Genomic DNA, 57,671 nt, shown 5'->3' on the forward strand with positions numbered 1-57,671 from the left:
CTGGCATGGGCCATTATTTTTGGATTGCTGGCATTATTCCCCCAGGCATTACAAAGCCTTCCGAAATCCGGAGGATGGATGAATACGGTAAAAGTAGTTTTAGGATTCGTAGAACTGGCTTTGGCATTGAAATTTTTATCTAAAGCTGATCTTGTATCCAAAACATTCTTCTTAAAAAGAGAACTTTTCATTGCGATCTGGATCATTATTGCATTAGGATTGGCATTGTATTTATTAGGATTGATCAGATTCCCGCATGATGATAAAAAGCCTAAAATCTCTGTCACAAGAAAAATATTGGGGGTATTGGGAATTGGTTTTGTGATCTACCTTATTCAAGGGTTAATCCCATCCGAACGTCCGAAACTTCAATTATTAAGCGGAATTTTACCTCCTCTGAACGTAAGTTATTTCCATGATGAAAAAGACGGAATTTTAGGAATGCATCCGGAACACGACTTCTTCAAAGCAATAGAACTGGCTAAAAAAGAAGATAAACCCATCCTGATCGACTTTACAGGATACGGATGTGAAAACTGTAGAAAAATGGAGGAATTTGTATGGAGCGAACCGGACATCCTGCCGATCCTTCAGAATGATGTCGTATTAGCTTCCTTATATGTAGATGACAAAGAAGAACTTCCTGAGGATCAGAAAACCAAAATTGACCTTGGGGACGGACAAATCAAAAAGGTAAAAACGATTGGAGACCGATGGAGCTTATTTCAGCAGGTGAACTTTAACAATAATTCTCAACCTCACTATGTTTTAATAACTCCTGATGGAAAAGTAATTAACACACCTGTTTCAGGATATATGCCTAAAGAGGACTTCAAAAAGTTCCTTGAATGCGGAGTGAGTCATTACACCCGATAAATAAGACCCTACAAACTAATATCTTAGCTCAGAACATATGATATTCCAAGCTAAGATATTTATATTTAATTTTTTATTCCCAGTTCTATCACATACCCTTCATGTCCTCTTACATTGATAAAGTTTCCTCCTTCAAATCCCAGGTACTGTCCTTTAATTCCGGTAAGTCTTCCTGTAAACTCAGGTTTTTTATCTAAAGTAAATGAAGAAACTTTTTCCGGTTTTTCGAAAGGATAGTCAAACATCCACAACTCTTCTCCGTCGCTGTAAAATTTCTGGAAATCATCAGGAAAATATTCTTTTATCTTTTGTCGGAAATCCGCAAGGTCTACTTCTCCTTCAAAATCATCCTGCAGCATCTTTCTCCAATTGGTTTTATCTGCCAGATGTTCTTTTAAAGCCACCTCTATCATTCCGGCTTCATAGCGGTTCTCTGTTCTTGCGATGGGTAATGCAAAAGTCGCCCCCTGATCAATCCATCTTGTAGGAATCTGTGTATTTCTGGTTACTCCTACCTTTACATCTCCGGTATACGCCAGATAAACGGTGTGTGGTTGCAACTGAATTTGCTTTTCGACCTCCAGATCACGTTCTGCAATATCTAAATGCGCTGTAGAAAGTTCCGGACGGATAATCGTATCACTTGCATAAGGGCTTTCAAAAAAACAGTTTTTGCAGAATCCCATTCTGTAAATCGGCTTATTTTCACCACAATTTACACATTGGAATCCCGTATGTTTTATGCTTAACTCTTTTCCAAACAGCTCATTCATGTGGATCAGATCTCCAGAAAGATTGAGGTAGTATTGGATTGGCCTAGCATCGTAGCTTGTCATCTTTAAAATTTGCCCTTGAAACTGCATATGATATTTATATTACTTTTTTAAGTAAATTTAATGATTATATTTTTCAAAAAGTAAAATTTATATTTTTGTGCTAATAAAAAATACAAATGGTTTATCTTATAACAGGCGGTAGTGGGTTCATCGGTTCCCATTTAGTTGAACAATTATTAAGAAATGGACATTCTGTCATAAACGTTGACAATTTTGATAATTTCTATGACTATCGGGTAAAAATTAAAAATACTTTAGAGTCAATCGGTAAAAATTCGGATTTTGAATTCTCGGATAAAGAGACGGATATTCTACGTTTGGCTTCCCTCACTCATTCTGAACAATATTCCCTCTATTGTCAGGATATACGTGACAAAAAAGGTCTTGAGAACATCTTTAAGAATCATCCTGTTGATATGGTGATTCATCTGGCCGCACTTGCCGGTGTACGCCCTTCTATTGAGCGCCCTCTGGAATATGAAGAAGTAAATGTACGCGGTACCATGAATCTTTGGGAACTGTGTAAGGATTTTAATATTAAAAAATTCGTTTGTGCATCTTCTTCAAGTGTGTATGGAAACAATGAAAAAATTCCCTTTGCAGAAACAGACAATGTAGATAATCCTATCTCTCCTTATGCAGCTACCAAGAAAAGCACAGAAGTAATAGGGCATGTTTACCATAGTCTATACCATATAGATATGATACAGCTTAGGTTCTTCACCGTATATGGACCGAGACAAAGACCTGACCTTGCGATATACAAGTTTACAAAGCTTATTTCAGAAAATAAGGAAATTCCTTTCTATGGTGACGGCAATACAGCCAGAGACTATACTTATGTAGATGACATCATTGATGGAATTACCAAATCCATTCTTTATCTGGAAAACAATTCGGGAATCTATGAAATCATGAATCTGGGTGAAAACCAGGTAATCACTTTGTCTGAAATGGTGGCCACTATTGAAACAGCACTGGGAAAATCTGCCATCAAAAAAATTCTGCCAATGCAGCCGGGAGATGTCACAAAAACGAATGCCGATATTACAAAAGCAAAGGATTTAATAGGGTATAAACCGGCCACAGACTTCCAAAATGGCATAAAAAAATTTGTGGAATGGTTTTTGAGAAAACGACAATAAGTAAATTACTGACACAGCTGCCAGTTAGTTTGTGACAGCCATTTATTAGAAAATATTATAAAAAGAATTGAAAATCAAGTATAAAAAAGTTTATTATACAAGCTATTTTTATACTTTTGCAAAAAATTAGAAAATTATGTACTGGACATTAGAATTAGCTTCATATCTAAGTGACGCACCTTGGCCAATGACAAAAGCAGAGCTTATTGACTACGCAATCAGAACTGGTGCACCTATGGAAGTAGTAGAAAACCTTCAGGCTATTGAGGACGAAGGAGAAATTTATGAATCTATCGAAGAAGTATGGAGTGACTATCCTACTGACGAGGATTTCCTTTGGAACGAGGACGAATATTAATAAAGCGATAAGCTTTAGGCTGCTTGCTTAGAGCTTTTTTGCCCTTTTTATATATTAATTTACACGATAAGTGTTATTTAAAACGCTTAAAGCATTTTGCATTAAGCATAAAGCAAAAAATTTATGAGTTTTTTAAACAAAGTTCTTAAAGGGTTTTTGGGAGACAAGAAAGCGCAGGACCTAAAAGAAGTAAAAAAAGTTGTAACAAAAATCAGAGCTGTAGAACCAACCATCCAACAATTGTCGGATGATGGGTTGAGACAAAAAACTGCTGAGTTTAAAGAGAATATAAAATCTGCAACCAGCAAGATCACAGCTCAAATAGAACAGATTAAAGAGCAGATAAAAAATTCAACCAACGTTGATGAAAAAGAAGCTCTTTTCACAAAAATTGAGGCTCTAAAGAAAGAATCATACGAAATTGAAGAAAAAGTTCTGGTTCAGGTTCTTCCCGAAGCTTTTGCATTGATCAAAGAAACGGCAAGGAGATGGGCTCAGAATGGAGAAATCCGTGTAACTGCTAGTGACTGGGATAGAGAACTTGTCGCTTCAGGAAAAGATTTCGTTAGCATTGAAGGAGACACAGCTATTTGGAAAAACTCATGGGACGCTGCCGGAACTCCTGTAGTTTGGGATATGGTCCACTATGATGTTCAGTTTATCGGAGGGGTTATTCTTCACAGTGGTAAAATTGCCGAGATGGCAACCGGTGAAGGTAAAACTTTGGTAGGAACATTACCTATTTACCTAAATTCACTTCCGGAAAGAGGAGTGCACGTTGTAACCGTGAACGACTATCTTGCAAAAAGAGACTCCGCATGGATGGGTCCTCTTTATCAGTTCCACGGAATGTCTATCGATTGTATCGATAACCACCAGCCGAACTCTGACGGAAGAAGAAAAGCATATAACTCGGATATTACCTATGGAACGAATAACGAATTCGGTTTCGATTATCTGAGAGATAATATGGTGACATCACCTTCAGAACTGGTACAAAGAGAACTGAACTTTGCTATCGTGGATGAGGTGGACTCTGTATTGGTAGATGACGCAAGAACACCATTGATCATTTCCGGTCCTGTTCCTCAGGGAGACAGACAGGAGTTTGATGTTCTTAAACCTTCTATCGACAGAATTGTTGAAGTACAAAAGAAAACCGTTTCTGCGATTTTCAATGAAGCAAAAAAATTAATTGCTGCAGGGAATACAAAAGAAGGTGGATTCAAATTACTTCAGGCATACAGAGGTCTTCCAAAAAACAGACAATTAATCAAATTCTTATCGGAAAGCGGAAACAGAGCATTGCTTCAGAAAGTTGAAGCGCAGTATATGCAGGACAACAACCGTGATATGCCGATTGTAGATAAAGATCTTTACTTCGTAATCGAGGAGAAAAACAATCAGGTAGACCTTACAGACAAAGGTGTTGAATACATGTCTCAAGGTAACTCTGATGCCAATTTCTTCGTTCTTCCGGATATCGGAACTGAGATTGCTGAACTGGAAGCTAAAAACCTTTCTAAAGAAGAAGAGTTTGAAGCAAAAGAAAGACTTTTCTCTGATTTTGCTGAGAAGTCTGAGCGTGTTCACACCATGAGCCAGCTATTGAAAGCGTACACATTATTTGAAAAAGATGATGAGTATGTAGTCATTGATGGTGAAGTTAAAATCGTTGATGAGCAGACTGGTCGTATCATGGAGGGACGTCGTTATTCAGACGGACTTCACCAGGCGATCGAAGCGAAAGAGAATGTAAAAATTGAGGCAGCTACTCAAACTTTTGCTACCATTACGCTTCAGAACTATTTCCGTATGTACAACAAGCTTGCGGGGATGACAGGTACTGCTGAGACTGAAGCTGGAGAGCTTTGGGAAATCTATAAATTAGACGTTGTGGTAATTCCTACCAACCGTCCTATTTTAAGACATGACAAACAAGATTTGGTTTTCAAAACCAATAGAGAAAAATATAATGCTGTAATTGAAGAAATTGAAAGATTAACTGCAGAAAAAAGACCGGTATTGGTAGGTACTACTTCTGTTGAAATTTCTCAATTGCTTTCAAAAGCACTTCAGCTAAGAAAGATTCCACACCAGGTATTGAATGCGAAGCTTCACAAAAAAGAAGCAGAGATTGTAGCTGGGGCAGGACAGCCGGGAGTTGTAACCATTGCAACCAACATGGCAGGTCGTGGTACGGATATCAAGCTTTCTAAAGAAGTAAAAGATGCAGGAGGTTTAGCCATCATCGGTACGGAAAGACACGATTCAAGACGTGTTGACAGACAGTTGAGAGGTAGAGCGGGACGTCAGGGAGATCCGGGAAGTTCTCAGTTCTATGTGTCTCTTGAAGATAACTTAATGCGTTTGTTCGGTTCTGAGAGAATTGCTAAAATGATGGACAGAATGGGTCACAAAGAGGGAGAAGTAATTCAACACTCTATGATCAGTAAGTCTATTGAAAGAGCTCAGAAAAAAGTGGAAGAAAATAACTTCGGAACAAGAAAGAGACTTCTTGAGTACGATGACGTTATGAACAAGCAACGTGACGTAATCTATAAGAGAAGAAAGAATGCTCTTTTCGGAGACCACTTGAAATATGACATTACCAATATGATTTTCGATGTTGCCAATTCTATCGTTGCGAAAGGAAAAGCATCAGGAAATTATAAAGATTTTGAATACGAAATTATTAAAACATTCACAATGGAATCTCCGGTTTCTCAAAGTGATTTTAATAATAAAAATGTTCAGGACCTTACCAATATCTTATTCAAAGCGGCTCAGGAAGACTACAAAATGAAGCTGAACCTGTTGAAAGAAAAATCATTCCCAATCATTGAGAATGTATATCAAAATCAGGGTTCAATGTTCAAAATGATCCAGGTTCCTTTCACAGACGGACATAAAACAATGACTATTGTAGCTGATCTTAAAGAAGCATATGATACTCACTGTGAAAGCTTAGTGAACGATTTCGAAAAGAATATCACTTTATCAATTATTGATGAAAACTGGAAGCTTCACCTTCGTGAGATGGACGACTTGAGAAGATCATCACAGGGAGCTGTATACGAGCAGAAAGATCCGTTGGTAATTTACAAACAGGAATCTTTTCACTTATTCAGTGAAATGATTGACAAATTAAACAAAGAAATTATTTCTTTCTTATATAAAGGAGAAATTCCAGCGTAAGAAAAATTTAATAATATCATCAAAAAACCGCTCTGGCATTGACCATAGCGGTTTTTTGTTATTCAGTATATAATAATTTTATGATAAATATCAATATTATTATTTATTTAGAACAGTTAAAAATAATATATTTGCAGAAAATTTGACTTTCATGAAAAATGTACTGATCTGTGCTTCCGCACTGGGAACAATGTTGGTTTCTGCGCAAAAAAAAGACACCATCAAATCCAATGATATTGAAGAAGTAGTTGTTAACGGAAGATATTATCAGAAGTACAAGCTGAATGAGGTTTCAGGTTCACTGAGAATTCAGACGCCTATTCTTGAGTTGCCACAAAATGTACAGTCTGTAAGTTCACAGGTTCTTGCTGATCAGATGACTCTGAATATGTCTGAAGGAATTGTCCGCAACGTAAGCGGGGCAAGAAAAGTAGAACACTGGGACAATGTATATTCCAATGTTTTCATGAGAGGAGCAGGTATTGCCACTTTCATGAACGGAATGAATGTTTCCTCTACCTGGGGTCCAATTAATCCGGATGCTTCTATTATCGACAGAATAGAGTTCGTAAAAGGTCCTGCCGGGTTTATGGGTTCTATGGGAGATCCTGCCGGGTTTTATAATGTGGTCACTAAAAAACCAACAGGAAAATTTGCCAATAGTGTACGTTTCACAACAGGAAGTTATAACCTTTTCAGAGGAGAAGCAGATCTTGATGGTGTTCTTGTGAAAGACGGAGTTTTAGATTACCGTCTTAACCTGATGGGAAGTTCCAATAATTCATGGGTGGAAAATGATAAAACAAGCAAAATTATTGTTGCTCCTTCCATTACTTTCAGACCTACAAAGACGACTACATTTACGGCACAGTACAACTACCAATACTTAAAATTCAATCAGCCGGGCGCTTATCTTATGTCTAACGACGGATACGCTTCACTGAATGTACATACCAATTTTAATGATCCGAACTTCAAGAAAACTGAAGTAAAAGACCAGAGTTTATTCTTAAGTTTAGATCAGAAGCTTTTCAAAGACTGGGTTTGGAGCACACAATATGCTTATATGGACCTGAATTATGACGGAGGATCATGGTGGGGAACATTTGATCCAGCCAATAAAAATGTTTTAAACAGAACATTAAGCAACTGGCAGGCAAAAGGGAAAAATCATATTTTCCAGACGTATGTGAGAGGAACCCTTAATACAGGGAATATTGTTCATAAAATAATCGCAGGTTTTGATTACGGAGACAGAAAATACACTGCTGACTTTTCTTCTTATTCAAAAATTGTAGATGGCAAAGAAACCTTATTATTTCCAATTGACATTTATAATGTGAATTATGGAGTGGACCCTTCAACACTTCCTTCTTCAGATTTTTATACCTTAAACACCTCTGCTCCATTTTATAATGATCAGGGCGTAAAATATACTTCTTATTATGCTCAGGATCAGATTGAAATGTTTAATAACAAGCTAAGATTAACATTAGCAGGAAGATATACAAGCGGAAAAACCTATTCTGCATATCCTAATCTAAGCCCTGGTACTCCAATTGTACCTGATACAGCAGGAGAGTTTACACCAAGAGTGGGAGTAAGCTACTCTATTAATGAAAACTTCTCTGCTTACGGTATCTATGACAAGACCTTCGTACCACAATCCGGAACAGGAATTAACAAAACCAAAATTACTGATCCTTTCAGAGGACAGAATATTGAATTCGGATTGAAGAAAGACTGGTTCGGAGGAAAATGGAACTCTACTTTCGCTGTATACGAAATCAGAAGACAAAATATTCTTGTTGCGGGACCTAAAGAACAAAATGAAGGACAGCCTTTCCAGGTTGCTACAGGAGAACAAAGAGCAAGAGGTTTTGAAACTGATATCAAGGGAGAAATCATTAAAGGGTTGAATATTATCATCAACTATGCTTATACTGATGCAAAAACTGTTAAAGACACAGATCCTACAAGAATTGGAATTCAGTCTCCGGGGAATGCTAAAAATGTTCAGAATACCTGGATTAACTATAGATTTGAAAATGGCCTTATGAAAGGGTTCGGTATTTCAGCCGGTTATCAGTATCAGGGAGGAAGACAATCCTGGTATGGAGTAAGTGCCACAAAAGATCAGAGCCTTCCGGATTATTTTGATACCAATTTCGGGATTTCCTATGTTGCTAAAAAATTCGATGTCAATTTAATGTTGAACAATGTCCTTAACAGAAAATTGTACAGTGGTTACAGAGGAGATGCCGGCGAATACGCATGGATCTATAATGCTCCGCGTAACTGGAGATTATCAATAGGATATAAATTTTAAAAAAACAAAGGTTAGCCCCTCACGGGGTTAACTTTTTGCTATGAGAAAAAAGCATCACCATAAAAAGAAAACTCCTTCAAAAAAATGGTCTGCCAAGCTGCATTTATGGTTTGGTTTATCCGTTGGTTTCATTGTATTTATAGTCTCTCTTTCAGGGACTTTATATGTTTTTAAGGATGAAATACAGGATAGCCTTCGCAAAGAAGCCATTTATCTGAAAAAAGAGGAGATCGGGACAAAGCCTTTACCGATCAATCTGCTTCGTGAAAAAGTATCATTGGAACTTAATGAAAAATATCCGGTAAGTGCTGTAGAAATTCCTCTGGATAAAACAAAATCCTATCAGTTTGAGTACTATGACAAAAGTAAAAAAGGATGGAACTATTTTCAGCAGGTACGTATCAACAAGCTGGCCTATGTCAATCAGTATACCGGAGAAATCCTTGCTGTCTACAATGAGAAGTATGATGTATTCAGTATTCTGAAATACCTCCATTGGGGGCTTTTACTCAACTCAGAATGGGGGCCGTATACTGTAGGGATCCCAACCGTTATTTTTGTCATTATGCTGATAACAGGAATCATTTTATGGTGGCCTAAAAACAAAAATGCAAGGAAAGGACGTTTTTGGTTCAATTGGGAAAATGTAAAAAACTGGAAGCGCAAAAATTATGATCTTCATAATGTACTCGGATTCTACGCATCATTTATTGCCTTGCTCCTAAGTGTTACCGGACTTTATTTTGCTTATCCTTATGTAAAAAACTCTTTTACATTTGCATTATCCGGTTCATGGGAACTTCCAAAAGAAAAAGAAAGAAAATCGCCGGACTCTCTGATGGCAAAGAATGAAGCTGTCTTTGATCTGGCAGCAGTACAGACTGAAAAGCTGTACGCAAAATCATCCAGCTTCAGAATTACTTTGAACGGAAAGAATAAAAAAGGAAAAGAACTGAAAAATCTTCCGGTAACGGTTTACGGAATGGATGGAAGATACAGTGAAAGAAACATCCTGACATTCGATAAATACTCCGGAAAACTGCTTGCCAACAAACCTCATCACAATCTCAATACTGCCGAGAAATATTCTAACGCCAATTATGATATCCATACCGGATCCTACTTCGGAATCATTGGAAAAATTATCTGGTTTATAGCCGGCCTTACGTGTACATCACTCCCTGTAACCGGATTTCTGGTTTGGTGGGGAAAAAGAAAGAAAAAAGGAAAGAAAATATAATGAAAAAAGTGCTTTTATCAGCTGCCTGCTTAGGAACTACTACTGTTTTTGCTCAGGTAAAAGATAGTTTACAAACTCAAAATGTAGACGAGGTTGTAATGACTGCTTCCAGAAAAAAAGAAAACATAAAAGAAGTACCAAGCTCCATCACGGTGGTAGGAGAAAAACAAATTCAGTCTCAGCTGACTGTTAACTCAGATATAACAAGCATTCTCCAGTATACCGTTCCCAGTTTAGGAACGAATTCCGGGCAGACTTCCAATACAGGACAGACCTTAAGAGGGCGTCAGGTTCTTGTTTTAATTGATGGAATTCCACAGTCCACCCCACTTCGTAACGGAGCAAGAGATTTAAGGACTATTGACCCTTCAGCAATTGAAAGAATTGAAGTAATCAAAGGAGCTTCTTCCATCTATGGTAACGGAGCAGACGGAGGAATCATTAATTATATTACGAAAAGAAACAAAACAGATAAGAAGATCTCCGGAATTTCACAGATTGGTCTTACCGGACAGTCTTATGGCGGTACATTAGGAGTAAGAGCCAGCCAGCTTTTGTCCGGAAAGATCAATAGATTCGACTATACCCTTTCATTAGCCTATGAAAGAACAGGCTATACAAAAGATGGAGACGGCGTTTTGATAAGTCCTACCTACAGTATTGCCAAGATGGACAACTACAACGGATTGTTGAAAGTAGGTTATGATATTAACCAAAATCAAAGAATTGAAGCCTCTTATATTGGTTATTCTTCAAGATCAGACCTTAATGTAGGATTGAAGACAGGAAAATACGGAATCACTCCCACCATTGGTGAAGGAATAGGAAAAGGATTGGAAACCACGCCTCAGGGAACTCCGAAAAACCACAACATCAGAGTAAGCTATGACAATAAGAACCTGTTTGCAGGAACTTCTTTAAATATTAATCTTTATTATCAGGATTTTAAAACCGTTTACGGATACAGTGATACATTCTTTAACGGTGGGCAATCCAATGTTATTTCCCAGAAAAAAGGAGCAAGAATCAATTTGGATACCCAATTATGGAACTCCCCTAATTCACAGGGAGAAATCATCTACGGAGCTGATATTCTGAATGATGAAACGGTCCAAAAGCTTGAAGACGGACGTTTCTGGACTCCTAATATGAGCATGACCAATATTGCGCCTTTCGTATTGGCAAAAATTGATCTTTTCAAAAAACTGACCATCAAAGGAGGACTTCGTTACGAGAACATCAAAGTAAACGTTGACGATTTCAATACTCTTTCCACTCTTAAAAGTGACGGAACTTTCACGAAAAGCATCCCTGTAACAGGAGGAAAACTGAACTACAATGCACTGGTAGGAAATATTGGTATCCGTTATAATATTGAGCCCTATATCAACCTTTTTGGAAGCTTTTCTCAGGCCTACTCTATCAATGAGCTGGGAAGAATCCTGAGAACCTCAACTTCTGAAACGATTAAAAGTCTGGAAACAAAACCAATTATCGTTAACAATTATGAATTGGGAGCAACAGGACAACTTTCCAGCTGGCTGAACTATGAACTAACTTCTTATGTGAGTACCTCTAAACTAGGTGCATCATTTGTACAAAGTCCGGACAGAGCATTAATGATCCAGAGATCTCCTGAAATTGTATACGGTGTTGAAGGTTTCTTACACTTTACCCCTGTAAAATGGATCCAGTTCGGTGGAAGCTACAGCTGGATGGAAGGAATTACTTCTGTAAAAGATGACGGTGATTATTCTACCAAGATCAACAACAGTAGAATTTCCGCTCCTAAAGTATTGGCTTATGTTCAGGCAAGACCTGTTGCGGCTTTGTCTGTTGGTATTGATATGCTGCATTCTTTCCAGCAAAACAGATTTGAACCTAATGCAAAAACAGGATTGTATGCTTACGGTGAAGGATATGTTCCAGAATATACTGTCTTTAATTTCAAATCAAGCTATGAAGTTACCAGCAATTGGAGACTATCATTAGGTATTGAAAACCTTTTCAACAAAGTTTACCAACCTGCTATTTCATGGTGGACTGCAAGAGACAGTGACTTCACGAATGCTCTTGGACTGAGAGGGACCTTAATGATCGAATACAAATTTTAATTAATCTAAATAAAAAGTAAATTCTATCTTTGCATTGCTTTTTACTGTTATATGAAGAAAAACCATCATCATAAAAAGAAACCGGGCTTTATCAAAAAATGGTCAGCCAAGCTGCACCTGTGGTTCGGATTGGGAATAGGGTTTCTGATCTTTATTATCTCCATTACCGGGGCATTATACGTATTTAAGGATGAGGTGGAAAACATCACCCGAAAAGATGTTATTTACCACCATGAGCAAAATATTGAACAGAAACAGGTCCTTCCTATCAGAGTGATGGAAAAAGCTGTTGCGGAACAGGTAAAAGAAAAATATCCTATCCACTGGGTAAATGTTCCTATCGACAAAAAGATGTCCTATATGTTCTTCTGGTATGAACATAATACGGATGCCTGGAACTATTTTGATGAATTTCCCATCTATAAGCAAGCTTATGTAAACCCATACACTGGAAAAGTACTGAGAGTTTATGATGAGAAAAACGGATTCTTCAATATTGTAAAAATGATCCACTGGAGCTACCTTTTGAAGCAGGACTGGGGAACATATGTTGTGGGAATTCCTGTTATCATCTTTATCATTATGCTGATTTCCGGAATTATTCTCTGGTGGCCTAAAAATAAAGCAGCAAGAAAACAGCGTTTTGCCTTCAAATGGAAAAATATTAAAAGCTGGAAACGAAAAAACTATGACCTTCATAATGTATTGGGATTCTATGCCTCTATCTTTGCTTTGATCTTTTCCATTACCGGGCTTTTCTACGCATTCTTTGTCGTTCAGGCGATGATCTATGTTATATTTTCCGGTGGAGAAACAAAGTATCCAGACTTCTCACACATTAAAACAAAAGCTCCTATCGAACTGAGAACAGAAGGAACACTGGATAAAATCATCAATACAGTCCAGGCAAAATACCCTGATTCTTATGGTTTCGCCATAGATTTAGGACATCCGCACATGGATGATCATGAACACCCCAACTTTGAAGTGTACGTGAAACACCTTTCTTATTCTTATCATAAAAGCAGCAGCTTAATCTTTGATGAAAACTCCGGAGAATTGCTGCATACTCATGATCCAAAAGATAAAAACTTCGGTGAAAAAGTAGTAAATGCCAATTATGATATTCACGTAGGCGCTATTTTAGGGCTTCCTACCAAGATCATTGCTTTTATTGTAAGCCTTATCTGTGCTTCTCTTCCGGTTACCGGATTTATGATCTGGTGGGGCAGAAAAAAGAAAAAAACAGTAAAAACGGTTTAACATATTAAATAAAACCCTATTAATAATCCATTAATACAATCTTTTTTATAATTTTAGCCCCTAGAATTTAATAATAGAAATGTCATTAATAGATTTATCAAAACAAGTTGCCCTTGGAGTTGACATCGGCGGAACCAATACTAAATTCGGAATCGTAAATCACCGTGGTGAAGTTCTGGATAAAGGAAATCTGAGAACTGATGCCTATGACAAAGTGGAAGATTTCATCGATGCCTTATATGAACATGTTCGTCCAATGATGGAAAAGTATGGTACTGAAGCACACTTTGACGGAATCGGAGTAGGCGCACCAAACGCCAACTATTACAAAGGAACTATAGAACTTGCCCCCAATCTTCCATGGAAAGGTGTAATCCCTTTCGCTGAGCTGATGACAGCAAAATTCGGACTTCCCTGTACCGTGACCAATGATGCGAATGCTGCTGCCCTTGGAGAAATGCTTTTCGGAGCAGCCAGAGGAATGAAAGATTTCATCATGATTACACTGGGAACAGGAGTGGGAAGCGGAATCATTGCTAATGGAAGCTTGATCTACGGACATGACGGGTTCGCCGGAGAATTGGGACATACGATTGTAAAACCAGGCGGTAGAAAACACTGGAGTACGGGTTCTGAAGGCAGTCTTGAGGCTTACGCTTCTGCGACAGGAATTACCATTACAGCAAAGAAAATGAGAGCCGAATTCCCGGAATCTATGCTGAACCAATATCCTGAAGATGCAATCAATTCTAAAACAGTATACGAATGTGCGATGAAAGAAGACCCAATTGCTATTGAAGTTTTCAGATATACAGGCCAGAAGCTGGGTGAAGCATTGGCTAATTTTGTGATGTTCTCATCCCCTGAAGCGATTCTTTTATTCGGTGGAGTGATCAAAGCGGGAGATTTTATTTTAAAGCCTGCTAAGCTTCATATGGAAAGAAACCTTCTTCCTATTTTTAGAAATAAAGTAAAACTGGTATTCAGTGAACTTGACGAAGCAGATGCTGCCATTCTTGGAGCAAGTGCTTTGGTTTGGGAAAAATAACTGAACACTATTTTAATAATATAGAGCATCCTCTTCAGGGTGCTTTTGTTTTTTAACCACGGATTGCACAGATTTTCACAGATGATTGCGTTGTATTTTTCTTGTGGTTATTTACGAAAACATTGGTGTTATTTGTGTTTAAAATTAAAATAGGTGAATATTATTCATCCTAATTGAGATGCTTCGACTATGCTCAGCATGACAGCGCTAATACCCACTGTTTTAAATGATCTCAGATATCAACCATTAATATTTGTATTGAATCTATTTTGACCACAGATCGCACTGATTTTCACAGATGATTGCGTTGTATTTTTCTTGTGGTTATTTACGAAAACATTGGTGTTATTTGTATTTAAAATTAAAATAGGTGAATATTATTCATCCTAATTGAGATGCTTCGACTCTGCTCAGCATGAAAATGCTAATACTAACTGTTTTAAACGATCTTAGATTTCAACCATTAACATTTGTATTGAATCTATTTTGACCACAGATCGCACAGGTTTTCACTGATGATTATGCTATATTTTTTTGTGGTCATTTGTGAAAGCATTGGTGTTATTTGTGTTTAAAATTCAGCTTAATTGAAATGCTTCGACTCTGCTCAGCATGAGAATGCTAATACTAACTGCTTTACTACTATTTCCGTCATTTACTCTCAATATTTTGTTCTTAACCATGTTAAAATCATTTGTAGCATCTATCATTACAATTTGAGTTTATGAGGTTAAAATCCTGTTCAAATGAAAAAGTTTTTCCTATTTTTGATCAGCTTTTCCGGATATAAGGAAGAGAGAATAAAACAATATAATTACCGACAATGGACAATAATAATTTAGAGCAGATTACTTTCGGAGGTGGATGTTTCTGGTGTGTGGAAAGCTGTTTCAATATGCTGAAAGGAGTACAATCCGCTATCTCCGGATATTCAGGCGGGCATAAAGACAATCCGACTTATCAGGAAGTCTGTACAGGGGAAACCGGGCATGCAGAAGTAGTACAGATCACTTATGATCCAGCCGTTATTTCTTATGAGCAGCTGATGGATGTATTTTTCTTCCTTCATGACCCTACCCAACTGAACAGACAGGGAAATGATATCGGCACTCAATACCGTTCTGTAATTTATTATAAAGATGATGCGGAAAAAGCAAAAGCTGAAGAAGCTATCAAAGTTTCTCAGGAATCAGGAAGATGGTCTGGTACTTATGTAACGGAATTAACGAAATTCGACAAATTCTGGCCGGCAGAACAATATCACCAGGGATATTATAATGAAAACCCGACACAGCCATATTGCAGTGCTGTAGTGGGACCCAAAATTCAGAAGTTTAAAAAGCACTTCGGAGAACTGGGAATGCTGAACGCAGAGTAAGGCCTGATTTTTAGTAAGCCCCGGCTAAAGCCGATGGATCGCAGAGATATTGATAAACGCACTAAAGTCCGTTCCTATTGATATCAACTGAATAGCTACAAACCGATACAAAATAACAGAAGCGAAGAGATTTTCTCTTCGCTTCTTGTTTGATGCAAAATGAATATACCAGGAATATTCCAATTGAATTTTAATATTTGCGAAGGAATTTTATTCTGCCTGTATCATTTCATTTTTTCCGGTGTATTTTCTGATGATATATTCTGTGGCCGGTTTTAATTCTTTTTTGTTTTCCGGATCAACACCATCCATGGTAAAAAATTCAACTTTCCCTTTAACTTTTGAATACCACATTTTTCCCAAGGCATTTTCTACGGTTAGTGTATCTTTTCGTGTAACACGTTTAAAATATTTAATCTGAATATCATCCTTAGGAACAATATTTAATACGAGATTTTCTTCATTGCAATCTGTCAGCTTGTATTCGTTTTGATCCCAATACATACAGTTTTTTTCAATAGAAGGCAGATTTAAAAAATTGAATGATTCATATGCATTTCGGTTTCCCGTTGAGCAGTAATAATTACCTATTAAAAATCCTCCAAGCATTAATATCCCCAAGAGACCAAAACTATTTTGTCTGGCAAACTCCGGCATTTTAAAATGCTGCTCATTAATGATATTAATATTGATTTTAGACAGCCTTTCTGATATAACCTCCTCATCCTGGTCGACACTTATTTTTACCGTGGTAAGATTCTTTTTTTCATCATTTCTGATAAATGTCCTTGAAAAATCAGTAAAATCTTTATAGCCTATATACTGGCTCATTTTGTTAAGTCTCTCTGCCTCGATATTCCTGCTGCTGTTCCCCTCTACAAAATCTTCATAATATCGTATGAATGTTTTCTCTGAAATATCATAGAATTTCAGATTATCAATAAAACAAAGATGCAGATAAGAAGCCAGTCCACTTTTTGTGGTTTTCTCTGACTCTTTTCTTGCCTGCTCAAATACTTCATTAATCAGTAGTTTTTTCTTGGACATAAACAGTGTTTTCGGGCATTACAAAGTAGATGATTTTCAGTCATACCTCATTACGGATTTCCGTAATAACTCCACGCTTAATCACTGTCTATTGATGTCTGTATTTTGTCTAACATTCCTCTACTTTTTTACTCCAAATTTGCCATAGAAATCAACAAATATTAGTAAAACTGATTTCAAAAAAACCAGAGAAAACAGAGATTAAACTCCGGATTGGGAAGCAGATGTTTCACCTCCGTTTTTAAAGGTTCACTTCCCTAAAAAAATTAAGAAGCGCTTCGAAATTTTAACAGTGTACAGCTCGTGATTAATACATCGTGAGAGGAAGAAATACGATTTCAATTTCGAAAATTTTAAAGGAAATGATCCAAATTATAATGATGCTATTAGGCTTAGCATTTTCAGATAATAATGCCAATACAACAGCAACTGAAAACAATAACTACGAATCTGCAATGAGCTTTTCTAACGAAACAGGAATGGCTCCGGGAGATACTAGTGGTGAAACAGGGCAGATTTTGCCTCCAAAAAAATAATTAAACAGAAAGGGCAATGAAAATTGTCCTTTTTTTAATATCTTTAGTTGTTATCAATTATTATCATGTATCCCGGTTTTAAATTTGTAGGAATTTTTCTTTTATTCATTAGCTGCAATTTTTCTGAAAACAGGAATTCTCCGGTAAAAGTCCCTCCAACTGAAGCGGACAAAATGTACAATGAAGCAATATCTTTATATAATAATGATAATGTAAAAGCATTTACTCTCCTTTCAAAAGCCGAAAGTATTTATAAGCTCAAGAATGATTCAGCAAGTATAGCGTCCTGCTTAATAACCAAGGCCATTATCCTAAATGACATCGGGGATTATCTTAGCAGTAATGAAAGAGCGATTGATGCTTTATCCTTTTTAAAACTTCCGGGAGATTCGGCTTATCTTCCTTCCATTTATAATAACCTTGCGATATCTGAAAAAAATCTCAAACATTATGCAGAAGCCCTTACCTGGTATCATAAAGCACTGCAGGCAAGTTCAGATAATTATCAGAAAATCAGAATTAAAAATAATATTGCAGACACCTATGGAAAACTGAAAAGTTATTCACAAGGAATCCGGATCTATCAATCTTTGCTTAAGGATAAAGAGCTACTGGAACATGAAATAGATTATGCGAGAATTTTAGATAATTACAATTATATCAGCTGGCTTGAAAATAATGATTATAAGGCAGAAGAAGGTCTATTGACGGCGGTTGCTTTAAGACAAAAAATCAATGATAAATCTGGTCTTATATCCAGCCATTCTCATCTTGCTGAATATTATCTCCCTTTAGATAAGACTAAAGCTCTGTATCATATTCATGAAAAATATCGACTGGCAAAGGCAATAAAAAATCCTAATGACCGACTAGAGGCTCTGGATTTTCTGGTGAAAAATGATAAAGGAATTCATTTACAAGATTACTTTTCAGAATATCAACAGCTTAATGACAGCATTCAATTATCAAGAGATAAAGCAAAAAACAGATTTGCTCTGATAGAATTTGATGTGGAAAAAAAGAAAGCTGAAAATCTTTTGCTTCAGAAAGGTCTTGTCCAAAAGGAATATCAAATCACCAAAAAAAATATTTTAATTATAAGCATAAGTTTGGGAACGCTTGCTCTTATAATTGGTGCTTTCTTTTGGTATAAAAAACGTAAGCAGACCCTGCTTCTAGAATCTGACAATAAGCTAAAAGAACAGCAGCTAAAAGTTTCCAAGAAAATTCACGATGTGGTAGCCAACGGTATTTATCAGGTAATGACCAGGATCGAAAATCAGGAAGATTTTGATAAAGAAAAAGTATTGGATGAACTGGAGTTTGTGTATGAAAAGTCCAGAGATATTTCCTATGAGAAAGCGGTCTCAGAAAATAAACCTGAGTTTAGTAAGAGAATATCCACTCTTATCGCATCCTTTAATAATGAAAATGTAAAAACTTACCTTGCCGGAAATGATGAAAATATATGGGAAACCCTGAAAGAATTTACACGGGAAGAAATCTATCAGATTATACGGGAACTTTTGGTCAATATGAAAAAACATAGTCGTGCTACCCATGTTGCCCTTAAATTTGAAAGAAAAAATAACAGGATACAAATTCAGTATACAGACAATGGCATCGGCATTTCAGAAGGAATTACTTACAAAAATGGTTTGACAAATACGGATTCCCGTATTGAAGCTATTCATGGAGAAATTATTTTTGACAATGAAACCGAAAAAGGGTTGAAAATTTATATTTCATTTCCTGCTTCTTAAAAAAGAAAAAGAATGTTCAAAAAAATTTTAATAGCTGAAGATCACGAAAGCAGCAGTATTTCTGTACAGAAAACATTAGAAGACCTTACTATTTCCACCACAGATTATGTTTATTATTGTGATGATGCATTAGCTAAAATTCAAAAATCCATTCGTGAAAATGATCTTTATGATTTGTTAATTACAGATCTTTCTTTTGAAGAAGACCACAACATGCAAAATCTTAAAGATGGAAAAGAATTGATAAAAACCATTAAAAAGCTCCAGCCTTCTTTAAAGGTCATTGTTTTTTCAGCAGAGCATAGATCCGGAGTTATCGACAGTCTTTTCAACGAATATGGAATCAATGGTTTTGTTCGTAAAGCCCGAAACGACTCCAAAGAACTTAAAAAAGCTATTGCTTCAACCTATGTGAATGAGAATTACCTTTCTCTAGATCTTAAACAGGAAGTAAAAAAGCTTAACAATTATGAATTCTCCACTTATGATATTACTTTAGTATCTCTTTTGTCTCAGGGAGTTTTACAGAAAAACATCCCTGTTTATCTTCAAAACAACGATATTAAGCCCAATAGCTTAAGCAGTGTAGAGAAAAAACTCAACAGTATGAAAGAAGATCTTCAGATAACAAGCAATGAACAACTTGTTGCTTTTTGTAAAGATTTGGGAATTATTTAAACCAATTACGGTTTTCCGTAAGGTCAGTTTTCTCAATTGTTCTACTTTTGGAGTAAGAAATGATGAAAAACTAATAACGCCCAATATAATTTTATACAGTTCGAAAAAAGGTATCTCGTTTGAGATACCTTTTTACTTTCTTACCATTTCCGTATGCGGAATATCATCTTCAAGATATTTTTTTCCTGTATCTACAAATCCGAATGCACTGTAAAATCTTAACAGATAATCCTGTGCTGAAATTCTGATTTCAGAAGTATGAAAACGGTTTTCTATGGTTTCTACAGCATATTGTATCAACTGTTTTCCAAGACTCTTACCTCTCGCCTGCTCTGTCGTCAAAACTCTGCCGAAGGAAGTTTCATCATATTTTATTCCTTTGTCAAAAACACGGCAATAGGCTAGCACTTCCCCGTCTTCCTCAGCCCAGATATGAACCGCTTTCTGATCATAATTATCCAGATCAGGGTAAGGACAGTTCTGTTCAATAACGAAAACATCAATGCGTGCTTTCAGTACCGCATATAATTCCGGGACAGTAAACTCATCAAACGTTTTGATTTTCCAGACAATATTACTCATCGAAGCTTATATTATTATGGGTTAAAAACTCATTGGTCTTCTGTATAAAGTTAAGGATGTTGTCCCCTCCCTCTTTCTTTTCTGCTGAGGTAATATACAACTCTGGAAGATCTTCCCATGTTTTATGAAGTTCAGCCTTATAATCTTCAACATTTTTAACCACTGCATTCGGCTTTAGTTTATCTGCCTTAGTAAAGACAATCGAAAATGGGATTCCACTTTCTCCGCACCACTGGATGAATTCCAGATCAATTTTCTGCGGCGTATGCCTTACATCTACCAATACAAAAAGGTTAACCAGATTCCTTCTGTTCAAAATATAATTGGTGATCAGCTTTTCAAAATCCTTTCGCTGAACTTTTGAAACCTTGGCATAGCCATATCCCGGTAAATCGGTAAGATACCAGTTTTCATTCACTAAAAAATGATTGATCAGCTGGGTTTTCCCTGGGGTCTGTGATGTTTTGGCAAGATCTTTATGATTCATCATTGCATTGATCAGTGATGATTTTCCTACGTTCGACCTTCCGATAAAAGCATATTCGGGAATATTTGGTTCAGGGCATTCCTGCCATTTTCCGCTACTCTTTACAAACTCTGCTGTCTTGATAATCATTTTTGAATGTATTTTAGAAAAATAAACCATTAAGAAAAGCTCTTAATGGTCATTTATATGTTTTAAACTTTATCTTTTATCCAGTTATACAGGATTTCATTGAATTCATCTGGTTTTTCCATCATCGCTGCATGCCCGCATTTATCAATCCAGAATAAGTCCGAATTAGGAATAAACTTGTGCATATCTTCTGCCACTTCGGGAGGAGTAACATTATCCTGTTTACCCCAGATCAGACAGGTAGGTGTCACAATCTTCGGAAGATCATTCAGCATATTGTGTTTGATAGCACTTCTGGCCAGCATTACCGTCTTTATTCCTTTCATTCTGTCATTTACAACTGCAAAAACTTCATCTACAAGATCTTCTGTTGCCACCTTTGGATCATAGAAAACTTCTTCCGTTTTCTTTCTGATATAAGAACGGTCATTTTTTCTTGGAAAGCTGTCTCCGAAAGTTCTTTCATAAAGACCGGAACTTCCCGTAAGAACAAGATTTTTTACCAGATCAGGTCTTGCTAAAGTTAATATAAGCCCTACGTGACCTCCCATTGAGTTTCCTACAATAGTTACCGGACCAGAAATATGACTTTCTATAAACTTGATAATATATTTTGCAATCGTGGTAAGATTCGTATTGAGTACCGGCAGATCATAGATCGGCAACTGAGGAACATATACTTTGAAGCCTCTATCCGAAAAAAAATCTACCATTTTATCGAAATTACTCAAACCACCCATTAACCCGTGCAACAGCACTAATGGATGTCCTTCTCCCGCTTCTACATAGGAATATTTCTTTTCTTTTTTTGTACTAAATATCATAAAACGCCTTAATAAAGCCCTGCAAAAATACAAATTAAACCTCAAAAAAATTTTGATTATCCTAATTTAAGATAAAAATAATATAATATTCTCCTTTTTAACTTTTTTTTTCAGAACAGCTTTATTATGGCCTAAATAGGACTTTCAACAAGTGTCTTCATATCAGTATTTTACATTATTGAAAATCAATCTTTAATAAAACTTATTAACATTGAGTCAAAAAGTGGGAAAAAGTGGGAAATTTTGGAAATTATTATATAAATTTGTCCCAAATGAAAAATTTCATTGGGACATATGAGTGTAAAATTGACGACAAAGGCCGCTTAAAAGTTCCTTCATCTTTAATCAAACAGATGGAAAACTTCGACGATAAGGCGTTTGTAGTCAAAAGATCTGTGTTCCAACCTTGTCTGGAAGTTTATCCTATGAATGCATGGGACAAACTGATGGGCAAAATTAATAAACTGAACAGGTTCATAAAAAAGAATGCTGATTTCATACGAATGTTTACGGCAGGAGTAAAAACAGTAGAGTTGGATAATGCGGGAAGACTGCAGATCTCTAAAGACCTCACGGTTTTTGCAAATCTTCAGAAAGAGATTGTGATCACCAGTGCAGGAGAACTCTTTGAGATTTGGGATAAAGAGGCCTACGAAAAGGTAATTGCTACCAACGAAGCTGATTTTGCAAGCCTGGCCGAAGATGTGATGGGCTCTTTTGACGAAGAATAATGACAGTAGGTTATTAATTGATTAGTATTAAATAAAAAACACAATTAAGCATGTATCATAACCCCGTTTTGTTGAAGCAGAGTGTTGATGATTTGGTGACGAATCCTGACGGAATATATGTGGACTGCACCTTTGGAGGCGGAGGCCATTCAAGAGAAATCTTAAGCAGACTTTCCGACAAAGGGAGATTGTTCAGTTTTGATCAGGACCTGGATGCACTTAAAAATACAATTGATGACCCAAGGTTTACATTAGTTAATCAGAATTTCAGATTTCTGGAAAACTCATTGCTGATGTATGGCATTTCACAGGTAGATGGTGTTTTGGCAGACTTAGGGGTATCTTCCCATCAGTTTGATGAAGCAGACAGAGGTTTCTCAACAAGAAGTAATGCTCCTTTGGATATGAGAATGAATGTGATGCAGAATCTGGATGCCAAAAGAGTGATTAATGAATATGGAGAGGAGGAACTTGCAGACATCTTTTACCACTACGGCGAATTGAGAGAAGCAAGAAAACTGGCGAGAGAGATTGTTCACCACAGGAAAACAAAAAGCATAGAGACCACAGAGGATCTGAAAAAGCTTTTCAGCTATATTCCACCTCATAAAGTGAATAAATTCTATGCCCAGCTCTTTCAGGCAGTAAGAATTGAAGTCAACCAGGAGCTTGAGGTATTAAAAGAAATGCTGGTTCAGGCTTTTAATATATTGAAGCCGGAAGGAAGATTAGTCGTTATTTCTTACCACTCTCTGGAAGACCGTTTGGTAAAGAGATTCCTGAAAAACGGAATGTTTGAAGGAGAACCGGAAAGAGATATCTACGGAAATTATAAAAAAGCATTCGAGCTGATCAAGAGTAAAGCAATCATTCCTGATGATCAGGAAATAGAAGAAAACTCGAGAGCAAGAAGTGCCAAGATGAGAACAGGAATTAAAGTATAAATGATAACCGATAATTGATCAATGATTTTAGAATATCGATCATCATCTATCAATCATCAATTATAAAAAAAGCTTTGGCAAAAAGAACAACAAATCGCCCCCAGAAAAGACTCACTTTTATAGATATTATAAAAGGAAACTTTCTGAATCGTGATGAGATCAAAATACATTACAGGTATTTTCTCCTCTTGTTTGTTCTGATGATGGCCATGATTTATACCAACCATCTCGTCAATAAAAAAATAAAAATTGTAAACGCCTTAAAGGAAGAAACAGAAGAATATAAATCACGAAATGCTTACGCCCAAAGTAAGCTGATCAAAGTAAAAATGGAATCAGAGCTGGGGAAAGAGGTTGCACGGGATTCACTGATGACCCTGGAAAACCACCCTCATAAATTGCTAATAAAACTGGATAGTACAGATGCAAAAGCAAAATGAATACGACAATAAGCGTAAGAAAACGTTACGATGGGGCTACCTCTTTGCAGTGGTAGCTTTGTGCGTGTTTGTAATGTTCTTGGCGAGGATCGTGATCCTTCAGAATACCAATGTCCAGGAAATAAAAGATGATTACATTAATAAAAACTATCGTGAAGCCACTTTAAAAGCTGCCCGAGGTAACCTTTTTGCTTCTGACGGCTCTATTCTTGCCACAACAGTAATGAGATATGACATCTATCTTGATTTTAAAACAATGAAAGATACGGTGTACTCCAACAATATTGGAGCACTGACTGATTCCCTGAGCAAAATGTTCGGAAAATCCAGAGGCGAATTCAGACAGAAGTTTGACGAGCAGAAGAAAAAGAAAAACCAGTACTATACTTTGGTAAAAGGACTGGATTTCGATCAGTATGACAGAATCCGAAAGTTTCCGATCTTTAAAAGAGGTAAAAATAAAGGAGGATTTATCGTTGACCGAAACTATAAAAGAGAATTGGCCACTTCAGAAATCGGAGCCGGAACCATCGGTATGGATAACGGCGAGCTTAAATCCGGACTTGAAGGAGCTTTCTCCAAATATTTAACCGGAACAGACGGAAAAAGACTTGAGCAAAGAATCAATTCTTCCCAATGGAAACCTATCGACTTCTGGAAAGTTCAGGAACCGGTAGATGGTGAAGATGTCTACACCACTTTAGACCTTAGAATTCAAGACATTGCACACTCTGCTCTTGAGAAACAGCTGATTAATTTCGAAGCCAAACACGGAACCGTAATTGTGATGGAAGTTGAAACCGGAAAAGTACGTGCTCTGGTTAACTTAAGAAGAACAGATTCAGGGGATTACGAAGACTCGTATAACTATGCCCTGAAAGATAATATCGAACCGGGATCCACCTTTAAAACCATTTCGCTTCTAGCAGCAATGGACGATGGATTCATCGATGAAAATACAACTGTAAACGTAGGAAACGGAGTTTGGGTCTATGCGAAACAGAGAATATCTGACGGCCACGGAGGAGGAACATACGATATCAGTGATGTATTGGCAAAATCCAGTAACGTAGGAACTTCAAAGCTGATCACAAAGTATTATGCAGAAAAGCCACAGATTTTCCTCGACCATCTGAAACGTTGGAAATTATTCGACAAAATGGATATCGAGCTTCCAGGGATCACAAAACCGAAGATTGTAACGCCGCAAAATAAAAGATGGAATGCCGCAACGCTGGCTTCTATTTCCTACGGATATTCTTCCAACATCAATCTTCTGCAGTTAACAACCTTCTACAACGGAGTTGCCAATGGAGGTAAAATGCTTAAGCCTTTATTCATTGATAAAATCATGAAAGACGGAAAAGTAATGTACAATGCAAAGCCTGAAGTAATGGTAAACAAAATGGCTTCTGAAAAAGCCATTAAAATGATGACCAGTGCTTTAACCAAAGCCGTAGAAAAAGGAACAGGACGAAGCATTTTTACTCCCAACCTGAAAATGGCAGGAAAAACAGGTACCGCAAGGTTTGAATACTGGCTGCCCGGCCCAATGAAATACCGTGCATCATTTGCAGGATTTTATCCGGCAGATGCGCCAAAATATACATGTTATGTCATGATCAGTGAACCCAATACCGCAAAAGGATTTTATGGAGGTTCCGTTTCAGCACCGGTGTTTAAAGAAATTGCAGGAAAAACATTCCTGAAAACACCTCAGAATATTGAAAAAGAAATGCTTGTAGACAAAAAGGTAAACCTTAGTAAAATGGTGGAACCTAATGTTAAAGTAGCAGTCAATGATAAACAAATGCCTAATGTGGTAGGATTAATCGGGAAAAATGTAATCCCGCAGCTGGAAAACCTAGGCTACCGTGTCGATTATAAAGGAGTAGGAAGAATTAAAGAACAATTCCCTCTGGAAGGCACCACGATCAGTAAGAACCAGAGAATTTATTTATCTCTGCAGAATTAAAAACAAGGTTTCGGAAGGAACATTTAAACCAAAATAGGGCAAAGCCTTATTGATAAAGATGATTATAACAGAATTAGTAAACAGAATCCCAGTATTGGAAATCCACGGTGATAACAACCGTGAGGTTACTGAATTGGTGATCGACAGCAGAAAGGTTACAGAAAACGCACTTTATATTGCGATGAGAGGAACAGTGGTAGATGGTCACTCATTCATTGCATCTGCTATTGAAAAAGGAGCCGCAACAATTGTTTGCGAGGAATTCCCAGAGACATTGGCAGAAAATGTAACTTATGTTCTGGTAAAAGATTCTTCTAAAGCTTTGGGTCAGCTTGCTTCCAATTTCTACGGAAACCCTTCTGAGAAGTTAAAACTGATAGGAGTTACAGGAACTAACGGAAAAACATCTGTTTCTACCCTTCTTTTTGACGTTTTCAAAAACCTTGGATATCCGGCAGCTCTGCTTTCTACTGTTGAAATCAGAATTGGAGATGAGATCATTCCGGCTACCCATACTACTCCTGATGTGATTACCATCAACAGGATATTGGCGGAAGCAGTAGAAAAAGGGTGTGAATTTGCTTTCATGGAAGTAAGCTCACACGGAATCGCCCAAAACAGAATTGAAGGACTCCACTTCAAAATTGCCGGCTTTACCAACCTTACTCATGATCACTTAGATTATCATAAAACATTCGAAGAATATTTAAAAACTAAAAAAAGATTCTTTGATCAATTAGAAGATACAGCCATTGCTATCACCAATGTAGATGATAAAAATGGGAATGTCATGCTTCAGAACACTAAGGCTAAAAAGAAGTCTTATGCTTTGAAAACAATGGCAGACTATCATGGAAAGCTTCTAGAAGTAGATTTCAACGGAATGCTGCTGAACTTCAACGGAAAAGAATTCTGGACGACCCTTACCGGGAAATTCAATGTGTATAATTTGCTGCTTGTCTTCGGAATCGCTGCTGAACTTGGTTTTGAACAGGATGAAATTCTTCAGGCAGTCAGCAAACTAAAAAGAGTTTCCGGAAGATTTGAAACATTCAAATCTGATGGTGGAATTTTCTTTATCGTAGATTATGCGCACACTCCTGATGCTTTAGAAAATATCCTGGACAGCATCAACGATATAAGAACCAAAAACGAAAGATTAATCACCGTATTCGGCTGCGGAGGAGACAGAGATCACTCCAAAAGACCTGAAATGGGAAATATTGCCACCAAAAAATCAACTCTGGCAATCATCACTTCAGACAATCCGAGAACAGAAGATCCTGCACAGATCATCAAAGAAATTGAAGCAGGCGTTGAACCTCAGAACTTCAGCAAATACACTTCAATTCCGGACAGAAAAGAAGCCATAAAAATGGCCATAAAGTTTGCAGAACCAAAAGATATCGTTTTAGTTGCCGGAAAAGGTCACGAAAACTATCAGGAGATCAATGGTGTAAAACATCATTTTGACGACAAAGAAGTAATTAATGAGCTTTGGAAATTAATGAGCAAATAAATTACAAGTGATAATTGAAAGAATAACTGCTCTAATCATTCATCAATTATCAATGATCATTTATTAACAATTGAAACTATGCTATACTATCTATACGAATATCTAACCAACCATGGAATTCACGTTCCGGGATTAGGATTGTTGAAATACATTTCCTTCCGTGCCGGAATGTCTGTATTATTCTCTCTGATTATTGCTCTTGTCTACGGAAAAAGAGTAATCAATTACCTGAGAACAAAACAAATGGGAGAATTGGTACGTGATCTGGGATTAGATGGCCAAAAACAAAAAGAAGGAACTCCAACCATGGGAGGACTTATCATTATTCTGGCAACGATCATTCCTGTATTGCTGTTTACAAGAATTACCAATGTGTATATTGTACTGTTGCTGGTTTCAATGTTCTGGATGGGTGCTATTGGTTTCCTGGATGATTATTTAAAGAAAATTAAAAAAAATAAAGACGGATTAAGTGGTAAATTCAAAATTGTTGGTCAGGTTGGCTTAGGCGTGATTGTCGGAATTACCATGTATTTCCACCCGGACATCACCGTTAAAAGAAAATATGCAGATGCTAAAGTGGTGAACAGAAATAATGTGGAGCAGAATTTTATGCCTACAGAAAAAATTACTGTTTCTACCGTTCCTTTTGCAAAAAATAATGAATTCGATTACAGTGGAATTTTATTCTGGATGAATGATAAAGATGCCCATGAGTGGGCATGGATTGTCTTTATTCCCATTGTAATCTTTATTGTAACAGCCGTTTCGAATGGAGCTAACATCACAGATGGAATTGACGGTCTTGCAGCAGGAACAAGTGCCATTATACTGCTCACGCTGGCTCTTTTCGCTTACCTTTCCGGAAATATCATCTTTGCAGACTACCTTAATATCATGTTCCTTCCGAATATGGGTGAAACCACCATCTTTGCTGTGGCAATGGTAGGTGCAGTGATTGGGTTCTTCTGGTACAATACCTATCCTGCGCAGGTTTTCATGGGAGATACCGGAAGCTTAATGCTGGGAGGCGTGATTGCTGTCTTAGCCATTATTTTAAGAAAAGAATTATTGATTCCTGTATTATGTGGAATCTTCTTAATTGAAAACCTGTCTGTAATGCTTCAGGTAGTTGTTTTCAAATACAGAAAAAGAAAATACGGGCTGGAATATGCCCAAAACAACAGACTATTCAAAATGTCACCATTACACCACCATTACCAGAAAGAAGGTTTCCACGAGAGTAAAATCGTGAACCGAATGATCATCATCGGAGTAATATTGGCAATTGTATGTCTGATCACACTAAAAATGAGATAAAAAATCAATTTAAAAATTAAAAGATCAAAACATTAAACATTTTTTAATCGTTAAATCTTTTAATCATTAAATCAAAATAATATGAAAATAGTTGTTTTAGGAGGTGGAGAAAGCGGATGCGGAGCTGCTTATTTGGCTAAAAAGAAAGGTCTGGAAGTATTTCTTTCAGATAAAGGAGCCATTAAGGATAACTATAAGCAGTTTCTTACCGATAATGAAATTGAATTTGAAGAAGGAAACCACGATGAAGAAAGGATTTTAAATGCTGACTGGATTGTAAAAAGCCCGGGAATTCCGAAAAAGGCAGACATCATTCATAAAATTCATGAAAAAGGAATCAGGCTTTCCTCTGAAATTGAATTTGCTTCTGAATTTACAGATGCGAAAATCATTGCCATTACCGGAAGCAACGGAAAAACAACCACTACTTCCCTGATCTATTATATCCTGAAAAATGACGGATTGAATGTAGGTTTAGGAGGAAATATCGGATACAGCTTTGCCAAGCAGGTCGCAGATGAAAATCATGAATATTATGTACTGGAAGTTAGCTCTTTCCAGCTGGATGACATTCAGAATTTCAGACCTTATATTTCTTTATTGTTAAACCTGTCTCAGGATCACCTGGATCAGTATAACTACAACTATGAAGAGTATGCGTTAGCAAAGTTCAGAATCACTGAAAATCAGGAGAATGATAACTTTTTCATCTATAACAAAGATGATGAAATGAGTAAGAATCTTCTTGAAAAGCTTGAAATAAAGGCTAAAATGGTTCCTTTCTCAACCAAAGAGAAGTTATCTGAAGGAGGTTTTGTGAATGATGATGAAATTGTGGTAAAAATGAAGGACGAATTCTCAATGAAAGTTGATGAATTGTCTCTGCTGGGAAATCACAATGTAGCCAACAGCCTTGCAGCATCTATTGCCGGTAAGATATTAAAAATCAACAATGAAAGCATCAGACATTCACTGATGACCTTCCAGGCCGTAGAGCACAGATTGGAATTGGTGACTGAAATTGACAGTGTAAAATACATCAATGACAGTAAGGCAACCAACGTAAATGCCACTTACTATGCTTTGGAAAGTATGAAAACACCAACCGTATGGATCGTTGGTGGATTAGATAAAGGAAATGACTATACCGAAATTGAAGATTTAGTCAAAAGAAAAGTAAAGGCCATTGTGTGCCTTGGGATTGATAACAAGAAGATCATAGATTTCTTTAAAGATAAAAAAGAGCTTATTTATGATACTTCAAGCATGGAAGAAGCCGTGAGAATTTCAAAATCACTGGCTAAAAAAGGCGATACCGTTTTATTATCTCCATGCTGCGCAAGCTTTGACTTGTTCAAAAGCTATGAAGACAGAGGACGCCAGTTTAAACAACAGGTATTAAAAGCCAATGGCCAATAGCCAGAATAGCATTAAATATGGACGAACAGAACACAGAAAGCAGATTTGAATTTCTAAAGGGCGATAAAGTACTTTGGATGGTCATCCTTGTGATCTCCATTTTCTCTATTTTCCCGGTATACTCTGCAAGTTCAAATCTCGAATACATTGTTAATAACGGGACTACAACAGGCCACGTTATCAAACATATGTTCTTTGTAGTCCTGGGACTAGCCATTATGAGACTGGTAGGAACCATAAAATATGAATACATCGGAAAGCTTAGCAGTATTCTGCTCGGCCTTATGATTGTTCTGTTGATTGTTACCATGTTTACGGGACAGACCATTGACGGAGCTAGTGCCTCCAGATGGCTGAAAATTCCAGGAACACCAATCTCTTTCCAGCCTTCGTCATTTGCCTTTTTAATGCTGATCATCTATCTGTGCAGGTATCTGACCAAAAAGATCACCAGAGAAAGGCTTCCGATAGAGAATATCATGTATATTTTCGGGCCTATCCTGCTTGTTTTCGTATTGGTAGCAAAGGATAATGGTTCCACGGCATTAATGATTCTAATGGTTTCCGTTGTGGTTCTTGTCATAGGACAGCTTCACTGGAAATACATTGCAGGATTTATCTCAGCATCATTTGTAGCCATTGTTCTATTTTTATTAATAGCGCTGAATACGAATATGATCGGTGGTAACCGTGTTCACACATGGATGAGCCGTGTAGAAACATTTACCTCAAGCAAAGCAAAATCTGCCGATGTAGATGATGAAAGCGTAAAAGCAAAAAACTATCAGGTAATGCAGGCCAAAGCAGCCATTGTTCATGGCGGAATTACCGGAATGGGACCAGGAAAAAGTGCATTGAAACAAATGCTTCCACAATCTGCCTCCGACTTTATTTTCGCAGTCATTGTAGAAGAATACGGAGTGATAGGAGCTGCTTTTCTGATCAGTTTATATCTGATTATGATGATAAGGATCGTGATGATTGCCAGTAAGATGCCGGCATTTTTTGGATCATTGCTCGTGCTCAGTCTCGGAGTGATGATTTTCATTCAGCTTTCGGTAAACATAGCCGTTGCGGTGAATCTGATCCCGGTAACAGGACAGCCTCTGCCTTTGATCAGTTACGGAGGAACCTCAATGCTGGTCACCTATTTACAGTTAGGTATTATTTTAAATATAAGCTCAAGGATTCAGATTTATGATGAAGAAGGAATGGGCAAAAAACAAAGTATAGCAGAAATAAACGATATTGCTTAAAATGGACAAAAAATTAAAAATACTATTATCCGGCGGAGGGACAGGAGGACATATCTTCCCGGCTATCGCCATTGCGGATGAGATCAGAAAGAGATTTCCTGAAGCAGAATTTTTGTTCATTGGTGCCAACGGAAAAATGGAAATGGAAAAAGTTCCTCAGGCAGGCTATAAGATTGAAGGAATTGATATTGCAGGAATTGACAGAGGAAACCTGTTATCCAATCTGGGACTTCCTTTCAAGATTCTGAAAAGTTTATCAAAATCTAAAAGAATCATCAAAAATTTCGCTCCCGATTTTGCTGTAGGAACCGGAGGATTTGCCAGCGGGCCCGCGCTTTATGAAGCAAGTAAAATGGGAATTCCGATCTTTATTCAGGAACAAAATGCTCACGCAGGAGTTACCAATAAAATTCTAAGCAAAAAAGCGAAAGCCGTTTTTACAGCCTATCCGAAAGTAGAAGGTTTTCCGGCAGAGAAAATAAAATTCCTGGGAAATCCGATTCGTGAGAACATCGTTTCAGGAATGCAGGAAACCGCTCAGGCAAAAGAAAAAATGGGATTGAATAAAGACAAACTTACAATTCTGTCTGTAGGAGGTTCATTAGGATCCAGAACATTGAATAATGCCTGGAAAGAAAACCTAGATAATCTGAAAGAAAAAGGGTATCAGTTAATTTGGCAAACAGGAAAGTTGGATTACAGCGAATTGTCTTCCAGCCTCCAGATTCCAGATTCCATTCATTTGAAAGAATTCATTAAAGATATGGAATTGGCGTATTCAGCAGCTGATATCATCGTTTCGAGAGCCGGAGCTATTGCCATTTCAGAATTGGCCGTAGCACAAAAGCCGGTGCTTTTGGTTCCTTTCCCTTTTGCAGCGGAAGACCATCAAACCAAAAATGCTATGAACCTGGTTGAAAAGAATGCAGCCAGAATGGTAAAAGACTCTGAAATGAAGGAAAAATTCTGGAATACTTTATCAGAAATCTGCGAGAATGAAGAGGTAAGAAAAGAAATGACCGACAATCTGAAATATTTTGCCAAACCCAATGCAGCAAAAGAGATTGTAGACGAGATATTCAAAGTAATAAAATAATTAGAAAAGGCTTCGACAAGCTCAGCCTGACACCGTTAAAGTTTAATTTATTAACGAGTCATTGATATTAGCTGATTAAAGCCCTATAATATAAAATATTAGTAATAAAACTCTGAACTGGTTTAAGAGTTTAAAGATTAAAATATAAATGAACATTTTACAAACATATCAGACTTTTTATTTCGTTGGAATCGGAGGGATCGGAATGAGTGCATTAGCACGCTATTTCAATGCATCGGGAAAAAACGTATTGGGATACGACAAAACCAATACAAAACTGACTCAGAATCTGATGAATGAAGGCATTGATATTGTTTTTGAAGACCTTATTGATGAAAGGATTACTTCTCTTCAAAAAGAAGATACATTAGTTATTTATACGCCAGCCATTAAAACACTGGGAATCCTTGATTTCTTCAACCAAAATCAGTTTGAAGTGTTGAAACGTGCTAAAGTTTTGGGATTAATCACTGAAAATACAGATTGTATCGCCATTGCAGGAACTCATGGAAAAACCACCACATCTACCCTTGTTGCCCATTTATGTAAAGAGGCAGATCTTCCATTCTCATGCTTTTTGGGAGGAATTTCTGAAAACTTTAAATCCAACTTCTTGTACAACGGCTCTACCTATTCTGTAGTAGAAGCAGATGAATACGACAGAAGCTTCCTGAACCTGTCTCCGGACTGGGCAGTAGTAACGTCCACAGACGCAGACCACCTGGACATTTATGGAGACATCAATCATATTGAAGAAGGATTCAGACAATTCGCAGCGTTAGTACCTCAGGACAAACAACTTTTTGTAAGAAAAGGTCTGGAAATTGGCAGAGGGCATCAAACTTATGCGGTAAATGAGCCTGCAGATTATTATTCAGACAATCTGCGTATGGATCATGATAAGATATATTTTGACTTCCATACTCCAACTGAAACCGTAAAAGATTTTGTCTGGGAAATTCCGGGAATCCATAATGTGGAAAATGCCACTGTAGCACTGGCCATTCTGCATAATTTAGGCGCAGATTTTGATACGCTGAAAAAAGCAATTGCCAACTTTAAAGGAATTAAAAGAAGATATACCAAACATATTTATCAAAACGGTAAAATTTACATTGATGATTATGCTCACCATCCTACAGAAATCAATGCTGTAATGAGCTCAATCAGAACATTTTACCCTGACAAAAAACTATTGGTAGCCTTCCAGCCCCACCTTTTCAGCAGAACGAGAGATTTCGCAGATGGGTTTGCAGAAAGTTTAAGCAAAGCAGATGAGCTTATCCTTCTTGATATTTACCCTGCGAGAGAACTGCAGGAGAACTTCGAGGGAGTCACTTCAAGCTGGCTGCTGGACAAAGTAATATTAGATAAAAAAGAAGTATCAACATTATCTGATACTTTTGAAAAAATAAAAGAAAAAGAGTTTGACATCCTTCTTACGGTAGGAGCAGGAAATATAGACACCCTGTATGACCCTATTTGCGAATGGATACAAAAAATTTGATTTAAACGCTGCGTTCGCGAAGAAAAATATGAAAAATAAATACAGAATATTAAAAATAGTTGTCACTGTAATCATTTTAGGATTGTTACTGAGCTTCTCATTGCGCAGATTCAGCCGTGAGCAGATTACAGACAATAAGATTTCTGTAAAAATGAGTGAGAAAACGCCCGTGTATTTTGTGGATGAAAAAGATATCCGGGAGATTGTAAAAAAAGAAAACCCATCAGGGAAGGTAGGAGATCTTAATATTCCTTCTTTGGAAAAAAAGATCAATTCCCTGCCGGCAGTAGACAGTGCCAATGTTTATCTGAATCTGAATGGAAAACTAAATCTGGATATCAAGCAGAGAGTCCCAGTTTTCAGATTAAATAAAGATGGAAAAGATTTTTATGTAGATGAAAAAGGAGTTGAATTCCCGATTTCAAGAACCTATTCACACCCATGTATGCTGGTAACCGGAAACGTGCAGCCGGATGAATATGAAAAACTGGCAGAGCTGGTAGAAAAGATAGACAAAGATGATTTCAGTAAGAAATATTTTATCGGAATCTCAAAAAGTAAAGATAATTACAGCCTTCTGACAAGCGAAGGAAACTACAGAGTTGAGATCGGAGACCTTGATAATATTGATTTTAAAGTAAGAGGATTTAAAACCTTCGTGGAAAAATACCTTGTGTATCAGGACCCTCAGAAATACAGCATGGTTTCTGTGAAATATCAGAATCAGATTGTCACTACTTTAAATCCTTATTTTAAAGAAAATGACAGTATTTTAAAAGCGGGAAAGATGGAACTGGCAAAAGTTCCTTCTCCTACGGCCGCTAAAAAGACGGAGGTTACTCCTAAAATTGCAGAGGTAAAAAAAACCTCATCGGTAAAACCAAAAGAGAGTACAAAACCGAAAAACCATACAAAAGAAACTAAAAAAGCAGAGAAAAAGCCACCCGTCAAGGCGCAGTCCAAGCCTAAGGCAAAAGTTAAAATAGAATAAGTTATACACAAATAGGAAACTATCCTTATAGATAAAAAAAGTAGAAAAAATCAAATCGATATAAAAATGGAAAATCAAGAGTATTCAGTAGGTCTGGACATCGGGACAACGAAGATAGTCGCGATTGTCGGAAGAAGGAATGCACACGGGAAAATAGAAGTTCTCGGTGTAGGAAAAGCTAAAAGTCTTGGTGTTCATAAAGGTATTGTGAATAATATTTCACAAACTATTAATTCAATCAAGGCTGCAGTATCCGAAGCACAATCCAGCGCCGGAGTTCCTATCCGCAAAGTTACGGTAGGTATTGCAGGAAAACACATCCGTTCTCTGCAGCACTCCGATTATATTATGCGTGAACATCCTGATAAATTTATTACAGACGACGACATCGAAGCATTAAAAGATCAGGTAAAAAAACTGGTTATGCTTCCTGGAGAAGAAATTATCCACGTACTTCCTCAAGAATATAAAGTGGATTCCGAGGGGGAAATTCAGGAACCTGTCGGAATGCATGGAAAACGTCTAGAAGCCAACTTCCACGTTGTAGTAGGGCAAATGGGCAGCATCAGAAATATTGCAAGATGCGTCCGTGAAGCCGGATTAGAAATGGAAGCCCTTACTTTAGAGCCATTGGCGTCATCAGAAGCTGTCCTTACAAAAGAAGAAAAAGAAGCTGGTGTGGCCATTGTTGACATTGGTGGTGGTACAACCGATATTGCGATCTTTAAGGATAATATCATCCGTCATACCTGTGTGATTCCATACGGAGGCGGAATTATTACTGAAGATATCAAAGAAGGTTGCTCCATCATAGAGAAACATGCAGAACAACTTAAAGTAAAGTTTGGTTCGGCTGTTCCCGAATTAGAAAAAGACAGTACTTTTGTAACTATTCCCGGGCTTCACGGAAGACCGGACAAAGAAATTTCTTTAAAAACCTTAGCGCAGATCATCAACGCGAGAGTAGAAGAAGTTTTGGAAATGGTGAATACAGAACTGAAAGCTTACGGTGCTTTTGAACAAAAGAAAAAATTGATTGCCGGAATCGTTCTTACAGGTGGTGGTTCAAACCTGAAGCACCTTCGTCAGCTTGCCAATTATACGACAGGTTTTGACAGCAGAATCGGTTTTGCGAATGAATATATCGCCAACGATAAAAATCAGTATCTGAAAGGCCCTGAATTTGCTACATCCATCGGATTACTGATGGAAAGTTTAAAGATCAGAGACAAAAAACAGAATGCTGATGAGGAGATAGAAGTTGTTGCCGAGCAGCCTAAGCAGGAAACAGCTGTAGTACAGCCGGAAACGGTTCAGCCTATCCAACAGGCAGCACCCGTTCAGGAACAGCAGTCTTTCGAAAACGAAAAGCAAGAGAACAGAAAAGCGAAATTGACCTTCGGGCAGTCGCTTATGGAAAAAGTAAAAAAATTCTTTGAAGAAGTAGAATAAATATAAATGATACAAGATTAATGGTCAATGATAGCTGGAAATAATTTAATATTTATTAATTTAATAACGAATATCATTCATCAATTATCATCTATCACTTATCAATTATTAAAAGTATAGTTATGGAAAATATAGGTACACAAGGATTTTCATTTGATTTGCCAAAAGGAAATTCATCCATTATAAAAGTAATCGGTGTAGGGGGCGGTGGAAACAACGCTCTGAAGCACATGTACGAGAAAGGAATTCACGGAGTTGATTTCGTGATTTGTAATACAGATGCTCAGACTTTAGATAATAACCCGGTAGCTAATAAAGTTCAGTTGGGAACTTCTATCACAGAAGGTCTTGGAGCCGGTGCCGATCCTGAAGTAGGAGAAAAATCAGCCATCGAAAGTATTGAAGATATCAAGGCTGCTATGGGCCAAAACACCAAAATGGTGTTCATCACTGCCGGAATGGGTGGTGGTACAGGTACCGGAGCTGCTCCTGTTATTGCTAAAGTGGCAAAAGACATGGGAATTCTTACTGTAGGTATTGTAACCGTTCCTTTCAGTTTTGAAGGGAAAAGAAGGTTGGAACAGGCAGAAAACGGTCTGGATAAATTAAGAAACAATGTTGACTCACTTATTGTAATCAACAATGATAAACTAAGACAGCAATTCGGAAACCTTGGATTCAAGCAGGGATTCTCAAAAGCCGATGAAGTTTTAACAAATGCTGCGAAAGGTATGGCAGAAGTTATTACAGGTTACTTTGATGTAAACATTGACTTTAGAGATGCTAAATCTGTCCTTCAGAATTCTGGTACGGCATTGATGTCTACAGGAACGGCTTCAGGTGAAAATAAAGCTGAAGAAGCGGTTAGAAAAGCCCTTGATTCCCCATTATTGAATGATAATAAGATTACAGGTGCCAAGAACGTACTGTTATTGATCAGAAGTGGTGCTGAAGAAGTTACCATGGATGAGATCGGTATCATCATGGACCACATTCAGAAAGAGGCCGGAAATACAGCAGATATCATTTTCGGGGTAGGTGCAGATGAAGAATTAGGGGATGCAGTTAGTGTTCTTGTTATCGCAACAGGATTCTCTAACGATCATAAGAAGTTTGCAGGACCTACAGAGAAAATCAGAATCAGTCTTAACGACAGTTTTGAAGCTCCTAAAAATTCTCCTTTCAAAACAAGAGAAGAAAGAGAATCAGCTCCTGAGCCAACCCATGATTTTGGGGGTAAAAACCTTTTCAGGCTGGATGACGAAGACCATGATACTCCGTTCAATGTGACGTCTGCTGAAAAAAAAATGATTATTGAAGAAGAACAGCCAAGAACTGAAATAAAATTCTTTGATAAAGAGGAAGATACGGTAAATACTCCTGAACAAAGCTGGAGAAATGAAGAAGAAGGAGAAGAAGAATATAGCTTACTTGCTATTGATGAGGAGCATGATGATCCAAACGATCTTGAGATCCAGTCTTTCTCATTTGATTTTGAAAATAAGAAAGAGGAACCACAATCCGGAACTCCGTTCAACAACTCGTTTTCCAATGAAAAACCTGTTGAATTCAGTTTCTTCGTAAACGAGCCTACCAGAAACGAGCCTAATACGGATTTTGGACAGCCAAAAGCAGAATTTAATATCCCTACAAATGCTGCAGTAGCTGAACCCGCTCAAAAGATTGAAACCTTCTATCAGAAACAGGAAGAACCAAAGGTTGAAGTAAGATCAACTTTTGAAAACAAAACAGAAATTGAAACTCCAAAAACTGAAGAATCAGAATTCACTTTCGTGAATAAGACGATTGATCAGGACAGAGTCATTGAAAGAAGAAATAAATTAAAAGAATTCAACTCCCGTTACCAAAATTTTGACAGCACGAGTGAATTTGAATCTATTCCTGCTTTTAAAAGAAAAAATATCTCTATTGACGGAAACAATGCATCAGACCAGAATATCAATACTTACCTGTCTGATAACAATGGATCTATGCAGATCAGAGAAAACAGATTTTTAAATAAAGATGTAGATTAAAATTGCAATTGGCAATTGGCTGCTAGCAAATGGCCTGCAGGCCCACATACAAGCTATCAGCCAATTGCCAAAAGCCAAAAGCATATAAACATGAGTTTAGAAAATACAATAAACGAAGCTATAAAAACAGCAATGAGAGCCAAAGACAAAGTGGCTTTAGATTCTCTGCGTGCTGTGAAATCACAGATATTACTGCTTAAAACTGAAGCCATCGGAGCTGAAGTAAGCGCAGAACAGGAAATAGCCATTCTTCAGAGAATGGTAAAACAACGTAAGGATTCTTACGACCAATTTACTGCACAGGGAAGAAATGATCTTGCAGAAGTAGAAGATGCTCAGATGAAAGTTATCGAGCAGTTTCTGCCAAAACAGCTTTCTGCTGAAGAATTAGAAACAGAAATTAAAAATATTATTTCTGAAACCGGAGCTGAATCTGCTAAAGATTTAGGGAAGGTAATGGGAGTTGCATCAAAAGCATTAGCCGGGAAATCAGACGGAAAAAGTATTTCCGAGATGGCTAAAAAACTCCTGTCTTAATGTGATCCGGATTTCGGGGTTTTAAGTTCATCTTAATTTCGGAAACACGTATCTCATTCCATAACTAGGATATACAACCTTTGCATATCGATTTGATTAGAAGCCCGGAACTTTTCAGTTCCGGGCTTCACTTTCTTTGGATATTAAAGTTTGTTAATCAGTTTGATTCTAAACTGAAAAAGAATTAAGCTACTACCATATTTCAGAGAGTATTTAAATGATTGATTGCTTGAGGGAAAGCTTCAAATGTTTTTTTCACGGTCGTTTGTTTTTCAGAATCATTTCAAATTTAATAATAATATTTTATTATTCCTAGTTTTAATTCACTTTTTTTAGAATATTATTACAATATTAATACTTGGTTAATTTTATATGACTAATCAATTGATAGTTTTTATATATTGAACAAACGCAAAGAATTGCTTAACTTTGTGCAGATAAAAAACAAAATATATGTATCCAACAGATTTAGTAATGCCTATGAAGGCAGAGCTTACAGATAAAGGTTTTCAGGATTTAACAACTCCGGCTCAGGTGGAAGATGCGTTAAAGCAATCCGGAACTACATTATTGGTTATCAATTCCGTGTGTGGTTGTGCTGCAGGTGCTGCAAGACCAGGAGTAGTATACTCTTTGACAGGAGACAAAAAACCTGATCATTTAACAACTGTATTTGCAGGTTTTGATACTGAGGCAGTGGTAGAAGCAAGAAAACACCTTGCTCCATTCCCTCCAAGCTCTCCATGTGTAGCGCTTTTCAAAGATGGTGAATTGGTTCACATGCTGGAAAGACATCACATCGAAGGTAATCCTGCAGGAGCTATCGCAGCAAACCTTCAGGCAGCATACGACGAATATTGCTAATAAGCAATCAACTAAATACTAAACCGTTACAAAATTTGTAACGGTTTTTTTATTTAATTCCGTAAAAAATTTTCTGAAAATTCAAATATCATTATATTTGTTGAAATGGCAACCAAAGCACTTTTCAATACCGTAGTCAACTGGTTCATCCGTCAAAGGATTGACCAGATACAGAATTTCATGGACCATCCTATTGAAACCCAGAAAGGTATACTCTTTTCTCAGCTGTTTCATGCAGAAGATACAGAATATGGCAAGTTATACGGGTTCAATTCTATTTCAAGTTATCAGGATTTTAAAAACAAAGTTCCTATCGTTACCTATGAAGAAATGGAACCTTTTATTGAAAAAGCAAGACAGGGGCATAAAGATGTAAGCTGGCCGGGACTGATTAAACACTTTGCCAAATCATCAGGTACAACCAATGCTAAAAGCAAATTCATTCCTATCTCTGCCGAAAGCCTTGAATACTGCCATATGAAAGCCGGAAAGGACATGGTTTCCATTTATGCCAACAACCATCCAGAAAATCAGCTTTTTAATTATAAAAACTTACGTTTGGGCGGAAGCTCCGAGCTATATGCAGATTTCAATACAAAATTCGGAGATTTATCTGCTATTCTCATAGATAATCTTCCCTTTTGGGTAGAAATTACCACCACCCCAAGCAAGAAAGTTTCTTTGATGGGAGAATGGGAAAGTAAGCTTAAAGCAATTACCTCCGAAGTAAAAAATGAAGATGTAGGAAGCATCCTTGGAGTACCAAGCTGGATGATGGTCCTTCTGCAAAGGGTATTAAAGGAAACCAACGTAGGAAGTATTTCTGAGCTGTGGCCTAATTTAGAGGTGTTTTTTCACGGCGGAATCAGTTTTAAGCCCTACCGGGAACAATTCAGACAGATCATCGGAAAAAACATCAATTACTACGAAATTTACAACGCCTCTGAAGGCTTCTTTGGTATCCAGGACAGATCAGACAGTGATGAGATGCTGCTGATGCTGGATTATGGGATATTTTATGAATTTATTCCAATGGATCAGTTCCATTTTTCAAATCCGAAGGTCGTGAGCCTGGAAGATGTGGAAGTAGGAAAAAATTATGCAATGGTGATCACCACCAATGGAGGACTCTGGAGATACCTGATTGGTGATACTGTTGTCTTTACGTCAGTTAATCCTTTCAGAATAAAAATAACAGGAAGAACAAAACACTATATCAATGCTTTTGGGGAAGAACTGATGATTACCAATGTAGAATCTGCCCTTTCAAAAGCTTGTGAAGCAACTGGTGCACAAATCACGGATTTTACAGGAGCTCCTGTATTTATGAAAGGAAATGAAGGTGGTGCCCACGAATGGATTTTTGAATTCAGTCAGCATCCGGATAACCTGGACCATTTTATTGACGCTTTTGACAAGCATCTAAAAACAATCAATTCAGACTATGAAGCGAAAAGGTATAACAACATGACTCTTAAAAGGCCGATTGTTCATATCGCTAAAGAAAATCTGTTCTATCAATGGCTGGAAGCCAAAGGAAAACTGGGAGGACAAAATAAAGTACCAAGACTAAGCAATGACAGAGAATATATTGATCCATTGCTGGAGATGAATAAATAAAATTTACTGTAAAGCACAAAGAATCAGTGATTCGAATGTTTTATTTAAGGAGACTGAGAATATCGCAGCTTATGAAATGTAGTGGCTATACGTATGCTTCGTCAGAATCAATCTATTGATTCAACCTTTGCTCCCTTGAATAGTAGGGTATCAGAATAGAAACTTTACGTTAAAAAAATCTATTTACAGATAATAACTAAAAAGCCGTAGTTCAATAGAATTACGGCTTTTATATTTATTTGCTTAGATCTTCTTTTACTTTCTTTGCAGCTTCCTCTACTTTCGAAGCTCCTTTTTTCGCAGCCTCTTTTGCATCCTGTCCTACTTTATTAGCTTCAGTCTTTATATCCTGGCCAGCTTTGTTGAGATCCTGTTTTGTCTTATCTGCTGTGGCATCTATTTTATCTTTGGCCTTCTGAGCAGCAGCATCAATCTTATTGCCTGCTTCATCTACTTTTGTTTTCATATCTTCTTTGGCATTGTTGATCTTTGCAGTATCCACAACGTTAGGAGTTTCAGTTGTGGTAGTGGTAGTAGTGGTAGTAGATCCGTCAGGATTCTCTACCTGTTCTGTTTTTGTTGTTGATTTTGTACATGCTACAGTGAATACTGAGATCACGATTGCAGCTAAAATTTGTTTTTTCATATTGTTTATTTTTTAATGGAATTTGGATTTATTCTGGCTTGGCCTCCTGAGACGTCGGCTTTTCTGCAGTCTTCAGCTTCTTTTCAGCCTCTGATTTTTTCTTTTCGTCTTCCTGTTTTGCCTTATTTTCTTTTTCAAGCTCTGCCTTAAGCTTATTTTCTTCTTCCTGAAGCTTTTTAGCCTGTTTTACAGAATCAATATACTGAGGAGAAGACATTCTTATTTTCCGTGCAATATCCACTGAAACAGCTCCTGTAGAAAAGGAATCGATAGCAGTAGTATCATAACGTATTTTTACTTCCTGCTCAGCTCCGAAACCCGGAGATTCTTTCTTGGAACAAGCTGTAAAAAGAATGGTAAAAATAAAAATCGCAGCCAGTAAATTTTTCATGGAACTAATTTAGCAGAAATTCTGCAATTACAGGATAGTGATCTGACAATTTCACAGACTGGTCTACTTTATAGCTTAACGGAATGATGGATTTCGAAGTGAAAATATAATCAATCCTCAAAGGAACTTTATAATCGTGAAAGCTGCTCGCACTCCCTTTTCCTGCTACCAGAAAGGCATCCTGAAGGTCTTTACCAAGATTGTAATATTCATACGAATTGGGAACAGAATTAAAATCACCGGCCAGAATAACAGGATAAGGAGATAAATCTACCATTTTTCTGATTCTTTTGACCTGATCTTCGTGAGCCTGAAATGTGGGAGTCATATGAGAAAGCAATGTTGAAACATTTCCCAAACCTAATCCGTCAAGCTTCGTAAACATAGATTTATGAAGTCTGAAGGGTTCAAGGTATACATTAATAATTCGGACTACCTTTCCATTAATGTCTATATCCGCATAGAATGAATTTCCACGGGCTTTTTCATCAATAAGTTCTGCCTGTCTTACAATTTTATGCTTAGTTTTAAGAATAACCGACGGATATTTTATAAGATCACGTTTTATAACGCGGTTGGTATCTTTTTCCTGTACCAGAATAATATCAGCATCCTGTGCTTTGATATAGTCTTTTACTTTATCCCAGCCATATTCTCCGTATTTCACATTAAAAGTCAGTACTTTAATATCCCGTATTGTTTTTAAATTTTCTGTTTTTGGAGAAAAGTTGATCCATCGTCTGATTGGATTATAGAAAATAAATGTACCTAATACAAAAGCAATCGCAATTTTTTCTTTTTTAAAGATCCAGATCAGCGTTAGAATTATATGGGTCAGTATTAAATAAGGAAAACCAAGAGACAAAAGATTCAGGTTGCCTAAAATGTTTGGTGGAATCCATGCATTCCCCAATGTGCATAACAGCAAAACAGCAACAACGATATGTATAAATAGTAATATCTGGTTCGACTTCATGAAAAAACGGTCTTGGTACGGTTTTCTTTCAACAAAAATCCTACCAAGCAGACAATTTTAACTCTTTTTATGATTATTTGTTCTCTGCAGAAAACTTAACTGTGACAGGATAATGATCTGAAATACTTATAGAACGGTCAACCTTATAAGATATTGCCTTTATTGATTTTGAAGAAAAAACGTAATCGATCCTTATTGGAAATTTATAGTCGTGAAAACTGGTTGCACTGCCTTTTCCAGCTGTTAAAAAAGCATCTTCAAGCCCTTCTGATAAATGATAATATTCATAAGAATTGGGAACAGAATTGAAATCCCCTGTAAGGATCACAGGGTAAGGCGAATTATCAATGACTTCACGAATCAGATCAATTTGTTCCTGATGCTTTTTAAAGGTGGGAATCAGCCTTTTAATAACATCTTTTATTTTTTGTTCGTCGTTATCTGTATCTCCATTAAGTTTCACCATCTCTTTTTGAAAACGAAAAGGATTGAGGTAGACATCAATGAACCTGTAGGTCCTGCCATTAATTTCTATATCAGCCATCAACCCAGGAATTCTTACCCCTTCATCCTGTGGATCGATCATCTGCTGCTTAATGATTTTATGTTTGGTCAGAATTGTTAAACCTCCTCCAGGATTTGCTTTCTGATAGCCTTCAAATTTGTATTTAATACCCGCATCCTCCTGTAAAAGAATAACATCTGCATTCTGAGATTTCAGGTAGGGTTCAACCTCTTTATTTCCTATTCTCCCAGCCCTTGTATTGAAAGAAATAACCTTTATCTCAGAGCCCGGTTTTTGATTTTGACCAGAATAGTTAACCCAACGTTTTACAGGATTTATAAATGCCAAACCCGCAAACATAAATACAAACGTCCTTTTTTTCCAGCTTAGCATCCAGAATACAGTCAGGATGATATATAGAATGATAAGAACCGGGAACCCTAATGAAAGCAGATTAAACCATGGAAAAATCTTTGGCGGAACATAAGCGTTCAATAAAGTACCCAACAGCAGAAATAAGATTCCCAGATGGATAATCAGTACTATAAGACGGAAAATCTTCACAATGTTATTTTAATTGAAACGGTACAAATGTTTTTTCCAGATTCTTGCCAGCAGCCATCCAACAAGAGCTCCTCCTACGTGAGCCAGGTGAGCAATACCTCCTCCATTTCCTGAAACCCCAAGATATATGGAAACCACAACAATAATGGGTAAAAGATATTTTACTTTCATAGGAACAGGGATAAACATGATTCCAATTTTTGCATCCGGATATAATGTGGCAAAAGCAGCTACTACTCCGAAAATAGCTCCGGAGGCTCCTACCATCGGCGTTGTTAAAATATCTGTTAAACTTTTCAGTAATTCCCTTTGTTTGAGAACGGAACCTGTATTTCCGGTAAATTCAACACTTGCTCCGGATAAATAAGCATTTACATTGAACCCCAGCTGATCCAGTTCGTGGGAGAACTGTTGAACTTCCACAAAATTCCATGCATTAAAAAGAAAAAAAGCCCCAAGACCACTCGCAAAGTATAAAATGAGATATTTTTTATCACCCAATGTCTGTTCCAGAATTGGCCCAAAACTAAACAATGTCATCATATTAAACAGGATATGCATAATACTTCCGTGCATGAACATATGGGTAATAATTTGCCACGAATGAAAATATGGAGAAAATGGATAAAAGGCAGCAAGATACTCTACCATCTTATTTCCAATTAGATACGTTATAATGAAAATTATAACATTGATTATTATAATATTCCTGGTAATCGGCGGTATATTGTTAAACATAATTTTTTAAAATTTATTTTTGAAGTCGTTAAACGGAACTTCATAAAAGCATCTTTTACCGTCCGGTAAAAATTCCGGGAAGCCTAATGCTGTAAAGTCTTTGATCAACTGTTCCGCATCTTTTTTATAAATAAAGTCAAATCTCGACTTCGACTGCATTTTGTTCCATTGGTTATGGTAATACTGCATAAATTCATCTTCCGTCTTGTAATCCAGGATCTCAAAAAGGTTTTCCAGGAACTTCATGGCCTGGGTTTCTTTCAGTCCTTCAGGAAGTGAATCTATTCGAAGTACACTTTCATGAGCAATTTTCATGTCAAACCCTAATTCCGGAAGATATTTTTTTATCGAATTGTATTTTGTCTTTTCGATTTCATTCATATGATACTCCAGAGAGAAAAGAAGGGCATGGCTGTTTGTATTGGATTTTCTGGTGGATTTATTTCCTTCAGAAACCAACAGTCTGTGCATTCTTCCCAAATCCAGCATTAAGGTGACATCTCCTTTATTGAAAAGCCAGTAACCGTTTGGGAGCCTCATTAAATCTTCATCAAAATCTTCATCTTCAAAAAGGTTAATCTTTGAAGGTTCTGCCGTAATATTCTGATGGTACATTTCCGTAAGGTTCTGAATTTCTTCCGGATGTACTACATTTTTTTCTTCCAGAAACGGATTATAGTCTTTATCTACAATGATTTCAGGCATTTTAAAAACCCCGCCGCCGGAGCCTCCTCCATTTCCTTTGCTGGGAATCGGCTTATTCATCATTTCATCCAGTTCCGGATCTCTGTCGAAATCAAGGCTGGGAGAAACATTATAAATCCCTAAAGATCTTTTAATCGTTGAACGAAGCAAAGCAAAAATAAGATGCTCGTCCTCAAATTTCACTTCGGTTTTCTGTGGATGGATGTTGACATCTATTTTCTCCGGATCAAGCTCCAAGAAAAGGAAAAATGAAGGTACATATCCAGGTTGAAGAAGCCCTTCAAATGCTTCCTGTACTGCTTTATTGAAGTATGGACTTCTGAAATACCTTCCATTCACAAAAAGGAACTGCTCGCCTCTTGCTTTCTTGGCACCTTCAGGCTTGGCAACAAAACCATGCAGTTTACACCAGATAATATCTTCTTTAATAGGAATTAAAAGCGGTTGTAATTTTCTTCCGAAAACATCTACAATACGCTGCATCTGACTTCCTTTTCTCAGCCTGAAAACGGCTTCATCATCATGGAAAAGGGAAAACTCCAGATTCTCATGAGCTAATGCAACACGCTGAAATTCATCAATTACGTGTCTGAATTCAATATTATTATTTTTTAAAAACTTCCTTCTTGCAGGAACGTTATAGAAAAGATTTTTTACTAAGAAGTTTGATCCGTCGGCTGTCTGAACCGGGTCCTGAAACTGGAATACTCCGCCTTCGATATAAATGTTGGTTCCAATGGAGGTATCTTTCTGTTTCGTTCTGAGTTCCACTTGAGAAACTGCTGCAATGGAAGCCAGTGCTTCACCACGGAATCCTTTTGTAGCAATCTTAAAGATATCTTCTGTTCCTTTGATTTTGGAGGTAGCATGTCTTTCAAACGCCATACGGGCATCTGTTTCAGACATTCCTTTTCCGTCGTCTACCACCTGAATAAGGTTTTTCCCGGCATCTCTGATGATCAGTTCAATTTTCGTTGCATCTGCATCAATAGCATTTTCCAAAAGTTCTTTCACGATGGATGCAGGCCGCTGCACCACCTCTCCTGCTGCAATTTGGTTGGCTACATGATCCGGTAAAAGCTGAATAATATCTGACATAAAAACGTAAATCAACTTACAAAAATAGTCAATGGAAACGGGAATTAAAATACTAAAATCGTGATTTAATATTTAATTATCAACATTTTTTCCTATTTATCCCCAACCGCTTTTTTTAATGTTTGTAATGAAGGGCGTTAGCAAGTTAATTGCTTCCATCCTAAAATTTTCATTTCAACAACGATGAAAAACAGGACAAAAACAATACATTCAGAGATATTTAAGTTAATTTTTAAGAAAAATGCCCCTATTCCATGATAAAATAAGGGCACTTACAGCTAGTTTATACAAAAAATTAATAGTGTGTTTATATTTTAATCCTCAAAGACAAGTTTTCTTTTCTTTTCTCTTTTTGGAATTCCATGGATTTTATCATACAGATAGGCAAAGAGATTCGGTTTTTTATAAATCCTGCTGTATCTGTACTTCGTGTTGAAATGTCGGATATGGATTTTATAGGCATCATACCCGATTACAATCAACAAACATATACTGATCACATAGAACACCCTGAATTCCAGATAGTAATATGTCAAACCTGAGAATACTGCCCCCATTACGTAAGCAAGCATAATGCTCATCAGAAGTTTTGCTCTGCCAATCAGCTCTCCGTTTTTTCTGTATTTTTTCTGTGTAAACATAGACACCAGGATTCCTAAGTCGGTGGTTGTTCCGGTAAGGTGGGTCGTTTTCACAGAGAAGTTGGAGATACTTGCTGTTAAACCATTTTGAAGTCCGGTAGCGAAAAGCATCAATGCAACTAAATACTCTGTTTCTTCCAATGTTTTCTGGTAATAAAACTGCCCGTACACTCCTACAAACAGAAGACATATGATTTCCAGCACAATGGGCATAGAATGGGCAAAATATTTACTTTTCTTGTTAAAGTTGATCACAATAAAGTTGGATAGAAAGCTTCCGAAGAAGAACAAGAAGATCCATCCACCTACGATAGCTACCTGCGTCCAGTTTCCTTTACTTATTTCTGCGGCTAAAATCGCGTAGTGTCCCGTTACGTTCGATGTAAAAGAGAGAAATATCAATAGGGAAGCAATGTTTATAGTACCCGCCGTAAAGGCAGTCAGCGTCCCCAACCTGATATTGTCTCCCAGTGTCCTGCTGTTACTATAATTTCTTAACATTTTTTATTTTTTTAATTGTGTTTAATTCTAAACTTCGACAAAGATCTCTGCTAACCTTCCTCTTTCAGGAAGCTTTTCTCTTACCTCTACAGCAATCTCATGAGACTTCAGTTCTTTACATTTTTTGATATAAGGAATCAGATCGAATTTGCCTTTTCCTTTACTTTTGATGGATGGAGAATAATAAGCTTCTTCAATATTTTCCGCCTTTACATATTGGTTGAATGTTCTTTGGAAACTTCCTGTAAATAGGTCACAAATAGTTTTGTTAACCAGATGTGGGTATTTATTACTGATAATTCCAAGGGCATCACTGAACTCTGCCGGCCTGATTTTATTAAAAACAGATGTTTTGGTACTGAACAAAAGATCCCTGATGGAGTCTCCGGAATCATACCCGGAAGTCAAAAGGATATTATATTGGTTAGGATCTTCTGATGCATCTTTCTCTTTAAGTACTTTTTTCAATATATTCAATGACTCAAGAGAGTAATCTGTTGCAATTAAAATTGTTTTAGCCATGTTCTTATTATTTTGTATTGTGTTTATCTTTTTTGATGATACAAAACTAGAACGACCAAATTAGAAGATCTTTGGAATGGAATTAAAATGTGATTAAAGAGATTAAAATGAGATTAGAAAATTGTTAAGAGGACTTAATATAGGAAAGAATCAAGATCAAAAAAAAATGTAAAAACTTGTCTTTCAGAACAAAACAACCAGAATAGAGATTTTTACTTGTTTATTTCTTCCCCTTTCTGCATACTATAGAAATTCGGGAACTTCATCTGTACGGTTGTTCCCTGATTCTCATGCGAACTTACAATCAGTTCACCGTGGTGCATTCTTACAATATTTCTCGCAAGCGGAAGGCCGATTCCGTAGCCTTCATAATTGTTCGTATTAGAAGCTCTGAAGAACGGATCGTAGATTTTATTCATTTCTACTTCCGGAATTCCGATACCATTGTCTTTTACAATAATGTAGACATCTGTATTGGTGGCTCCCAGAGAGACTTTAACCTGCTGGAAATTAGAATATTTACAGCCATTACTGATGATATTTGCTACTGCGAGATGCAATAGCTGCTCATTCCCCTGAACTTTAAGTTTTTTCGGATTATCGGGAAGCATACTGATATCCAGATAGATATTGTTTCGGGAATCAATCCTTCTGAGAGTCTCAATAACATCCCAAAGAAGCTGGTCTATCCTCACCTTATCCATTTTCTGGATCTTTCCGTCGAATCCGGTTTGGGCAATCATTAATAATGCCTTAATCTTTTTATCAAGTTTTTCAGCTTCATCCAGAATGATCCCAAGAGTTTCTTTGTATTCATCAGCTGTTCTGCTGATGGAAAGGGCAACATCGGCTTCTCCCATGATGGATGTAAGAGGCGTTCTCAATTCGTGGGAAACATTTCCAATCAGGTGATTCTGGGTTTCGAAAGACGTTTCAATACGATTGAGCATATCATTGAAGGTATCTACCAATTCATTGAGTTCTTTATTATCAGGTTGTGACTCCAATCTTAAGTGAAGATTTTCAGAACTTATTTCCTTTACTTTTCCAGTAATTTTTAAAATGGGTCTGAATAAAGTTTTAGACAGATAAAAAGAGAAAATCATACTAAAGAACAGAGACAGCACGATACAGGTAAGCAGGGTTCTCTTTAAAAACCCCAGATAATAAACCACATAATGGTTTTTAGCAGAAGCGATTGCAATATAATCTTTATCATCATATCTGAAACTCTGACCTATATAGTAGAATTCTTCATCGTTATAATTAGACTCTCCTTCTTTGATAATATTTTTAAAGAAATAATCCGGAATATGAACTTCCTGGGATATTTTTTTGAAATTGGAATCTGTAGGAACAGCAAAAACATAGTCTTTTTCCATCGGAAGCTCCTCATCATTCAAGCTGTTAAGCACATAATTTTCCGGAAGGTCGAGATGATCTTTACTTTTTTCAATCTGAACAATGGTAGCTGTTCTGATCTTCAGCAGCTCATAAAACCTCTGATGCGAAAAATTAACGATAGAAAAGTACACCAAACCACTGAACAACAATATGATGGCTGTAAAAACCAACATCAAAAGCACCATCGTTTTGGTCTGATTTGTAATGACTCTATTAAACATTCATTATGTTTTTTTCAATACATACCCCATTCCTATCACGGTATGAATCAATTTATTATCATCCTGGCTATCCAGTTTTTTTCTTAAATAATTTACATAAACATCTACCACATTGGTTCCCAGCTCATAATTTACTCCCCAAACTGCATCCAGAATTTCTGCTCTGGAAATTACTTTTTCAGGATTATTAAGGAAATACAACAGGAGTTTATATTCTGTTGATGTAAGAGAAATGTCTTCTCCTGCGCGGGTTACTTTCTTTGTATAATCATTCACCATCAGATCCGAAAACTGAAAAACATGTTCATTATCCGGCTCCGGTTCAGCGATTTCCTGCGGACCATTGTTGTTACTTCTTCTTAGCAAAGACTTCACACGTGCTACCAGTTCAATGAATTTGAAAGGTTTCACCAGATAATCATCTCCTCCGCTTTCCAGGCCGAGAACAATATTTTCAGAAGTTCCCAATGCCGTTAAAAACAAAATAGGAACACTCTGATTCGTTTTTCTTATTTCTTTACATACATCCAGACCATTCATTTCCGGAAGCATAATGTCTAAAATTACCAGATCAAAATCGTTAGCCTGTACCAGCTGTACTCCTGTACGCCCGTCAAAAGCTACAGAAATTTCATATCCATTTTCCTGAAGTCCCTTTTTAATGAAAGATACTACACTGGTTTCGTCTTCGATAAGAATAATTTTTTTCATAAATGAAATAAGGAGTTTTACAAAAATAGGGAAATTTTCTTGGGATGGGCAAACCTGGAATAGAGAAAGAATAAGGGAGTCTGGAAGATACAAACGATTATGCTTCCGTTCAAATGGATTAGATTTAACGCAAAATCCGCAAAGAAATTTCAATATAAAATTATACAGTGATCGCAAGGGCGTTTCACTATGCAACAATCGCGTTCTTAGCTGAATGAAGTGCCCTCGCGATCAAAAATAAAACAGCATAATTAATAAACTTGCCAACTTTGCGTTTTTTATTTTTCCATTTTTGTATCACTTTACCTTTTTGTGAATTCCTCTTTTTACCATACAACCTATATAGAATAATATTACCTTTGTTTTGAGTATAATGATGAAAAAATAATCAGGTTAAATTGCACACAGTATGAACGATTTTTTAATAGGTATCGGCAAGAGATTAAAGGATATTAGAAAAAAGAATAATTTAACCATTAATGATCTGGCTTTCAAAGCCAAAGTGAGCAACGGTCTTGTTTCCAGGATTGAAAATGGCAGAACGATTCCTTCCCTTCCTGTCTTATTGGATCTGATTCAGTCGCTTGAGATTGACGCCAGTTATTTTTTCGAAGGAGTTGAGAAAAAATCCAACGCCAAATTCATCTATGTTCCTAAAGAAAGCCAGCAAGTCATCGAAAAAGAAGTAGAAGCCGAAGGTTTTAAATACATGCATATCTTCAGCAAAAGTCTTCATTCTTTGGGTTTTGAAGCCGTTCTACTGACTCTTGAGCCCAATTCTAAAAGGGAAAAGGTCATTACGGATGCCTGGGAATTCAAATATATTCTGAAGGGAGAAGTGAAATATGTGATTGATAATGAAGAAATCATCTTAAAAGAGGGTGATTCTTTGTATTTCAACGGAAAATTTCCTCACGTTCCTGTAAGCATCAGTAATGAAAGTTGTGTGATGCTTGTGCTTTATTTTTATACTGCTTAATAGTAATTTTAGCGGAAAGTTTTTTACTTGACTGTCATTCTGACGAAGGAAGAATCTTATTCGTATTCAATAACATGAGATTCTTCATTACATTTCATTTCATTCAGAATGACACGTCGAGAATAGGTTCATTCCAAGTGTATGCAATGCTTCATCAGCGACAAGATCGCCGCCTTGCTTCCTTATAAATATACTGTTTCAATCATAACCTTTGTGTCTCAAATAATAATCATTTTACTCACTATCCCTCAATTTCCGATTTTCATACAATACAAAAGTTTACAAATATGCAACTTTTGATTTTCCATATTCTTCCTAAATGAACGGAATATTAACTAAAACATCACTGTTTTGGCTCAATTTCTATTGCATAATCATAAAGTGATATTTACTAAAAACAAGGTGTGAAAAGCATCAATCTCTGTTTTCATCCTGTTTTCAAAGATCAGATTTAATGCTTTTCAAAGTAAAACAGCTGTAACAAACAGAGTCTATTTATTAAACAATACTTAACACTAAATATTTATATATATTAAAATTATTGGCGTGATTTGCATAAAAAATTTAATATATGTAAAAATGAAAACAAATTTAGAGAAATTACTTACCCTTGTTTTTGTCTGTTTCATTGTATTTGTTTCAGCGCAGAAACAGTTAATTATAGGAACTGTTCTTGACGACAGTCAGCCTCTCCCCGGGGCCACAGTCAAAATAAAAGGCTTATCCAGAAATATAATAACTGATATTGAAGGAAAATTTGCCATTAATGATATCAAAGAAGGCCAATATACTTTACAAATCAGTTATATAGGTTACGAATCTTCAGACATTAATGTGGATCTGAAACCGGAACAAACAGTTGATTTAGGAATCATAAAACTTTCCCAATCCGGAAAAAATATTGATGAAATAGTGGTTACGGGAACACTTAAAAATACAGAAGCAAGAGCATTAAATCTTCAGAAAAATGCCATCAATATCACCAATGTCATTGCTTCAGACGGAATCGGAAAGCTTCCGGACAGGAATGCAGCAGAGACGGTACAGCGTGTACAGGGAGTGTCTATTGAAAGAGACCAGGGAGAAGGAAGATTTGTTTCCCTGAGAGGACTTCCTCCTTTCTGGGCTTCTACCACCATCAATGAAAACAGACTTCCAACGGCTGAGGAAGAAACAACTTCCAGAGCGACAGCTTTCGACTTCTTTCCTACGGAACTGATCTCGTATGTACATGTAAACAAGTCTTTTACCCCGGATATGGAAGCTGACGGAATTGGTGGCGGTATTAATTTCATTACCAAAACACCACCGATGAAAACAGAATTCAAAGCAACAATTGGAAGCGGATATAATGCAAAAGCTGACAAAGGCGTTTACAACCTTGGATTCTTGTATGGAGGAAGAACAAAAGATAAGAAATTCGGGTATTTGTTCAATTTTGCTCATTTCATAAGGAACTGGTCTACAGATAATTTCGAGGCCAGAAGAAGCGGAGACGAAGGTGTTTTCAGACTGGAACTTCGTGATTATAACGGGGTAAGAAAAACAACGGGAATCAATACCGCATTTGAATATGTACTTTCTCCAAAAACGACTTTCTATTTAAAAGGAATGTATGGTACCTTATCGGATGACGAAACCCATTACAAACATAGAATCCGATTTGATAAGTTCAGCAGTGCCAATAATACAGCAAGAGTTGAACTTCAGAACATCCACAATTTACTGATTACAGAACTTACTTCGGTTTCTTTGGGAGCGGTTCATCAATTAAATAAAGGAAAAATCGACTGGGATTTATCTTATTATGATAACAAATTCAAGTATGGAAATATCCCTGACAAGCAGAACAATTCTTACTATGTTATCAAGTACACACAATCTGGTGTAGGCATCAATCCTGATTATATTTCCAATCATGGAAATGGCCCCAGAGCTTATTGGAAAGCAGATGGCGGGAAATTAGATTATAAAAACCCTGATGCTTTATTTGGTTTTTACAGTGATCCGAACTTTAAGATGGATGCATCCCAGATGAGATTTACAGATCTTGAATTCTATAAAGTTTTTGTAGAGGAAAAGGATAAAATCGTTGCAGCTTTCAACCATGAAATCAATGCTTCTGATAAACTGACTTTAAAGTATGGTTTTAAATACAGAGATAAAGAGCGTAATGCAAAATTCTCTGATATTTTCTACAACTGGAGCAGTGGTACAGCACCTCTTTTGTCTGATTTTTCACCATATATCACGACACAGCCCAACGGACCGAAATATTTAAGTGAAATGAATGCCCACGTCGGGAATACTTTCGGGCCGGTACTTTCCACCACTGGAATGAATCAGTTCTGGTATGATCATCAGGGAAATCTGAAAATTAATACTGCTGATTCCGAAGCATTGGAATACAATAAAGCATTAGGAAGAAATTTTGATGTTTTTGAAAAACATGCAGATGCTTACGGGATGGCAACCTATAAACTGAATGATAAGATTACGATTTTAGGAGGAATCAGATTATCAAACACCAATACCAAAGTAAAAGGATACAGCGTGAATGATAACGTATTGACACCAGTAGAAAATACCAAAAACTATCTGGCCGTTCTTCCGATGATTCATTTGAAATATACTTTAAACGATAAGGCTAACCTTCGTTTTGCAGCGACAAGAACTTTCTCAAGACCGAATTTTGGAGATCTTACACCAGGAGGAACTTATATTGAAGCAGATAACGAGTTTAAAGGTGGAAATCCCAACCTTAATCCTACCTATTCTTTGAACTTTGACCTGATGGGAGAATATTATTTCTCCAACGTAGGGATCCTTAGTGGTGGCGTTTTCTATAAGTCTATTACAGATCCTATTTTCCAGGATTCTTTTATCGGAAATTATAATGGAAATAACGGAGTACAGTTTACCGCTCCAAATAATGGAAAAGCAGCATGGTTGGGAGGTATTGAACTGGGAATCAACAAGAGATTTGATTTTCTTCCGGGATTTTTACAGTACTTCGGTGTGCAGCTGAATGCTACATTCATGACTTCTGAAATGGAAAAGCCAAGCGGGAGAACGGTAGCCCTTCCCTACCAGGCAAAGGAATTGTATAACGCGCAGCTTTTCTTTGAGAAAAAAGGATTTAATGCCAGACTGGCTTACAACTATAAAGGGAAATATGCTGTAGAGTACGCTGAGGAAGACATCAATGATTCCTATTATGGTAAATACAGCAATCTTGATTTCGGAGGCTCTTATCAGTTTACAAAATACCTGACTTTCTACGCTGATGTAAACAATATTCTGAACAAACCTCTGATCTATCATTTTGGTAAAAATGAAGACCGCCCTGAACAGGTAGAATATTACGGAGGACGATTCAATCTTGGAGTAAAACTGAACTTCTAAACCATTATCATGGCCAGAACAATCAATAAAAAAACATTAGTAACACTGAAGGCCGCTTTTGCAGCTTTTGGTGTTTATTTCTGCATGTACGGCTTCAGAAAACCTTTCACTGTAGCTTCTTTCGAAGGACTTTCCTATTTCGGAGTTGATTATAAGATTCTGATTATCATTGCACAGGCAGTAGGTTATTTTATTTCAAAATTCATCGGGATCAAATTTATTTCCGAACTGAAACCCCAGAAAAGACTTACTTATCTGTTTGTTTTTATTGCCATTGCAGAACTTGCGTTGTTAGGATTTGCAGCTGTTCCCGCTCCTTACAATATTATTTTTATGTTCATCAACGGAATTCCGCTGGGAATGATCTGGGGAATTGTTTTTTCCTACATCGAAGGGCGCAAAACGACAGAAATCATTGGCTTGTTTTTATGTTCAAGCTTTGTGGTTTCTTCAGGATTTACAAAATCTGCAGGGAAATTTTTAATGGATACATTCTCAATTTCGGAATTCTGGATGCCGTTTTCTGCCGGACTTATCTTTATTATTCCATTGATTCTTTTCGGACTGCTTCTTGAAAGAATTCCCCAACCTTCAGACGAAGATATTTTGCTTAAAAACAAAAGACAGCCATTGAATGGTGCAGAAAGAAAAGCATTGATCCAGCAGTTTTTTGTTCCGATTGTATGTATTATATTTCTGTATATCAGCTTAACGGCTTTAAGGGACTTCAGGGATAATTTCAACCGGGAAATCTGGGACGGGCTGCATTTTAGTTTCGACAGTTCTATTTTTACCTTAACGGAGATTCCGATTGCAGTGATGGTTCTTTTGATCTTAAGTTTTATGGTGAAAGTGAAAAATAACAAAAAAGCATTTGCTTACTATCATTATATTCTTTTCGCAGGAATTCTCACTGTAGGCCTTTCTACTTATCTTTTTCAGCAGGGTTCATTATCTCCGTTTTTATGGATGACGGTTTCCGGCTTCGGAATGTATATCTGCTATATTCCCTTTAACGGAATTTATTTTGACCGGATGATTGCTGCTTTTGAAATCAAAGGAAATGTAGGTTTTCTGATCTATATTGTAGATTCATTCGGGTATCTGGGAAGTGTTCTGATTCTTTTGTACAAAAACTTTGGCTCGGCCCGGACTTCATGGTTACATTTTTATATCAACTTAAATTATATCATCACCGTTACGGTTTTCATTCTTTCGGTGATAGCTTTTCTGGCTTTCAGGAACAAATCAAAGCCGAAATCAAACTTAAACTCTAATCAATTCATCAATTTCGATACGTCGAAAATTTTATAAATAACAATACAATGACAACAAAATTTGATTTACTCGTTGTAGGAGGTGGAATTTTAGGAACATTCCATGCTTATCATGCGCTGAAGAAAAATCTTAAAGTAGCTATACTGGAAAGAAATTCTGTTCCTCAAGGTGCTACCGTAAGGAATTTCGGACAGGTAGTACCTTCCGGAATGGATTTGAAATGGCAGAATTTCGGAAGAGAAAGCCTTGCCATCTATCATGAACTTCACACGCAGGCAGATCTTACCATCAGACAAAACGGATCAGTTTATATCGCTTCCAATGACGAAGAACTTCAGCTGATTGAAGAGCTGTATGAAATTAACAGAAACAATGATTATGAATCTGTTTTATTATCAAAAAGCGACTGTATCAAGAAATATGACGGTCTCCGTTCGGATTATTGCAAAGGAGGACTGTTCTTTCCGCAGGAACTTTCTGTAGATTCTGCAGATATGATTGTAAAGCTTCATAAGCTGCTTCAGGAAAAGATGGGATTGCAGATTTTCTATAATACCGCAGTTCTTGAAACCCATGAAGATGATCAGAAATGTACTGCTGTAGCAGCAGACGGAACGGCATTCAACGCTTCTAAGATCATTATCTGCGGCGGGCATGAGTTTAAAACTTTATATCCTAAAGTATTCAATGACAGTGATCTGGAAGTGAGTAAGCTTCAGATGCTTCAGACTAAACCACAGGGAATTTATTCTCTTCAGGGGAATATTCTTACAGGGCTTTCTGTGAGAAGATATGAATCATTCAGCGAATGTCCTTCTTTCCAGAAAATCAAGGCTTTAGAAAACCTA

At 36.9% G+C, this 57,671-nt stretch carries 48 protein-coding genes (1 of these 48 running past the window's edge); 33 read left to right on the forward strand and 15 right to left on the reverse strand.

Annotated elements, in window-relative coordinates:
• The coding region (locus FB551_RS15115) for a thioredoxin family protein (RefSeq protein WP_167497878.1) at window positions 1-876 on the forward strand (876 nt) is incomplete at its 5' end.
• A gap of 65 nt (window positions 877-941) precedes the next feature.
• On the opposite strand, the gene FB551_RS15120 is transcribed toward FB551_RS15115, so the two are convergent.
• Window positions 942-1,739, reverse strand: coding sequence for a DUF2797 domain-containing protein (locus tag FB551_RS15120; protein ID WP_047426234.1), 798 nt, complete (start codon window positions 1,737-1,739; stop codon window positions 942-944).
• Window positions 1,740-1,828: 89 nt separating this feature from the next.
• Between FB551_RS15120 and FB551_RS15125 the strand changes: the two genes are divergently transcribed.
• The 9 genes from FB551_RS15125 (at window position 1,829) to msrA (ending at window position 15,785) form a co-directional block, all read left to right on the forward strand.
• Complete coding sequence (locus tag FB551_RS15125) at window positions 1,829-2,857, forward strand: GDP-mannose 4,6-dehydratase (RefSeq protein ID WP_142018124.1); 1,029 nt, start codon at window positions 1,829-1,831, stop codon at window positions 2,855-2,857.
• A gap of 136 nt (window positions 2,858-2,993) precedes the next feature.
• Window positions 2,994-3,215 (forward strand): DUF2795 domain-containing protein, encoded by a 222-nt coding sequence (locus FB551_RS15130; protein ID WP_002662059.1) that lies wholly within the window; start codon window positions 2,994-2,996, stop codon window positions 3,213-3,215.
• A 123-nt stretch (window positions 3,216-3,338) separates the two neighbouring features.
• On the forward strand, window positions 3,339-6,413 hold the full coding sequence (gene secA / locus FB551_RS15135) for a preprotein translocase subunit SecA (protein WP_047426237.1): 3,075 nt from the start codon (window positions 3,339-3,341) through the stop codon (window positions 6,411-6,413).
• A 151-nt stretch (window positions 6,414-6,564) separates the two neighbouring features.
• On the forward strand, window positions 6,565-8,742 hold the full coding sequence (locus FB551_RS15140) for a TonB-dependent siderophore receptor (RefSeq protein WP_142018125.1): 2,178 nt from the start codon (window positions 6,565-6,567) through the stop codon (window positions 8,740-8,742).
• A gap of 40 nt (window positions 8,743-8,782) precedes the next feature.
• Window positions 8,783-9,982, forward strand: a complete 1,200-nt coding sequence (locus FB551_RS15145) for a PepSY-associated TM helix domain-containing protein (RefSeq protein ID WP_142018126.1) — start codon at window positions 8,783-8,785, stop codon at window positions 9,980-9,982.
• On the forward strand, window positions 9,982-12,096 hold the full coding sequence (locus FB551_RS15150; protein WP_047427757.1) for a TonB-dependent receptor: 2,115 nt from the start codon (window positions 9,982-9,984) through the stop codon (window positions 12,094-12,096). Before FB551_RS15145 ends, FB551_RS15150 begins: the two co-directional genes overlap by 1 nt.
• A gap of 51 nt (window positions 12,097-12,147) precedes the next feature.
• Window positions 12,148-13,359: a PepSY-associated TM helix domain-containing protein gene (locus FB551_RS15155; protein ID WP_047426242.1), complete on the forward strand. Its 1,212-nt coding sequence runs from the start codon at window positions 12,148-12,150 to the stop codon at window positions 13,357-13,359.
• 79 nt (window positions 13,360-13,438) lie between these two features.
• Entirely contained in the window at window positions 13,439-14,407 is a 969-nt protein-coding gene (locus FB551_RS15160) for an ROK family protein (protein ID WP_047421913.1), read from the forward strand.
• Window positions 14,408-15,230: 823 nt separating this feature from the next.
• Window positions 15,231-15,785 carry a peptide-methionine (S)-S-oxide reductase MsrA gene (gene msrA / locus FB551_RS15165; RefSeq protein WP_142018127.1) on the forward strand — a complete coding sequence of 185 codons (555 nt, stop codon included), beginning with the start codon at window positions 15,231-15,233 and terminating at the stop codon, window positions 15,783-15,785.
• 210 nt (window positions 15,786-15,995) lie between these two features.
• Here the strand turns inward: msrA and FB551_RS15170 are convergent, their stop codons facing one another.
• Entirely contained in the window at window positions 15,996-16,832 is an 837-nt protein-coding gene (locus FB551_RS15170; protein ID WP_142018128.1) for a hypothetical protein, read from the reverse strand.
• Between the two features lie 362 nt (window positions 16,833-17,194).
• Here FB551_RS15170 and FB551_RS23320 point away from each other — a divergent pair, with 362 nt between their 5' ends.
• The 3 genes from FB551_RS23320 (at window position 17,195) to FB551_RS15180 (ending at window position 19,809) form a co-directional block, all read left to right on the forward strand.
• On the forward strand, window positions 17,195-17,368 hold the full coding sequence (locus FB551_RS23320) for a hypothetical protein (protein ID WP_167497879.1): 174 nt from the start codon (window positions 17,195-17,197) through the stop codon (window positions 17,366-17,368).
• A 65-nt stretch (window positions 17,369-17,433) separates the two neighbouring features.
• Complete coding sequence (locus FB551_RS15175) at window positions 17,434-19,131, forward strand: tetratricopeptide repeat-containing sensor histidine kinase (RefSeq protein ID WP_142018129.1); 1,698 nt, start codon at window positions 17,434-17,436, stop codon at window positions 19,129-19,131.
• A 12-nt stretch (window positions 19,132-19,143) separates the two neighbouring features.
• Window positions 19,144-19,809 carry a response regulator gene (locus FB551_RS15180; RefSeq protein ID WP_142018130.1) on the forward strand — a complete coding sequence of 222 codons (666 nt, stop codon included), beginning with the start codon at window positions 19,144-19,146 and terminating at the stop codon, window positions 19,807-19,809.
• Window positions 19,810-19,941: 132 nt separating this feature from the next.
• On the opposite strand, the gene FB551_RS15185 is transcribed toward FB551_RS15180, so the two are convergent.
• The 3 genes from FB551_RS15185 to FB551_RS15195 form a co-directional block, all read right to left on the reverse strand.
• Window positions 19,942-20,391, reverse strand: coding sequence for a GNAT family N-acetyltransferase (locus FB551_RS15185; RefSeq protein ID WP_142018131.1), 450 nt, complete (start codon window positions 20,389-20,391; stop codon window positions 19,942-19,944).
• On the reverse strand, window positions 20,384-21,007 hold the full coding sequence (gene yihA / locus FB551_RS15190; protein WP_142018132.1) for a ribosome biogenesis GTP-binding protein YihA/YsxC: 624 nt from the start codon (window positions 21,005-21,007) through the stop codon (window positions 20,384-20,386). The genes FB551_RS15185 and yihA overlap by 8 nt, the downstream gene beginning before the upstream one ends.
• A gap of 62 nt (window positions 21,008-21,069) precedes the next feature.
• Window positions 21,070-21,831, reverse strand: a complete 762-nt coding sequence (locus FB551_RS15195; RefSeq protein ID WP_047426276.1) for an alpha/beta fold hydrolase — start codon at window positions 21,829-21,831, stop codon at window positions 21,070-21,072.
• Window positions 21,832-22,103: 272 nt separating this feature from the next.
• Between FB551_RS15195 and mraZ the strand changes: the two genes are divergently transcribed.
• From mraZ to FB551_RS15275, 16 genes are all read left to right on the forward strand, one after another.
• Window positions 22,104-22,562, forward strand: a complete 459-nt coding sequence (gene mraZ, locus FB551_RS15200; RefSeq protein WP_047426278.1) for a division/cell wall cluster transcriptional repressor MraZ — start codon at window positions 22,104-22,106, stop codon at window positions 22,560-22,562.
• A 50-nt stretch (window positions 22,563-22,612) separates the two neighbouring features.
• Window positions 22,613-23,506: a 16S rRNA (cytosine(1402)-N(4))-methyltransferase RsmH gene (gene rsmH, locus FB551_RS15205; RefSeq protein WP_047426280.1), complete on the forward strand. Its 894-nt coding sequence runs from the start codon at window positions 22,613-22,615 to the stop codon at window positions 23,504-23,506.
• A gap of 74 nt (window positions 23,507-23,580) precedes the next feature.
• On the forward strand, window positions 23,581-23,946 hold the full coding sequence (locus tag FB551_RS15210) for an FtsL-like putative cell division protein (RefSeq protein ID WP_034693891.1): 366 nt from the start codon (window positions 23,581-23,583) through the stop codon (window positions 23,944-23,946).
• A complete protein-coding gene (locus tag FB551_RS15215) occupies window positions 23,930-25,921 on the forward strand; it encodes a penicillin-binding transpeptidase domain-containing protein (protein ID WP_047426281.1) in 1,992 nt (663 codons plus the stop codon). The genes FB551_RS15210 and FB551_RS15215 overlap by 17 nt, the downstream gene beginning before the upstream one ends.
• A gap of 58 nt (window positions 25,922-25,979) precedes the next feature.
• Window positions 25,980-27,440 (forward strand): UDP-N-acetylmuramoyl-L-alanyl-D-glutamate--2,6-diaminopimelate ligase, encoded by a 1,461-nt coding sequence (locus FB551_RS15220; protein ID WP_142018133.1) that lies wholly within the window; start codon window positions 25,980-25,982, stop codon window positions 27,438-27,440.
• Between the two features lie 78 nt (window positions 27,441-27,518).
• On the forward strand, window positions 27,519-28,760 hold the full coding sequence (gene mraY, locus FB551_RS15225; protein WP_142018134.1) for a phospho-N-acetylmuramoyl-pentapeptide-transferase: 1,242 nt from the start codon (window positions 27,519-27,521) through the stop codon (window positions 28,758-28,760).
• An 81-nt stretch (window positions 28,761-28,841) separates the two neighbouring features.
• A complete protein-coding gene (gene murD, locus FB551_RS15230) occupies window positions 28,842-30,179 on the forward strand; it encodes a UDP-N-acetylmuramoyl-L-alanine--D-glutamate ligase (RefSeq protein ID WP_142018135.1) in 1,338 nt (445 codons plus the stop codon).
• Window positions 30,180-30,196: 17 nt separating this feature from the next.
• Window positions 30,197-31,435, forward strand: coding sequence for an FtsW/RodA/SpoVE family cell cycle protein (locus FB551_RS15235; RefSeq protein WP_047421942.1), 1,239 nt, complete (start codon window positions 30,197-30,199; stop codon window positions 31,433-31,435).
• Between the two features lies 1 nt (window position 31,436).
• Window positions 31,437-32,531, forward strand: coding sequence for an undecaprenyldiphospho-muramoylpentapeptide beta-N-acetylglucosaminyltransferase (gene murG / locus FB551_RS15240; RefSeq protein WP_142018136.1), 1,095 nt, complete (start codon window positions 31,437-31,439; stop codon window positions 32,529-32,531).
• A 148-nt stretch (window positions 32,532-32,679) separates the two neighbouring features.
• Window positions 32,680-34,038 carry a UDP-N-acetylmuramate--L-alanine ligase gene (murC, locus tag FB551_RS15245; protein WP_142018137.1) on the forward strand — a complete coding sequence of 453 codons (1,359 nt, stop codon included), beginning with the start codon at window positions 32,680-32,682 and terminating at the stop codon, window positions 34,036-34,038.
• Window positions 34,039-34,066: 28 nt separating this feature from the next.
• A complete protein-coding gene (locus FB551_RS15250) occupies window positions 34,067-35,029 on the forward strand; it encodes a cell division protein FtsQ/DivIB (RefSeq protein WP_047426292.1) in 963 nt (320 codons plus the stop codon).
• Between the two features lie 66 nt (window positions 35,030-35,095).
• Entirely contained in the window at window positions 35,096-36,481 is a 1,386-nt protein-coding gene (gene ftsA / locus FB551_RS15255; protein WP_047426294.1) for a cell division protein FtsA, read from the forward strand.
• A gap of 122 nt (window positions 36,482-36,603) precedes the next feature.
• Window positions 36,604-38,517 (forward strand): cell division protein FtsZ, encoded by a 1,914-nt coding sequence (gene ftsZ, locus FB551_RS15260; RefSeq protein WP_142018138.1) that lies wholly within the window; start codon window positions 36,604-36,606, stop codon window positions 38,515-38,517.
• Window positions 38,518-38,607: 90 nt separating this feature from the next.
• Window positions 38,608-39,054 (forward strand): GatB/YqeY domain-containing protein, encoded by a 447-nt coding sequence (locus tag FB551_RS15265; protein ID WP_047427764.1) that lies wholly within the window; start codon window positions 38,608-38,610, stop codon window positions 39,052-39,054.
• 453 nt (window positions 39,055-39,507) lie between these two features.
• Window positions 39,508-39,918: a BrxA/BrxB family bacilliredoxin gene (locus FB551_RS15270; RefSeq protein WP_027372869.1), complete on the forward strand. Its 411-nt coding sequence runs from the start codon at window positions 39,508-39,510 to the stop codon at window positions 39,916-39,918.
• 105 nt (window positions 39,919-40,023) lie between these two features.
• A complete protein-coding gene (locus FB551_RS15275; RefSeq protein WP_047426297.1) occupies window positions 40,024-41,538 on the forward strand; it encodes a GH3 auxin-responsive promoter family protein in 1,515 nt (504 codons plus the stop codon).
• 235 nt (window positions 41,539-41,773) lie between these two features.
• Here the strand turns inward: FB551_RS15275 and FB551_RS15280 are convergent, their stop codons facing one another.
• From FB551_RS15280 to FB551_RS15325, 10 genes are all read right to left on the reverse strand, one after another.
• Window positions 41,774-42,184, reverse strand: a complete 411-nt coding sequence (locus FB551_RS15280) for a hypothetical protein (RefSeq protein WP_142018139.1) — start codon at window positions 42,182-42,184, stop codon at window positions 41,774-41,776.
• A gap of 28 nt (window positions 42,185-42,212) precedes the next feature.
• The gene (locus tag FB551_RS15285; protein ID WP_047426301.1) at window positions 42,213-42,575 is read right to left on the reverse strand and encodes a hypothetical protein; all 363 of its coding nucleotides are present in this window, start codon (window positions 42,573-42,575) and stop codon (window positions 42,213-42,215) included.
• Window positions 42,576-42,579: 4 nt separating this feature from the next.
• Entirely contained in the window at window positions 42,580-43,551 is a 972-nt protein-coding gene (locus tag FB551_RS15290; protein WP_047426303.1) for an endonuclease/exonuclease/phosphatase family protein, read from the reverse strand.
• A 73-nt stretch (window positions 43,552-43,624) separates the two neighbouring features.
• On the reverse strand, window positions 43,625-44,620 hold the full coding sequence (locus FB551_RS15295) for an endonuclease/exonuclease/phosphatase family protein (protein WP_167497880.1): 996 nt from the start codon (window positions 44,618-44,620) through the stop codon (window positions 43,625-43,627).
• A 9-nt stretch (window positions 44,621-44,629) separates the two neighbouring features.
• Window positions 44,630-45,271, reverse strand: coding sequence for a rhomboid family intramembrane serine protease (locus FB551_RS15300; RefSeq protein ID WP_374709949.1), 642 nt, complete (start codon window positions 45,269-45,271; stop codon window positions 44,630-44,632).
• Window positions 45,272-45,364: 93 nt separating this feature from the next.
• Window positions 45,365-47,161, reverse strand: a complete 1,797-nt coding sequence (gene mutL / locus FB551_RS15305) for a DNA mismatch repair endonuclease MutL (protein WP_142018141.1) — start codon at window positions 47,159-47,161, stop codon at window positions 45,365-45,367.
• 314 nt (window positions 47,162-47,475) lie between these two features.
• Entirely contained in the window at window positions 47,476-48,303 is an 828-nt protein-coding gene (locus FB551_RS15310) for a YoaK family protein (RefSeq protein ID WP_142018142.1), read from the reverse strand.
• Between the two features lie 27 nt (window positions 48,304-48,330).
• Window positions 48,331-48,825, reverse strand: coding sequence for a hypothetical protein (locus tag FB551_RS15315; RefSeq protein WP_142018143.1), 495 nt, complete (start codon window positions 48,823-48,825; stop codon window positions 48,331-48,333).
• 212 nt (window positions 48,826-49,037) lie between these two features.
• Window positions 49,038-50,450 carry a sensor histidine kinase gene (locus FB551_RS15320; protein ID WP_047426314.1) on the reverse strand — a complete coding sequence of 471 codons (1,413 nt, stop codon included), beginning with the start codon at window positions 50,448-50,450 and terminating at the stop codon, window positions 49,038-49,040.
• Between the two features lie 3 nt (window positions 50,451-50,453).
• The gene (locus FB551_RS15325) at window positions 50,454-51,161 is read right to left on the reverse strand and encodes a response regulator transcription factor (protein WP_047377977.1); all 708 of its coding nucleotides are present in this window, start codon (window positions 51,159-51,161) and stop codon (window positions 50,454-50,456) included.
• A 409-nt stretch (window positions 51,162-51,570) separates the two neighbouring features.
• On the opposite strand from FB551_RS15325, the gene FB551_RS15330 reads away from it, so the two are divergent.
• The 4 genes from FB551_RS15330 to FB551_RS15345 all read left to right on the forward strand — a co-directional run.
• Window positions 51,571-52,140 carry a helix-turn-helix domain-containing protein gene (locus tag FB551_RS15330; RefSeq protein ID WP_142018144.1) on the forward strand — a complete coding sequence of 190 codons (570 nt, stop codon included), beginning with the start codon at window positions 51,571-51,573 and terminating at the stop codon, window positions 52,138-52,140.
• Window positions 52,141-52,719: 579 nt separating this feature from the next.
• Window positions 52,720-55,545: a TonB-dependent receptor gene (locus FB551_RS15335; RefSeq protein WP_142018145.1), complete on the forward strand. Its 2,826-nt coding sequence runs from the start codon at window positions 52,720-52,722 to the stop codon at window positions 55,543-55,545.
• A gap of 9 nt (window positions 55,546-55,554) precedes the next feature.
• Window positions 55,555-56,859, forward strand: coding sequence for a DUF5690 family protein (locus FB551_RS15340; RefSeq protein WP_142018146.1), 1,305 nt, complete (start codon window positions 55,555-55,557; stop codon window positions 56,857-56,859).
• Between the two features lie 11 nt (window positions 56,860-56,870).
• A protein-coding gene (locus tag FB551_RS15345) for a TIGR03364 family FAD-dependent oxidoreductase (protein WP_142018147.1) crosses the window boundary here: on the forward strand, window positions 56,871-57,671 show its 5' portion. It continues 354 nt past the right edge of the window; 801 of the gene's 1,155 nt are visible here — the first part of the coding sequence; the start codon lies at window positions 56,871-56,873; its stop codon lies beyond the right edge, outside the window.

The sequence above is a fragment of the Chryseobacterium aquifrigidense genome (assembly GCF_006716485.1).
In the GTDB taxonomy this organism is placed as follows: Bacteria; Bacteroidota; Bacteroidia; order Flavobacteriales; family Weeksellaceae; genus Chryseobacterium; species Chryseobacterium vietnamense.

Bases quoted from the DNA above. Each gene is read 5' to 3' on its own strand.
- FB551_RS15215 (WP_047426281.1), top strand. From the start codon at position 23,930: ATGCAAAAGCAAAATGAATACGACAATAAGCGTAAGAAAACGTTACGA.
- FB551_RS23320 (WP_167497879.1), top strand. From the start codon at position 17,195: ATGATCCAAATTATAATGATGCTATTAGGCTTAGCATTTTCAGATAAT.
- FB551_RS15155 (WP_047426242.1), top strand. From the start codon at position 12,148: ATGAAGAAAAACCATCATCATAAAAAGAAACCGGGCTTTATCAAAAAA.
- ftsA (WP_047426294.1), top strand. From the start codon at position 35,096: ATGGAAAATCAAGAGTATTCAGTAGGTCTGGACATCGGGACAACGAAG.
- FB551_RS15220 (WP_142018133.1), top strand. From the start codon at position 25,980: ATGATTATAACAGAATTAGTAAACAGAATCCCAGTATTGGAAATCCAC.
- FB551_RS15300 (WP_374709949.1), bottom strand. From the start codon at position 45,271: ATGGTAGAGTATCTTGCTGCCTTTTATCCATTTTCTCCATATTTTCAT.
- FB551_RS15340 (WP_142018146.1), top strand. From the start codon at position 55,555: ATGGCCAGAACAATCAATAAAAAAACATTAGTAACACTGAAGGCCGCT.
- FB551_RS15130 (WP_002662059.1), top strand. From the start codon at position 2,994: ATGTACTGGACATTAGAATTAGCTTCATATCTAAGTGACGCACCTTGG.
- FB551_RS15335 (WP_142018145.1), top strand. From the start codon at position 52,720: ATGAAAACAAATTTAGAGAAATTACTTACCCTTGTTTTTGTCTGTTTC.
- FB551_RS15120 (WP_047426234.1), bottom strand. From the start codon at position 1,739: ATGCAGTTTCAAGGGCAAATTTTAAAGATGACAAGCTACGATGCTAGG.
- FB551_RS15160 (WP_047421913.1), top strand. From the start codon at position 13,439: ATGTCATTAATAGATTTATCAAAACAAGTTGCCCTTGGAGTTGACATC.
- murC (WP_142018137.1), top strand. From the start codon at position 32,680: ATGAACATTTTACAAACATATCAGACTTTTTATTTCGTTGGAATCGGA.
- FB551_RS15235 (WP_047421942.1), top strand. From the start codon at position 30,197: ATGGACGAACAGAACACAGAAAGCAGATTTGAATTTCTAAAGGGCGAT.
- mraY (WP_142018134.1), top strand. From the start codon at position 27,519: ATGCTATACTATCTATACGAATATCTAACCAACCATGGAATTCACGTT.
- FB551_RS15125 (WP_142018124.1), top strand. From the start codon at position 1,829: ATGGTTTATCTTATAACAGGCGGTAGTGGGTTCATCGGTTCCCATTTA.
- mraZ (WP_047426278.1), top strand. From the start codon at position 22,104: ATGAAAAATTTCATTGGGACATATGAGTGTAAAATTGACGACAAAGGC.
- FB551_RS15185 (WP_142018131.1), bottom strand. From the start codon at position 20,391: ATGAGTAATATTGTCTGGAAAATCAAAACGTTTGATGAGTTTACTGTC.
- FB551_RS15195 (WP_047426276.1), bottom strand. From the start codon at position 21,831: ATGATATTTAGTACAAAAAAAGAAAAGAAATATTCCTATGTAGAAGCG.
- FB551_RS15140 (WP_142018125.1), top strand. From the start codon at position 6,565: ATGAAAAATGTACTGATCTGTGCTTCCGCACTGGGAACAATGTTGGTT.
- FB551_RS15145 (WP_142018126.1), top strand. From the start codon at position 8,783: ATGAGAAAAAAGCATCACCATAAAAAGAAAACTCCTTCAAAAAAATGG.
- FB551_RS15310 (WP_142018142.1), bottom strand. From the start codon at position 48,303: ATGTTAAGAAATTATAGTAACAGCAGGACACTGGGAGACAATATCAGG.
- FB551_RS15320 (WP_047426314.1), bottom strand. From the start codon at position 50,450: ATGTTTAATAGAGTCATTACAAATCAGACCAAAACGATGGTGCTTTTG.
- ftsZ (WP_142018138.1), top strand. From the start codon at position 36,604: ATGGAAAATATAGGTACACAAGGATTTTCATTTGATTTGCCAAAAGGA.
- FB551_RS15325 (WP_047377977.1), bottom strand. From the start codon at position 51,161: ATGAAAAAAATTATTCTTATCGAAGACGAAACCAGTGTAGTATCTTTC.
- FB551_RS15265 (WP_047427764.1), top strand. From the start codon at position 38,608: ATGAGTTTAGAAAATACAATAAACGAAGCTATAAAAACAGCAATGAGA.
- FB551_RS15150 (WP_047427757.1), top strand. From the start codon at position 9,982: ATGAAAAAAGTGCTTTTATCAGCTGCCTGCTTAGGAACTACTACTGTT.
- msrA (WP_142018127.1), top strand. From the start codon at position 15,231: ATGGACAATAATAATTTAGAGCAGATTACTTTCGGAGGTGGATGTTTC.
- FB551_RS15330 (WP_142018144.1), top strand. From the start codon at position 51,571: ATGAACGATTTTTTAATAGGTATCGGCAAGAGATTAAAGGATATTAGA.
- FB551_RS15290 (WP_047426303.1), bottom strand. From the start codon at position 43,551: ATGAAGTCGAACCAGATATTACTATTTATACATATCGTTGTTGCTGTT.
- murG (WP_142018136.1), top strand. From the start codon at position 31,437: ATGGACAAAAAATTAAAAATACTATTATCCGGCGGAGGGACAGGAGGA.
- secA (WP_047426237.1), top strand. From the start codon at position 3,339: ATGAGTTTTTTAAACAAAGTTCTTAAAGGGTTTTTGGGAGACAAGAAA.
- FB551_RS15175 (WP_142018129.1), top strand. From the start codon at position 17,434: ATGTATCCCGGTTTTAAATTTGTAGGAATTTTTCTTTTATTCATTAGC.
- FB551_RS15250 (WP_047426292.1), top strand. From the start codon at position 34,067: ATGAAAAATAAATACAGAATATTAAAAATAGTTGTCACTGTAATCATT.
- FB551_RS15170 (WP_142018128.1), bottom strand. From the start codon at position 16,832: ATGTCCAAGAAAAAACTACTGATTAATGAAGTATTTGAGCAGGCAAGA.
- yihA (WP_142018132.1), bottom strand. From the start codon at position 21,007: ATGATTATCAAGACAGCAGAGTTTGTAAAGAGTAGCGGAAAATGGCAG.
- FB551_RS15180 (WP_142018130.1), top strand. From the start codon at position 19,144: ATGTTCAAAAAAATTTTAATAGCTGAAGATCACGAAAGCAGCAGTATT.
- mutL (WP_142018141.1), bottom strand. From the start codon at position 47,161: ATGTCAGATATTATTCAGCTTTTACCGGATCATGTAGCCAACCAAATT.
- FB551_RS15285 (WP_047426301.1), bottom strand. From the start codon at position 42,575: ATGAAAAATTTACTGGCTGCGATTTTTATTTTTACCATTCTTTTTACA.
- murD (WP_142018135.1), top strand. From the start codon at position 28,842: ATGAAAATAGTTGTTTTAGGAGGTGGAGAAAGCGGATGCGGAGCTGCT.
- FB551_RS15280 (WP_142018139.1), bottom strand. From the start codon at position 42,184: ATGAAAAAACAAATTTTAGCTGCAATCGTGATCTCAGTATTCACTGTA.
- FB551_RS15315 (WP_142018143.1), bottom strand. From the start codon at position 48,825: ATGGCTAAAACAATTTTAATTGCAACAGATTACTCTCTTGAGTCATTG.
- FB551_RS15270 (WP_027372869.1), top strand. From the start codon at position 39,508: ATGTATCCAACAGATTTAGTAATGCCTATGAAGGCAGAGCTTACAGAT.
- rsmH (WP_047426280.1), top strand. From the start codon at position 22,613: ATGTATCATAACCCCGTTTTGTTGAAGCAGAGTGTTGATGATTTGGTG.
- FB551_RS15275 (WP_047426297.1), top strand. From the start codon at position 40,024: ATGGCAACCAAAGCACTTTTCAATACCGTAGTCAACTGGTTCATCCGT.